The sequence below is a fragment of the Bradyrhizobium sp. genome, assembly GCF_035570375.1.
GTDB lineage: Bacteria > Pseudomonadota > Alphaproteobacteria > Rhizobiales > Xanthobacteraceae > Bradyrhizobium.
The window spans coordinates 1-56,913 of record NZ_DATMLW010000275.1 but is presented as its reverse complement, the minus strand read 5'-3'; the positions used below and the strand labels follow the sequence as shown (position 1 = coordinate 56,913).

Genomic DNA, 56,913 nt, shown 5'->3' with positions numbered 1-56,913 from the left:
CGCGTTGCCGGCGATGAATGCGCCTGTTGATGCGGTGAAGGGCCTTGCCTCGATCGTGGCAGCGGTGGCGAGCGGGGAACTGACTCCATCGGAGGCGTCCGAGTTGACGAAGCTGGTGGAGGGCTATGCGCGAGTCCTTGAAACAATTGACCACGAGGAGCGTCTCAAAGCATTGGAAGGAAGGATCAATGGCAACAAATCATGACAGGCGCTTGAGCCGCCTTGAGGAGCAGCACAGTTCTGAAAAACCGAGCGTGCACTGGATTAGGGGCGCATCGCAGCCCGAGATTGATGCCCGTGTGGAGAAGATGATTTCTTCAGGGCAGGCTAGAGATTCCGACCTGTTCGTACATTGGCAGGTTTGAAATGACCTCTAACCATGGCCGCCGATTAGATCGGCTTGAGGAAGCTCACGCTCCCAGCGGGCGCCCCGAGCGGTGGCATCACGTGATAGGCGATACGGAAGCCGAACTCGATGAGAGAATGGAAGAATTGATTGCTTCGGGGCGGGCGAAACGGGGCGATGGCTTTATCCGAAATTTGATTGTGGACCCGCCGCAACGAATTGAGGTTTGAGATGGCTATCAATCACGGCAGGCGCCTTGACCGCCTTGAAGAGACTCACCGGCCGAAGGCGGAATATCGCCGGGGCCATCGCGTGATCGGCCACGATGACAGGGAAATCGAGCGCGAGAAACAGAAGCTCATTGCTTCCGGGGTGGCGAAGCCCGGAGACTTCTTCATTGCTCGGCTGATCATTTCGCCATGACCGAGCTGAAAGCAATGAGCCGAGTGTTACAAGTATCAGAGGACCCCGCCAGGATTGCCGGACGCCTGACCCGCGAGGCATGGGCGAAGCAGGCGGGGGAACGCAATTTCAACAGGCCGCTCGTCTATGCTCCTCGCGGAATTGTTTAGATGAGTCAGCGGCAGCCTGTCGCATCTGCGGAACTTGTTTGTCAGCCGGCTATTGCTTTTCACCGTTGTCGAATTCAGGTGTGAGTTAAATGGTCCGCTATCAGGAACACCTTACCGCTCATACGGAAATGCTAGCCAGGCTGATTGCGGAACTGAACGAATTGAAGCGTCTTCGTGAGCGGGTCAAACAAGCAGAACTGTCTCTTCGCCCCTCGGAGCGGACAGAAGCCACAAAGCCTCGCTATCGCACAGGCGCCGATCGGTCGCCTTTGTCGCGTTGTCGATGAGCGATTAGGAAGTGCTCGATCCGCTTTCCGGAACGAAGCTGGGCAGTTAACCAGCGTGGTTGTTTGCCTCGACCGCTCCACGTTTCCGAGGGTCGGTCTGTGTTACGGTATTTTGGGAGAACTCTCGGGTACGGCCGGCGGGCGTGTTGCCCTATTCGAGTGAGGTCCCTCAAGCGTTTTTCAAGGACGCTCTTTTGATCGATAATCCTCTTCTTGAGCATCCCCGCTACTTCTTCATGCAACGTCCACAGCTCATCAATGGACATGCTCTCCAAATTGATGCGGCTCATTCAGCGCTCCAATGTCATTCAAAGACAACGGTATGTCCCATCACATGAATTTAAAGACGCATCTCGCGCATTTGATCTCTTGTTAAGGTTGGTCTTTTTGCGGTGCACGCATGGCCGTGGTTACGAGGCTTGCGATTGCCGATATGGGCAGTCTGACATGCCGATGGTTCCTATTTTTCCGGGAGGCAAAGGAAGTAGTCTGAATGCGCGGATCAAAAACCCTTGGTGAGGGCGCCCGGCTTATCCCATTTGAAATCGGGCCGACTTGTCCTTCGGCTTCGCCTTCAGCCCGAGCTCGACCAAACGCCTTATGGCCTCCGATTGATTAGGAACTGGCTTTTGCTTTGCTCGCCAGCGATCGACGGCATCGATCATGTCTTCAGAGAAACCAATGACCTTCTTTATGGGGTGGGTTTCAGGTCTACCTATCATTTCGCATATGCCAATTGACTTGGGTCTATTTCGCATATATCAAATAAGCGGACCGAGGGGAAGCGTCAACTTCCGCCCAAGTGATTGAAAAGTAATGTTGCGGGGTAGTTACATCCCACACAAAACATATGATTTGTTCGCGATCGCGGAAATCTAGCACAACTATTGCATTGCGCAGCGACGCAACTCACCGGACAATTCCAGTGTCGCAACATTGGAGTCCCCCTGTGTCCCTTGCGCCGGATTCATGAGTCGCCTTAGCGTTCTTGCTAATGCTTCCACTGTATTCGGGTCTTGGGGTGTGAATTTGTCGGGTAAGCGTCGCGAATTCCCGATGCCGATTGTTTGAATCGGGCAAAAGGCATCTCGCCACTTTTGTCTGCCCAAATCTGCCCTAGTTGCCTTTGATCTACTGACGAACGAATTCCCCCGCCTGCCAGCGGGTGGCGCGAAACCAGATCCCTCTTCCATTGGGCATCCCGGTTTCGCTTTTTGCGAACCATGATTTACGCGCCGTGGCCTGGCAGGCCGGGGTGCCCGATGGAGACCTGATGACAGCCTCGGCCGACACGAACCCTTCACAAAGCCCGGCGGTCGGCCGGGGCGGGGTAGTACCTCTGACCCCCCAAGAGACCGCGCTCCGGCTCAACATCACCACGGACCAACTTGCTGCGTTCACGGCAGACGGCGAGATCAGCTACATCAACGTGGGGCGCGGCAAGAAGCGTCCGCGCCGACGATACACCGAACAGGACATTCAGGAGTTTTTAGAGAGGCGCCGCAGGAGGGAAGTGTGTCTGTCTACAGCGACAAGCGTTCCCCGTACTACCAGTTCGATTTCCAGATCGAAGGTCATCGGTTTCATGGCTCAACGAAATGCACGTCGCGCAAAGACGCCTTAAAATTCGAGGCCGCAGAGCAGGAGCGGGCGAGGGCGCAAATAAAAGCCGCGAGACGCGCGAAAGCGTCGCTTGCGATCGACGATGTTGCCGACCGGCTGTGGAATGACCAGGCGCAATATGACGCGGAGCCGAAGGCCACCGAAACGAATCTTGCGCGACTTATCGAATATTTCGGCGAGGCGAAATCATTGACTGCAATCGACCATAGCGAGGCCAAGAAGCTGGTCGCATGGCGGCGAGGTCATCGCGTCTCAAGGCGCGGCAAGCTGACCAAGGACAAGAGGGAAGCGCTGCCCCTGATTTCCAACGCCACCGTAAATCGCTCGACCACCAAGGTTCTGCAACGGCTGTTCGCCTTCGCCAAGGCCGAGGGCGCGGTGTTCGACAATGAATCGAAGTGGGAAGAGTTGCTGTTGTCCGAACCTGTCGAGCGCATCCGCGAGCTACAGGACGACGAAGCCAGGGCCATCGATGACGCGATGCGCGCCGACTATGAGCCGTTCTTCGCCTTTGTGCGGGCTTCTGGCATGCGGCTGAAGGAGTGCGTGACGCTCAACTGGGCCGAGGTCAACTTCGGCACCAGGCAGATCGTCCGCACCGGCAAGGGCGGTCGGCGCATCACGTTTCCGATCACCGACGCGATCCGGGAGATTCTGTTTCCGCTCCAGCAACATCATGACGAGCACGTCTTCACCTATGTCTGCGCCAGCACCAACAAGCGCACCGGCAAGGTGAGGGGCGAGCGATACCCGATCAGCTACAACGGCACCAAAAGCGCATGGCAGCGCATCAGGGCCGAGGCTGGCGTCGAGGGCTTCCGCTTCCATGACTTCCGGCACGACTTCGGAAGCAAGCTGCTGCGCGATTCCGGCAACGTGAAGCTGGTGCAGAAGGCGCTCAACCACGCCGATATCAAATCAACGCTGAGATACGCGCATGTACTGGACGATGACGTTGCTGTCGCCATCGAGCGCGTCGCAAAGTCCCGGAAAAAGTCCCGGAAAGACAATAGAAAGGCAGGTTAAAATGTTGATGCTACAAACGAAACTGGAAGGGGCATACATCCTTCCAGATGTCGTTTGCGGCCACGCTTGGGCTGGTGGCGCTGGTGCAGATCGGCATGCCCCGCTTGTTTGCATCGCCCGACGATTCAACCACCGCCAAAGTTGCGCTATGGGGTGGAAGGGAAATCGTGATGCTGACGCTGACCTCGCTGGTGGCGGGGCTTGCGACCACGCCCTATGCCGCCTTCCACTTTCACCGGGTGACGCCCTATGGCGTGCTGGCCAACCTGGCCGCGATGCCGGTGGTCTCGGCCATTGTGATGCCTGCGGGCATGTTGGGTCTGATTGCGGCTCCCTTTGGCCTCGACGGCTTCTTCTGGTGGCTGATGGGTGTTGGCACCGACTGGATGATCGTGGTGACCGAATGGGTGGCGTCGCTCCCGGGCGCCGTCGGGCGCGTCACCGCGTTCGGATCGGGGACGCTGGTTCTGGCAAGTCTCGGGATCATCCTGCTTGGACTGCTGCGGACACCGCTGCGCTGGTGCGGCGCAGCCGTGCTCGTGCTCGCGGTGATCTCTGCATTCATGACGCCGCTGCCGGATATCCTGATATCCGGCGACGGCCACAATGTCGGCGTGCGTGGCAGGGATGGCCGGCTGCATTTGATGAAAATCGGCAAGGATACTTTTTTGATCAAGGAATGGCTCGCTGCCGATGCCGATGCGAGACAGGGTGGCGATGCTTCGCTGACAGAGGGTGTCTCCTGCGATGATGACGGCTGCGTGGTGCAGATGGCTGACGGCTCCTTTGTCGCGCTGACGTTCAAGCCCGAGGCATTCGCCGACGATTGCTCGCGTGCATTGCTGCTGGTGACCACGAGGCAAGTGCCGACGTCATGCGCTGCCACGGTCATCGCTGCCGAGCGTTTGCGGCAGCAGGGCGCAATCGCGCTTCGGCGCACCAGAGGCGGATTTGATGTCGATCCGGTCAAGCCGAAAGGCTTCGACCGGCCGTGGGCGCCAGCAAGCGCAGGCGACACCGACGCGGACTCCGGCACGCCTGGCATACGCCTGTCTGCGCCTCCGGCAGTGGACGCGACGCCCGCGGAAGCCGATCTTCAAGCGGAAGATTGAGAGCTCGGCGGCCTCGAACTGGCGCCTTGGGGTTGATCTTGCCGGCTTCGCGGAAGGCAAAAGCGCGCAGCCTCATTTCTCGTGACGCAACGAACTTTGTCGTAATTCGAATGCGCCAAGGTGGAATTCTTCCGCCTCGTCCGGCGCCGACTTTCCTGTCGTTTTGACGAGCGTAAACGTAGCGTCGGGAAACTGTTCCCAGACGGAGAGATCGTCTGCGGTAACGGAAAGCCAGCCAAATCTGAACATGTAGCGGCCGGGTTGGGTCACATGCCCCACTTGTTGCCATGTGACTTTATTGACCACCGGTCGGGTCATCCATCGGCGGGCCGGCGATCTCTTTGATACGCGGGCCCGCCATCGGCGAGAGGATTTTCCGTTACAGGCTGTTCGACCGCGAGCAATACTTCATGGGTCCGCTGCTCGAAAGCATCGAGCTGCAACGCGAATGTGGCCAGCGCCAGTTTCAGATGGCCGAGTTCTTCAGTGCGCCGTTCGTCGCCCGGTTTCATGGCAACTCTCGTACTGGCAAGTCCTGGATGTGGCCGGACGATCGGCATCAGCATCGCAGGATCTTGCTCCCTGTCGATCGGCTGTGGTGGCGCGCGGCCGACTTCATTCGGCGGAGATCGGCCTTGGCGCGGCGGTGCTTGCCTCTGCGGTGCGGACCACCGGCGACTGGGTCACCGGAAGCTGCAGCACGGTCGCACGCTGTCCTTCACAGAGCAGCGTCACCAGAACGTGGCTTCCGTCCGGAAATTCGATCGCATCATGGTGCCGATCAGGAATGTGCTTGTCGATGACGCCGAATTTGCCGACCTTGAAATTCACTTGCCGCGTCCAGATCCATCGGCTGTCGTATTTGACGTTGTCGGCGAACGCCAGCTCCGTTCCCGGCATCATGCACACCGCAACATCGGGCTCGCGCTCAGATGCAAAGCCTCGAGTTGAGGTGCCACGGAAGGTCGTCGTGATGAGGGTCTCTCCGACTTGTGCGGGTCGCGTCGCCACGGCGTGAAGACTATAGTCACACATCAGTTTGCTCCTCGGTCGAGATAGCCGACCGGCGCCGCCTGGAGCATGATCCGGAAAGTCGGATCCGTCTTTCAAAGGCTCATGCTCTAAAGAGGCGCAGGCCTCTATCAGAGTGGACATCAGTTGTCGCAGCCTCTTCCTGCTTGGCGGCAATTCTACGGCTTCCCGCAGCCAAACGGGATCACAAATATTTTTCGTGAAGGGAGCGGCGCGCGTGGAACTTTTTTGCCCCTGCAGGAGAGGCCGCGCTGACCTCGTCGCGCCAGAGACGGCGCCTTCCGCCGTCGCTCATCGTCTTTCGGTGCAGCTGCCTCAGTACTTCCGGTACAGGCCGACCAGCTTGCCCTGAATTTTCACTCGGTTCGGTGGCAGGATTCGGACTTCATAGGAGGTATTGGCGGGCTCCAGTGCGATCGAAGCACCGCGGCGGCGAAAGCGCTTCAAGGTGGCTTCCTCATCGTCGATCAGGGCCACCACGATGTCCCCGGTCTCGGCGGTCTCGTTGCGCTGAATGAGCGCCATGTCGCCATCCAGGATGCCGGCATCGACCATGGAATCCCCGCGCACCTCGAGCGCGTAATGTTCGCCCGACCCGAGCATGTCCGGGGGCACGCTGATGGTGTGGCTGCGGGTCTGCAAAGCCTCGATCGGGGTGCCGGCAGCGATCCGGCCCATCACCGGGACGGCTACGGGACGGTTGCCCTCGTCCTCCGCGCCGGCGCTGCCGCTGCTGGTGCGGACCCTGCCTAAAGTCCCCTCGATGACGCTGGGTGTGAAGCCTCGCCGGCTATTGCCGTTGCCTGCCGACAGCTCCGGCAGCTTGATCACCTCGATGGCGCGGGCGCGGTTGGGAAGCCGTCGGATGAAGCCGCGCTCCTCCAGCGCCGTAATGAGGCGGTGGATACCGGACTTGGAGCGCAGATCGAGTGCGTCCTTCATCTCGTCGAAGGAGGGCGGCACACCCGACTCCTTCAGGCGCTCGCTGATGAATCGCAGGAGTTCGTATTGTTTGCGCGTGAGCATCTCGTCCAGTCCCCGGTTTGGTGTCGTTCGATTCCGAGACGTCTAGATTTGAGACTGTGGAGCCTGAAACCCTAATCCGAAGCCGTCAGAAACAAATCATGAACGAACACTATCTGTTCCATATGTGTTCTGCAACCACTTAATTTATCGTCAACAAAGTCCGCGCTCGCGAAATCGGGCGGATCTGGCCTTTAGTCCGGCAGCCGCAGGATGTCGCAAATCGAACCGGCGGCGGCCGCGGGCGCGAAGGGGGCGCGGATCACAAGCGCCCGTGCCGCAGCGAGATTCCCAAGCAACGAGCTGTCCTGGTGATCGACGGGGTTAGCGAAAAGGGTGCCGTCGCTGCGCGTCTCGAGGCGGGCGCGCAGATAATCTTCGCGAAGGTCGTTGGCGACGACGTCGCGACCAAGCAGCGCCGTTTCGCGACGGTGATGGACGACCGAGCGTCCTGAAAGCTTCCGAATCAGCGGCACCAGGAACAGAAAGCCGCAGACATAAGACGACACCGGATTGCCGGGCAGTCCGATCACCCGCATGTCGCCGAGCCGGCCGTGCATCATCGGCTTTCCCGGCCGCATGGCGATCCGCCAGAACGCGATGGCCACGCCTTCGGCCTCCAGCGACCGCTTGACGAGGTCATGGTCGCCGACCGAGGCGCCACCGGTGGTGACGAGGACATCGGCACCCAGGTCGCGGGCACGGCGGATACCCTCGGTTGTTGCCTCGATCGTGTCGGCGGCAATACCGAGATCGACGGTTTCCGCACCCTCGTCGCGGGCGAGGGCCCGCAGCGCATAGCCGTTGGAATAAACGATCTGGCCGGGACCTGGGCTCTCGCCCGGCATCACCAATTCGTCGCCGGTGGCAAGGATTGCCACCTTCGGTGGCCGCCGCACGGCGAGGTGGGGATAATTCATGCCTGCGGCCAGGGAAAGATCGCGGTCGGTCAGGCGGCTGCCCGCGGCGAGCAGCACGTCGCCCTGGAAAAAATCGACGCCGGCGGGACGGATATGACGTCCCCGCTTCGCGGCTTCGGTGATGGTGATGCCACCACCCTCGGCGACGGTGTCTTCCTGGATGATGACGGCGTCGGCGCCGTCGGGAATGACGCCGCCGGTAAAAATGCGCACGGCTTCGCCGGGGCCAACGACCCGCCCGAACGGCCGTCCGGCAGCGACTTCGCCGATCACCTTGAGGCGGGCCGCCGGATGCGCAGCGTCGGCCGCGCGCACCGCGTAGCCGTCCATCGCCGACATCGCCTGCGGCGGCTGGGTACGCAGCGCTGCGACGTCGCGCGCCAGCACGCGATGGTGGGCGCAATCCAGCGCGACCATCTCCTCAGCCAGCGGTTCGGTGCCCGCGAGCACCGCGGCCAGGGCATCTGCGACCGGCATCAACGCCAAGACAAAGCTCCCATCGCCAAGGCTCCCAAAGCCAATCCCTTCAGATCCCGAGTGCAGCCAGCGCGCTTGTCAGATCTCCGGGCGAAGTCACGTGAACCGCAATCAGGCCGCACTCGCGCGCACCGGCGACGTTCTCGGCGAGATCATCGAAGAACACGATGCGTTCGGCGGGAATCCCGATCGCCTTCACCACGTGATCATAGGCCTCAGCGTCCGGTTTCCGAAGTCCCATCGAGGAAGATAGAAAAATTTCGCGAAAATGGCCGAGCAGATCGGCGTATTTTCCGGAAAAATATTCGACGTGAGGGTTGTTGGTGTTGGAAAAGGCATAAAGCGGCAGCCGCTGCGCGGCGCGCGAAAGTATCGGTTTGATGCCAGGCATTTCACCAACGAAAATCGCGTTCCAGCCTTCGACAAGCTGGGCGTCGGAGAGCTCGACGCCCAGCGTGGTGCGCAATCCGGCAAAGAATTCCGCATCGCTGATCTCGCCCTTTTCGTGGCGTCGATAGAGCTCGTCGCGCTCAAACCGCGCCATCAGATGTTCCGCATCACATCCGGCGTGACTGGCCCAAAAGGCGAGCGTGCGGGTGAAATCGAGATCAAGCACGACGCGGCCGAGATCGAACAGCAATGCATCGGCAGCGCCGGGAGAGAGCGGGGCTGAGGTCATCGCTTCGGTTTACGAAAATCGGGGAGGGGGAGCAACCGTGATGCGGTTTCGCTTTCGAGCGCAGCTTGCAACCTCACACCCCGTAAAACGCGAATTATTGCGGTTGGCGAGTTCGTTGGCCGGTTTCCATTCGAGCGACAAGACCAAATGAACGAGCAGCAGAAGGGCAGGGAGTACAACGCTCCAAGGCTCACCGAAATGGTCAGTGTCAATACCGATAGGGTTCGATATCGAGCAGGGGAAAGGCGGAAAAAACGTCCGGCAGGTTGGTCGGCGCTGCCGGGTGCAAATAGGATTTGTCCAGTTCGGCGAATTTGGTGACACCCAGGAGCCCGAGGCTGCGGATCACTTCGTCTTCCAACAATTCCAGCATTCGAACGATCCCTGTTTCGCCGGCAGCGGCCAGTGCCCAGCATTGCAGGCGGCCGATGCCAACGAGATCGGCGCCCATTGCAATTGCCTTGATGATGTCGCTGCCGCGGCAGAACGAGCCGTCGACCATGATCTTCGCGCGCCCCGCCACGGCGCTGGCGATTTCGGGCAGTACATGCATGGAGCCACGTCCGTGGTCGAGCTGGCGTCCGCCGTGGTTCGACACGTAGATCCACTCCACACCGTGATCGAGCGCAATTGTTGCGTCCTCGGCGGTGGCGATCCCCTTCAGGATCAGGGGAATCTTGTAATTGTCCTTGATCAGCTTGACGGTGCGCCAATCGAGCCCCTTCTGGAAGTCACCGCCGGTAGCGCGAAGGCGGCTTTCACGCACATAGCGCTTGGCGATGTCCCGCTCGCGCCGGCTGTAATGCGCGGTGTCGACGGTGAGGCAGAATGCGGCATAGCCATTGGCGATTGCGCGGCTGACGCGGTCTTCGACAAAGGCGTCGTCGCCGCGGACATAGAGCTGATAGATACGCAGCGCATCGGGCGCCGCCTCGGCGACCTTCTCGAGACCGGGTTCGGAGACCGAGCTCAGCATATGAGCGGCGCCGAACCTGCCGACGGCGCGGGCGACACCGGCTGCTGCGCCTATAGGATCGAAGATTTCGAGCGCCCCGACCGGCGCCATCATCACCGGCAGGCGCAATTTGCGGCCCAACACCTTGGCGGACGCATCGACCCTGGCGACATTGCGCAGCACACGTGGCCGGAACGCGATCTCGTCGAGTGCCATGCGATTGCGTCGCATCGTAGTTTCGGTCTCGGCGGCACCGACGATGTAGTCCCAGGCATTCTGGTCGAGATTGGCGCGCGCCTTGCGCACGAACTCGTGAAGATTCTGGAATTCTTCCGTGCTGGCGCCGAGTTCGCTTGCTGTCGGGATGCGGGTCGCTTCGTTCATCGTACTCTCCGGGGAATATCCGATCGCTCTTGCCAACGTTCAAATGTCAGCGAACTGCCGGGCAGGCGCATCTCGGCGCTCCTATGCGAGAAATGCTCAGCCGGCAACCAAAAAGCCGACTGATGCATTCAACGGAGCCAGTCGGTTACTTAACCTACCTGGCGTTCGAGGCGACCACGGACATTGGCCTGGCCTCCCGCTTCGCGACCATGTTGGCGGTGGTCGCTGCATATTTCTTGAAATGAGGGGTCTCCCGGTGCGCCTTTAGGGCGGCCTCGTTGTCGTAGATTTCATAGAGGAAGAAATGGTTCGGATCGCTTGCGAGATTGAGGATGTCGAACCGGCGGCAACCGGGCTCCTTCACCGACGCCGTGCCGTTCTCTGTGATCGCCGCCAGAAACTTCTCGCGTTCGGCTGGCACGATGTCGAGATCGACAGCGTTCACAAACATTCCGGCCGATTGCGCGGCTGCGTGCTGGCTCGGCAGCACCATCATCACGGTGCCGGCCATGCAAAGGGCAAGCGCGCCCGCTGCGATCGAAATTGACTTAAGCATCTGATCATCCTCCCTGCTTGTTGCCCCGGCATTGGCTCCGGTGGAAGGCGCATCAATCGCTCCCGAAGTCGCGAGCGTGGCTGGGCGCCGTGGGCCATCCATAACCGATTGCGCGGGGTCAGTTAAGTCCGCGGCTTGCGGGCGGCGAAGGCTGGCGGCGGGAATCCAACGCCGGAGCCAAGTTTGACCGCCGCGCAACCCACCTGCCATGCTTGGGCTCAGTATGTGCTGACAGTCAAGAACAGCCTGCGTTGCCGAGGGAGTGAGACCATGATCGGCACCATAATCTGCGCGCTAGTGGAGTGGCACCAAATTTCGCGTAGTGGAATTTCCGCCACTGGACGCCGCCACCGAAGCGAAAATGGAGCCGGCCTTTTTTGATGAAGGCGGTTGGCCCCATGGCGCCTGCCCGAGGACTTCCCGCAACCCATCCCCTGATGCATCGGACCCGCAGCGTCGATTACGCGGTGGTCTTGTCTGGTGAGATCGACATGATGCTTGACGACACGGTGGGTGCAGTTGAAGCCCGGCGATACCGTGGTGCAACAGGCGACCAATCACGCCTGGGTCAATCACGCAAAGGAGACTTGCCGGATCCTTTTCGTGCTGATGGATTCCAGGCAACCCTAGAGCTTTGCCGCCAGTTTTGGCGGGTTTTGTGGCCCCGATTACAAATTGGAAATGAGGGCGAATTCCTGCTTTTCGAAAGCCTCGGAGCGCGTATATTCGCTTCGAGGTCTGCTTCCGGTCCAAAGCGACTGGCCTTTGGCGGTTGGCGCGGCACCGGCGAGACGGTTTTGGCGCCAGCCGACGGTCACTGTTTGGCGGCCTCAATGATACCGAGTTATCGTGACCTGTTGGCGGATCGAATAAGCAACTTGTTATCGGCCCCCTCTGAACAGCGAGAAGGTTCGCCAATATGCGCAACAACTCCCGATTTTTTTTCGGCGCGGCCGTAGGTGTCTGCCTGACGCTTCTCGTCAGCGCGCCGCAGAGCGCGCAACTCGTCGCGACGGCCAAGGCCACACTCGGGAGCGGGGTCTATTCAAAACTCAATCTGTTCGGCGAAGTCTTCGAGCGCGTCAGGGCCGATTACGTCGAAAAGCCCGACGATGCCAAGCTGATGGAGGGCGCGATCGGCGGCATGATCACCTCGCTCGACCCGCATTCGCGCTACATGAACGACAGCGCCTGGCGCGAAATGCAGGAAACGACCCAGGGTGAGTTCGGCGGCCTCGGTATCGAGGTCACGATGGAAGACGGCCTTGTCAAGGTGGTCGCGCCGATCGATGGCACACCTGCGGCGAGAGCGGGCATCATGTCAGGCGATCTTGTCAGCCAGATCGACGATGAAGCGGTTCAGGGACTGACCCTTGAACAGGCCGTCAACAAGATGAAGGGACCTGCGAATACGAAAACCAAGCTGACCATCATTCGCAAGAGTGCCGACGCGCCGATCAACGTGACTATCACGCGGGAGATCATTCACGTTCGACCTGTCAGCTATCACATCGATGGCGGCAATATCGGCTATATCCGGATCAGCTCGTTCAACGAGCAGGCTTCCGATGAGCTGAAGAAAGCCATTGCCGACATATCGAAACAGGTCCCGTCTCAGAACCTGGCCGGCTATGTTCTCGACCTGCGCAACAATCCCGGCGGACTGCTTGATCAGGCGGTTTCGGTGTCCAGCGCCTTTTTGCCCCGGGGCGAGGTTGTCTCGACCAGGGGCCGTAGGCCGGAGGAAACCCAGCGCTATGCGGCCCATGGCGGCGACCTCACCAAAGGCAAACCGCTCGTTGTCCTGGTCAACGGTGGTTCGGCATCAGCTTCCGAGATAGTCGCGGGTGCGCTGCACGACCACAAGCGCGCGACGCTGATCGGCACTCGCTCGTTCGGCAAGGGCTCGGTGCAAACCATCATTCCGCTCGGTCCCGGCAATGGCGCGCTCGCGCTCACCACGGCGCGCTATTTCACGCCGTCCGGCCGATCGATCCAGGCGCAGGGCATATTGCCGGACATCGAAGTGCTGCAGGAGGTGCCTGACGAGTTGAAGGGCCGCGCGGAAATAAGGGGCGAGGCTTCGATGCGTGGGCATCTGTCGGCGGAAGGTGCGGAGCAGACGGGTTCGCAGTCCTATGTTCCGCCCGTAGAGAAGGACGACAAGGCCCTCGCGGCTGCGTACAATATGTTGCGCGGCGTCACCCTCAATGCGGGGGTGCCCGCGAAACTGCCGCGAGCGGCGGTCCAGAACTAGAGCCTTTTCGGTTCTGATTGAATCAGAACCGAGGCTCTAATCTTTTGTTTTGACGCGTTTTCTTCACGCGAACCGGTATCCACTTCGCTCGAAAACGCTATAGTGTCCCGGTTCCGACGTCCGTATGATTTTGCCGCACGCACTTTTGCGAATGTCGGAACCAAAGGGACGCTAGCAAGTGGAGGCGACGGAAACGCGTGGATTAAGGGGCGGCACCACGATGGCGTCCGCGGCGGCCGTCAGGCTACGGCCGCTGGCTTTAGGTGATGCGCCAAAAGCATTCTTCTAACCTCTTCGGCCGGCTTCGGCGCGCTGAACAGATACCCCTGCATTTCGGTGCAACCCAGCCCACGCAGGATTTCCTGCTGGTGTTGCGTTTCGACGCCCTCTGCGGTGGTCACCATCTGTCGTGCCGTGGCGATGTTCACCACGGCCTGAACGATAGATGATCCGCCCTGTTCGGCGAGGTCGTTGATGAAGCAGCGATCGATCTTGATCTTGTCGAAGGGAAAGCGCTGCAGATAGCTGAGCGAGGAATAGCCCGTGCCGAAATCGTCGAGTGCTATTCTCACGCCGAGGCTGCGAAGCTGGTGCAGGATCTGAAGCGCCGCCTCGTCGTCGCGGATCAGCACAGCCTCGGTGATTTCCAGTTCCAGCCGGCTTGCGGAAAGGCCGCTCGCCGCCAGCGCGGCGACGATCTTCAATGCCAGCGTGCCGCTGCGGAATTGAACCGGCGAAACGTTGACGGCAAGCCGGACATCGTCGGGCCAGTGACTGGCTTCCGCGCAGGCGGTGGCAAGAACCCATTCGCCGAGTTCGTTGATCAGCCCGGTCTCTTCGGCGATCGGGATGAATTCGGCCGGCGAGATCATGCCGCGTTCGCCATGACGCCAGCGCACCAGCGCCTCGCAGACGGTGATGGTGTCGTTCTGCAGCGAGACGCAGGGCTGGTAGTAGACCTCCAGCGCCTGTTCGCCGATCGCCTTGCGCAGATCGGTCTCCAGCATGCGGCTTTCGCGGACATGGGCGTCCATCGCCGGCTCGAAGAAGCGCCAGGTTCGGCGGCCGGCCGATTTGGCCGCGTACATCGCCATGTCCGCGTTCTTGAGGATCTGATCGAGATCGGTGCCGTCCTGCGGCGCCAGCGCGATGCCGATGCTGGCATCCGAACTCACCTGGTGGCCGAGGCAATCGTAGGGCGCGCGGATCGCATCGAAGGTCCGCCGCACGAGCTCGACGACTTCGCACGGATTCTTGACCGCGGTCTGGACGATGGCGAACTCGTCGCCGCCGAGCCGGGCGACGAAATCGCCGGCCCCGACGCAACCGTTGAGGCGCGCGGCCACCGATTTGAGCAGCTCGTCGCCGATCATGTGTCCGAGCGAATCGTTGACGCTCTTGAATTCGTCGATGTCGATATAGAGCACCGCCAGATGCCGGCCTTCGGCGATCTGGGCCAGCTCCTGCTTGAGCCGTTCGTGGAACAGCGCGCGGTTCGGCAGGTCGGTCAGCGCGTCGTAATGCGCAAGATGCCTGATCTGCTCCTCGGCGCGCATGCGCTCGGTGATGTCCTCGTGAGTCGTCAGCCAACCGTTCTTCAGCGGCTGATTGACGATCTGGATCAAACGTCCGTCCGAGGTTTCGACGATGTTGAGGGTGATCTTGCCCAGAGCCACGTTCCGCAAAACGGTCGAAACAAACGCATCGGCGTCGCCCTTGAAGGAGCCGGTCTGCTTTCGGTGCGCGACGAGATCGCGAAAGGCAAGGCCAGGCTTCACGAAATCATTTGAGAGTCCATACATCGAAATATAGCGCTGGTTGCAGACGACGAGCCGCTCGGATGAGTCGTACAGCAATAGCCCCTGGGTCATGTTGTTGATCGCGGTATCGAGGCGCTGCTTTTCAGTCTGGTGTTGCTGCAGCAATTTTCGAACGAAGAGGAACAGCATCGCCGCGATCACGAACACGGAAAAGCTGGCTACCAGGACCAGGAACCTGGTTTGCTCGCGCCAATCGGCAAGGGCTGCCGCAACCGTCATGCTTGCGACAATGGAGATGGGATAATTTTTCAGCGCATAGGCCGAAGCAACGCGCTGCTGGCCGTCGATCGGGCTGGTGAGGCGGATCGTCCCCTGACCCGAAGGCGACGAGATATAGTGATAGATCGGGCTGCTCCGGACATTGGATCCGATCATTCGTTCGATGTGCGGATAGCGCGCCAGAAGCGTTCCGTCGCGCAGATACATCGAAATCGCCGCGCCTTCTCCCAGCACCACCGAGGCGAAATATTTCTCGAAAGTCGCCGGTGCGATGGCCCGCGACACGACGCCGACGAACTCGCCGCTCGGTCCCGTCAATTTGTGAGCAACGATGGTTGCCCAGCCCGGAGCCGAGATCCGGGTCCGCGCCATTTCGATCATGATCGGAGTAGTCTCCGTTCCCGATTTGAAGGCGTGGAAATAGCCGCGATCGGCGATATTGACGTCGGGCACCGGCCAAAAATCCGAGGAATTGATCAGCGTGCCATTGGTGTCGAAGACGTTGATGCCGGCGAGATCGGAATAGGAACCGATCCTGCTCCTCAGCGTCTCGTGCCATTCCAGGGTAGCCAACTGGCCCGCGAATGCTTCAGGCGTCATTCGGTCGGACCGGATTTGCGCCGCGACATCTTTCAGGATGACGGTGAAATCCTCGAGCTGCTGGTCGAAATGGCGCGCGACCAGCAACACGGTGTTTTCCAGCTCGCGCTCATTGCTGTTCAGCGCGCGTTCGCGAAAATTGTCGACCATGATCGTCGTGCCGATGGCGATCGCCGCGATCAAAAAAATGCCGCCGGCGATCAGCCAGCGGATCGGAGCGCTGGAAAGGAACGCTTTCAGATCGAAAGAGCCGGTACCGTCTGCCGTCATTGTCGCAATTGTTGCCAAGGCTGCTGAACACTGGAGCGGAACGCCCCAGGCCAACATAGAAATACCTGGACGGTATGGAGGTGAGGTTAGGAAGTTGGGTTAAGCCTCGGTTAAATCGAGCCGGCCGCGGCATTTGCAACCAAAGGATGAATCCAACTTGGTCGTGCTTGACCGCAAAAAAAACGGCCTTCAGCGTCTTCAGAACGAGGCCAGAAGACGCGTCCGGCGGTGCTTTCATCCCGAAGGCTCAGTCTTGTGCGCGATAATGGCCGGACTTGCCGCCGATCTTTTCGACGAGGCGAATGCCCTCGATACGCACGCCGCGTTCGGCAGCCTTGATCATGTCGTAGATCGTCAGGCAGGCAATCGCGACCGCTGTCAGCGCCTCCATCTCGACCCCCGTCGGACCGGTCACCTTGACAACGGAGCGAACGACACAGCCGGGCAGTTTTTGGTCCGGCGCGATGTCGAGTGTAACCCTGGAGAGGGCCAGTGGGTGACACAACGGGATCAGATCCGAGGTGCGCTTGGCCGCCATGATACCGGCCAGCCGCGCGGTACCCAGCACGTCACCTTTTTTGGCATCGCCCGACAGGATCAAGGCCAGTGTCGCCTTGCTCATGACGACGCGGCCTTCGGCCACGGCTGTTCGTTCCGTCGCTGCCTTGGCGGATACGTCAACCATGCGCGCTTCACCCTTGGCATCGATGTGGGTGAGGGCGGGATCGGCTTTGGATGAACGGCGCGCCATGCCTCAGCGTGTCCCGCTCGCGTCGGCGCCGCTTGCCAGCAGCGCCCGTGTGGCTGCCGCCACGTCGGCCTGGCGCATGAGACTTTCGCCGACCAGAAACGTCGAGATGCCGACGCGTGCCAGTTGCGCCAGATCTGCGGGCGAGAAAATGCCGCTCTCGCCTATCATCAGGCGATCCCTCGGTATCAAGGGTGCCAGCGCCTCACTGGTCGCAAGCGTTGTTTCGAAAGTGCGCAAGTTGCGATTGTTGATCCCGATCATCGGTGATCGAAGTTTCAAGGCGCGGTTGAGCTCGGCCTGGTTATGCACCTCGATGAGGACATCCATGCCATGCGCGATCGCTGCATCCTCGATGTCTTGGGCCGCGGCATCGTCCAGCGCCGCCATGATGATCAGGATGCAATCGGCGCCGTGGGCGCGCGACTCCACCACCTGATAGGTATCGTAGATGAAATCCTTGCGCAGGACCGGCAAGGTCGCGGCGGCACGCGCCGCCACCAGAAAGTCGAGATGGCCCTGGAACGAAGGCGCATCCGTCAACACCGACAAGCAGGTGGCGCCGCCGGCCTCGTAGGCCCTTGCGAGCGCCGGAGGGTCGAAATCGGCGCGGATCAGGCCCCTGGAGGGTGAGGCCTTCTTTATTTCTGCGATCAGCGCGTAGCCGCCACGCGCGTGCCGCTGGCGGATGGCGGTGACAAAGCCGCGCGGGGCGGGCGCTGCCTTGGCCTTGGCCTCCAGGCTCGCCAGCGGACGGGAACGCTTGGCGGCAGCGATCTCGTCCCGCTTGTAGGTCTCGATCCTGGTCAGGATGTCGGACATTGCATCGACCTGCGCTCAGCTGTTGGAGACCGCAACGAGATGCTTCAGCCGCGACGCCGCCGCTCCGCTTTCGATCGATTGGGTGCCGAGCGCCACGCCTTCCTTCAGATCTTTGGCGCGGCCGGCGACGATCAGTGCCGCTGCGGCATTGAACAAGGCGACATCGCGATAGGGGCTCGGCATTCCGTCGAGCACGCTTTTGAGCGCAATCGCGTTGGCCTGCGCGTCGCCGCCTTTCAGCGTCTCACCTGCCACGCATTTGAGACCGGCCTGTTCCGGTGTCACCTCGAAGGAACGAATGTTGCCCTTTTCGAGGGCTGCGACAAAGGTCGGGCCGGTGAGGGTGATCTCATCGAGCCCGTCGGAGCCATGCACCACCCAAACCGATTCAGAGCCGAGATTTTTCAACACCTGCGCCAGCGGCTGTACCCATTGCTTCGAGAAAACTCCGACCATTTGCCGGGTGACACCGGCCGGATTGGAGAGGGGCCCGAGCAGATTGAAGATGGTGCGGGTGGCAAGCTCGACACGGGTCGGGCCAACGTTCTTCATCGCGGGATGGTGCGCCGGCGCGAACATGAAGCCGATACCGGCCTCGGCGACGCAGCGGCCGACATGCTCCGGCGAAATGTCGATCTTGACGCCGAGCGAAGCAAGGACGTCCGCCGAGCCCGAACGCGAGGAGAGCGCGCGATTGCCGTGTTTGGCGACCGGCACGCCGGCGCCTGCGACAATGAAGGAGGCGCAGGTCGAGACGTTGACGGAGCCGGAGCCGTCACCGCCGGTGCCGACCACGTCGATTGCCTCCGGCGGAGCTTTGACCCGCAGCATCTTGGCCCGCATCGCCGATACTGCGCCCGTGATCTCCTCTACGGTTTCGCCTCGAACGCGAAGCCCCATCAAAAGCCCGCCCATTTGCGAGGGCGTCGCTTCGCCGGACATCATTCTGTCGAAGGCTGATATGGCTTCCTGACGCGACAGCGTCGCGCCGGTGGCCACCTTGGCGATGATAGATTTGAAATCGTCCATCACGTGCTTTCAGGAAAACGCGACAACAAGACCCTCACGAGCCATTCAGCTGACCTGTTTTCTGGCGCCGCCCCGGCATTGTCGTTCACGATCAATTATTCGCGCCGGTCACCTGCGCGAAGGCGGTCTGGTTGACGCTGATACCGATATTAGATTGAAGCTGCGTGATGTATTGGGCGAGTTGCTCGTCAGTGATAGCCCGTTTGAGGTTTTCGCTCAATTTCTTCGTCTCGTCGGACGCAAGGTCGACGGGGGGTACGGTGATGTCGGTGACCCGGAAAACGATCCAGGCGTTGGCGGCTGGGTCGGGGGTTTGTCCCACGCCGTCCTTGACGGTTCGAAACGTCGCGGCAACTGCGGCGGCGGGCAGGCCGGGCACGGTTGCATCGCGCTTGAATCCGGAAGCCGTTTCAACGCTCAATCCCGCCTGCGCCGCCTCATCTGCGAGTTTGCCGCCCTGTTCCAGCTTCTGGACCATGTCGGTCGCCTTGGCGCGCAGCCGGCTCGCAATCTGGTCGTCGCGCCATCTCGTTTCGACCTGGTCCCTGACCTCGTCGAGGCTGCGTTCGCGCGACGGCGTAACACCGAGAACGTCGTACCAGACATAGCCGCCGTTGAACGAAATCGGATCATTGTCGACGCCGACGTCGCTGTTGAAGGCTTGCGAAACCACGTCAAGTCCGCGTGGGATGTTCATCGCCGGCTGTCCGCTGGGAAGGCGGCCCGAACGGTCGACCGCGTCGATGGTCACAGGCGCAAGGCCCAGCTTTTGCGCTGCTTCGATGACGCTTGCGCCACCGCCGCGCTCATCTTCCATCTTGTCACGCAGTTCGGCGACCTTGGTTCGCGCTCGCTCCTTCGCGATGTCTCGTTTGATCTCCGCGGCGACGCTCTCATAGTTGGGTGCGACCCCCGGCTCGATCTTGCCGATTTTGACGAGCGCAACGCCAAATCTTCCCTGGGCGGGCTGACTGAGCTCGCCGGATTGCAGCGAGAAGGCGGCGTCCGCGACGGCCGGATCCACTATCGCCGACTTTGCGATGACGCCGAGATCGACGTCGGCAGGATTGAGGCCGCGCTCCTTGGCCAGATCGTCGAAGGACAATCCGGATTCGACACGGCTGCGCGCGGCCTGCGCCTCTTCGGCGTTGGGGAACACGATCTGCCAAACCTGACGCCGTTCAGGCGTCCCGTACTTGTCGCGCCTCTGCTCGAAAAGCTTCTTCGCATCCTCGTCGGAAACCTCTGTCCATTTACCGATCTCTTCCGGCGTTATGACGACGAAGGATATCTTGCGATATTCCGGCGCGCGAAACAGCGCCTTGTGCTCATCGAAATAGGCCGCCAGCGCTTCCGGTGAGGGTGGATCGATTGTGCCGGCCTGGGCAGCGTCGAGTTTCACGTATTCAATCGTGCGCTGTTCGCTCTGATACCGCGCCAGCGCGTCCAACAGTACTTTCGGCGTCTCGAGCCCGGCAGCGACGGTTCCCGCGATCTGACGCCGCAGCGACACCCGCCGCTGCTCGGCGATGAAGCGTTGCTCGCTAAATCCGAGTTGTCGGATCACGCCCTGAAAACGTTGCGGGTCGAACGCGCCATTCACTCCCTTGAAATTGGGGTCGCTGAAGATCAGGCGCATCGTTTCCTCGGGCGACTGCGCAAGTCCGAGCCGCCGTGTCTCTTCGTCAAGTGCTGCTTCCGCGAGCGTCTGCTGGAGAACCTGCCGATCGAATCCGAGGGCACGGGCCTGATCCATGGTCAACGGCCGGCCGAACTGGCGGCCTATCTGTTGCAGCCTTTCGTTGTAGATCTGCCGGAACTGCTCGGTCGAGATCTCGGTGCGGCCGACCTTGGCCAGTGTTGATTGTCCAAAGCCCCGGAAAATGTCGGCGATGCCCCAAATGCCGAAACTGACAATCAGCACGCCCATCACGGTCGCCATGACAATTTTGCCGAGCCAATTTGATGAGGCTTTGCGCATTCCTCGAAGCATGGGATCCAACTTGTTGGCAGGAGGGAACCGGGTCCGCGCGCCCCGAGGAATATCGATAGCCGAATTCCCAAAAAGGGGCGTCACCGGATTGAGAACGCATCATAAAGTGGCAGGCTTGAGGTCGCAACCATGGTGCCGCGGGCCAATTGATGCGGTAAATGGCGAGAAATCCTGAAACTGGCGGTGTCTGGTACAGGTCGGCTTGGTTTGCTAGCGCTTGGCTCACCCAACTTATGAAAGTTTTGAGATGACCAACCCCATAAGGCAACTGATCGCCGGCAATTGGAAAATGAACGGCCTCAAGGCGTCCATAACCGAGTTTGACGCGATGCTGGCGGGTGCGTCCGAGGTGGCCCGGAAAGCCGACCTCCTGGTTTGCCCGCCGGCATCGCTGATAGCGATCTTTGCCTGGAAGGCACAGGGTTCGAAGAGCCTTTCTATTGGTGGTCAGGACTGTCACCCGCAACCATCGGGTGCCCATACCGGCGATATCTCGGCCGAAATGTTGGCGGATGCCGGCGCAAGGGCCGTTATTGTCGGCCATTCGGAGCGGCGGGCCGATCACGGCGAGAGCGATGGACTGGTTCGGCAAAAGGCGCAGGCTGCCTGGCGTGCGGGGCTCACGGCGATTGTCTGTATCGGGGAGACCCACGCGCAGCGCGATTCCGCTCAAACGCTTCAGATTTGCCATAGGCAGCTTGAGGGATCGCTTCCGGATGGCGCGCGCGCGAGCAATCTGGTCGTTGCCTACGAGCCGGTCTGGGCGATCGGCACCGGGCTAACCCCGACGGCCGAAGATGTTAAGCAAATTCATCAGTTTATTCGGGATTTTCTGATCGGCCGGTTTGGCGGGGAGGGGGATGCGATCCGCATCCTCTATGGCGGCTCTGTCAAACCCTCGAACGCCCGGGAATTGCTGGCTGTTGCCAATGTGAACGGCGCCCTGGTCGGTGGCGCGAGCTTAAAGGCGGCCGATTTTCTTGCGATCGCGGCCGACTGTCCTTAACTAACGACTGAGCGGGCATTCGTGTCCCATCTCGGCAGATACCCTTGCCAACGTTAGAATCGAGCGTTCGGCCAGGTGGGTAGCGAATGTCAAATCCACTCCACCAGGGGTGACAATGCCCGGTCCAATCGTGTAACACCCGCGCAAATTTGATCCCGCAAATCCGACCATCTGCCCGGTCGCAGCGCGTTGGTTTGTGACGGAAGGTAAAAATGCAGACTGTCATTATCGTAGTGCACCTGATGATCGTTGCGACCTTGATCGCAACCGTGTTGCTGCAGAAATCCGAAGGGGGCGGGCTTGGCATGGGCGGAGGCGCCGGCTTCATGTCGAGCAGGGGCACGGCCAACTTGCTGACCCGCACGACTGCCGTACTCGCCTTCGGCTTTTTCCTCACCAGCCTCGCTTTGTCCTGGATTGCCAGTTACGACCGCAGGCCAAGTTCCGTGATCGTTCCGTCGTCACAGTCCCAGCCGGCCAGCGGCACGACGCCCGTGGCGCCACCGAGCAGCGGCGGAGGGCTTTTGGATTCGCTGAAGAAGTCGGATGAGCAGCAGAATCAGCCTGCCCCGTCCGGTCCGCAGGCGCCGCAGTCGCAATGAGCAGGATGGCCATGCAGGATTGCAGCCACCGGCCTGCATCAAACATCCCCATCAAGCTACTGATAACACAATCGATTTAGCGTCACCCACAGCCTGGCAAAATGTTTGCTGAAGCGAGGCGATTCGCTTTGGAGAATCGTGCCGGTAGCCTTAAAGGTTAAGTCCCATGGCGCGGTATATCTTCATCACCGGCGGCGTGGTTTCTTCGCTCGGAAAAGGTCTGGCATCGGCAGCGCTTGGCGCACTTTTGCAGGCGCGCGGCTACAAGGTGCGGCTGCGCAAGCTTGATCCCTACCTCAACCTCGATCCGGGAACGATGTCGCCCTATCAGCATGGCGAAGTGTTCGTGACCGATGACGGCGCCGAGACCGATCTCGATCTTGGCCACTACGAGCGCTTCACCGGGCGCCCCGCCACCAGGGCGGACAACATCACCACCGGGCGCATCTATCAAAACATCCTGACCAAGGAGCGGCGCGGCGATTATCTTGGTGCCACCATCCAGGTGATCCCGCACGTCACCAACGCGATCAAGGAATTCATCCTCGACGGCAATGACGAATACGACTTTGTCCTGGTCGAGATCGGCGGCACCGTGGGCGACATCGAGGGACTGCCGTTCTTCGAGGCGATACGGCAGCTGAAGAACGATCTTCCGCGCGATCACGCGATTTTCATCCATTTGACGCTGCTGCCGTTCATTCCGAGCGCTGGCGAGCTGAAGACAAAACCGACCCAGCATTCGGTCAAGGAATTGCGCTCGATCGGCATCCAGCCGGACATCCTGCTCTGCCGGACCGATCGTGCGATCCCCAAGGAGGAGCGACGCAAGCTCGCGCTGTTCTGCAATGTGCGCGAAAGCGCCGTCATCGAGGCGCGCGACGCCGACAACATTTATGCCGTGCCGGAAGCCTATCACGCGGCTGGCCTCGATGACGAAGTGCTAGCGGCGTTTGGCATTGCGCCGAGACTTCCGCCGGCGCTGGAAAGCTGGCACGTCATCAATGAGCGAATCCGTAATCCGGAAGGCCAGGTGAACATCGCCATCGTCGGCAAGTACACCGGCATGAAGGACGCCTATAAGTCGCTGATCGAGGCGCTATCGCATGGCGGCATTGCCAACAAGGTGAAGGTCAATCTCGACTGGATCGAGAGTGAGGTTTTCGAAAACGAAGACCCGGCGCCGTTCCTTGAACATGTCAACGGCATTCTGGTGCCCGGTGGTTTCGGCCAGCGCGGGGCCGAGGGCAAGATCCGCGCAGCGCAGTTCGCACGCGAACGAGACGTGCCCTATTTCGGCATCTGCTTCGGCATGCAGATGGCGGTGATCGAGGCCGCGCGCAATCTGGTCGGAATTGCCGAGGCCAATTCCACCGAATTCGGGCCGACGGGCGAGCCGGTGGTCGGCCTGATGACGGAATGGCTGCGGGGCAATGAACTCGAACGCCGTTCGAAGAACGGCGATCTCGGCGGGACCATGCGGCTTGGCGCCTATCCCGCAATACTCAAGCGGGGCAGCCGGGTCTCCTCGGTCTATGGTGACGCCACCGAGATTTCAGAACGCCACCGTCATCGCTACGAGGTCAATACCGCTTACAAGGACCGGCTCGAACAGCATGGTCTGCGTTTTTCGGGCATGTCGCCGGACGGCGTATTGCCCGAGATCGTCGAATATGACGACCATCCCTGGTTCATCGGGGTGCAGTTCCATCCCGAACTGAAGTCGCGTCCGTTCGAGCCCCACCCTCTTTTCGCTTCCTTCGTGGAAGCGGCGATGGCGCAGTCGCGGCTGGTCTGACGTTATTCGCGGCCTTTGACGGACGCGTCGATTGTTGCGACATATCGATCCCCCAACCTCGTTACCAAAACAGATCAGGGAGCTACGCCGATGATTTACGAAAGCCGTGTCTATCGCTGTGTACCGGGCCGCTTGCCCGCACTCTTGAAGCGGTTTGAAACCATCACGCTCAAAATCTGGGAGAAACACGGCATCCGGCAGGCCGGCTTCTTCACCACCCTGATTGGCGAATCCAACCAGGAGCTGACCTATTTCCTGGCCTGGGAATCGTTGGCCGAGCGCGAGAAAAAATGGACGGCTTTCCAGGCCGACCCCGAGTGGATCGCCGCGCGGGCGCAAACCGAGGCGGACGGGCAAATCGTCGGCAACATCGTCAGTCAACTACTGGTGCCGACAGCATTCTCGGCGGTGAAGTGACGGAATGCCTTCGGGCTGAGGCTTCGGATGCCCCATGGTCTCGACCACATCGTTCACGCGGTCCGTGACCTCGACGCGGCCGCGGCATTCTATGGTCGCGCCGGGTTCACGGTCGGCAGCCGCAATCGTCATCCCTGGGGCACGCACAACCATATCGTGCAGTTCCCCGGCGTTTTCATCGAGCTTCTTGGTGTGGGTGAGCCTGAGCTGATAACCGCCGCCACGCCGGGCACCTTTTCCTTCGCCAGCTTTACGCGTGACTTCCTCGCGCGCGATCAAGGACTCGCGATGCTGGTATTGGAGGGCAGGGGTGCGGCGGCGGATGCCGAGGCGTTCCGCGCCGCGGGCATCGGAGATTTCGACGTGTTCGACTTCGAGCGCGAGGCCAAACGCCCGGACGGGTCGATCGTGAGGGTCGCGTTCTCCCTTGCATTCGCCGCGGACCCCAAAACGCCGGATGCCGGTTACTTCACGTGCCAGCAATACTATCCGGAGAACTTCTGGAATCCGGCATTTCAGCTGCACCCAAATGGCGTTTCGGGCATTGCTGAGATCATCATGGTTTCCGGGAAGCCGAAGGACCATGTTGACTTCCTCCGCGCGTTCTCCAGGGTCCGCGACATCGACTCGAACGCGAGCGGATTCTCCGTTCGGACCGAACGCGGTGACATCAGGGTCATGAATCCGGCCGCTTATCGCGCAGATTCCGGAACCGAACCCCCGAGCTTGACACGAGGCGCGCGTTTTGCGGCCATACGTTTTGTGATGCGCGACAAAAGGGCTGCGATCTCCGCGCTCAAGAAGGGAGGCGTCGCCTTCGTCGAGCGCGATTTTGGGATTGTTGTGCCGCCGGATGCGGCCTTCGGCGCAACCCTCATATTCGACGGTACGAAAGTGGGTTGATCCCGCAGCCCTCGCCCGGCATGGTTCACCGCGAAGAAAAGTGCCCTGAAAACGGCGGCTTGAAAGGTAAACGTTTTTGAACGCCAAGATCTCGCTCGTCTCGATCGGACCGGTCAAATTCGGCAATGATTTGCCGATTTCGGTCATCGCAGGCCCCTGCCAGCTCGAAAGCCGTGCGCACGGCCTTGAGGTCGCAACCGCGCTCAAGGAAATTGCGGCACGGTTGAAGATCGGCCTCGTCTACAAGACCTCGTTCGACAAGGCCAACCGCACCAGCGCCTCCGCCGCGCGCGGCATCGGGCTTGCCCAGGCGCTGCCGATCTTTGCCGAGATACGCTCCTGCGTTGGAATACCCGTGCTCACCGACGTACACGAGGCCGCGCAGTGTACTGAGGTGGCGCAGGCCGTCGATGTCCTGCAGATCCCGGCTTTCCTGTGCCGGCAGACGGATCTGTTGCTGGCCGCCGCCGCGACGGGGAAAGCGGTCAACGTCAAGAAGGGACAGTTTCTGGCGCCCTGGGATATGGCCAATGTCGTCGCCAAGATTACAAATGCAGGCAATCCGAACGTGCTGGTGACCGAGCGGGGCGCCTCGTTCGGTTACAATACACTCGTCTCCGACATGCGTTCGCTGCCGATCATGGCGCGCACGACGGGTGCGCCCGTCATCTTCGATGCGACCCACTCGGTACAGCAGCCCGGCGGCAAAGGCACCGCTTCGGGCGGTGAGCGGGAATTTGTGCCGGTTCTGGCGCGCGCCGCGGTCGCCGTCGGCGTCGCCGGCGTGTTCATTGAAACTCATCCCGACCCTGACCATGCGCCTTCCGACGGACCGAACATGGTACCACTGCGTGAGTTCGAAGGCCTGGTGCGGGCGTTGATGGCGTTCGACGCCATCGCCAAGAATCTCGACAAGAACGCAGCGCGCTGATGCCGCAGAAGGCACTGCGGGTGCATGAGCGCATGCCACCGGCGATCAATATCATTTCGATCGCGACCTTTGCCGCCAGCCTCTCGGCTCGCGCGCTCGATCCGGTGCTGCCGCATATTGCCGACGATTTCAGGGTCAGCATTGCGACCGCCGCGAGCTTCGCTGCGGTGTTCGCCTTTACTTTCGCCGTCATTCAGCCTGTGCTGGGCGCGGCGGCCGATCTGTTCGGCAAGGCGCGGTTGATGATTGCGTGCCTGGTGCTGCTCGGCATTGCGAACATTCTCGGCGCGATCTCGAGCTCGTTTCCGCTCCTGTTCGCAACCCGCATCCTTGCCGGCGTCGGCTCGGGCGGCGTGTTTCCGGTCGCGCTCAGCCTGACCAGCGAACTCGTCGGGGCCGAGAAGCGTCAGGTCGCGATCGGGCGCACGCTGGCGGGCTCCATGACGGGCAATCTCCTGGGCGCGTCGTTTTCCGGCGTGATCGGCGACTTCCTGGGCTGGCGCGGCGTCTTGGCGGTGCTAGGCCTCCTGGTGATCACAGCGTCCGTCGCAGTGGCGGCCGGATTTCGCAGTGCTGCGCTGACGCGCGGCCCGAAAAGCAGTCTTTCGACGCTTTGGCATGGCTATCGCACGATTTTTCGCAATCCGAACGCGCTCTGCTACGCGGCCGTCTTTATCGAGGGCTGCTGCGTGCTTGGACTTTTCCCCTACATCGCCTCGTTCCTGTTCGACCTCGGCGAAACCAGCCTGTCGATCGCAGGCATTGTGATCGCTGGATTTGCGGTCGGCGGGCTGCTCTACACCATGACCGTTTCCCGCTTTCTCCCCCGCCTTGGCGTCAACGGCATGATGATCACCGGTGCCACGCTGGTCGGTCTGCAGCTCGCGGCGATCGCCTTTGGTCCGGGCTGGAAAATCCAGGCGATCAACCTCGTCATCATGGGTTGGGGCTTTTACATGATCCACGGCTGCTTGCAGGTATTTGCCAGCGAACTGTCGGTGGAAGCCCGCGCGACTGCACTGGCACTCCACTCGTTCTTCTTTTTCATGGGACAGACCGTTGGTCCGATCGCCTACGGGTTCGGAATCCAGACTGTCGGCAAGGTAGCGACGCTGCTGACCAGCGCTGTCATTATCACCGCGCTTGGCTTTGCGTGTGCGCAGCTGTTGCGCCAGAAGAAGCCCACTGACGCGCGCCCGCACTAGGACGTGCACTCGTAAAGTCGACTGCAAAGTAACCTGGTGCCGCGGCGGCCAGTATCCACTGTTGGAGGTAAGGCAGACCGATACCAGGCGTGGCGCACAAACACGCTCTCTCCGCTGTGGTCGTCGTCGGCTGATTGAAAGGCCGCAGGCCGACAGCGAGCGCGATGGGATGTGGCGTAACGGCAACGCCCCGAAGGATTATTTGCGCTCCCCCCAAAAGCGCGGCTCGCCTGTTGACCGATTGCCCGCGAACGACGGAAACTTTCGGCGCGCGGTGCAATCGGACGAAGAGCCTTGGAGATCGAAATTAAAGGGGTAATTTCGATGCCGCTGACGCGTGACAAAATTGTTGGACATGACCGCGAACGATTGGCGTTTGCGTTTCTCATGCTGAACGGAAATGAACCCATCGAATGTCGGATCAGCGAAGCCGCCATGGACGCTCTTGCTGGCGAAAGAGGCCGTCAGACGACCGCCAGGCAGGAACAATTCTTGGCGCATCGCGACGCGATCGAGCAAATTGCATCCGATCTGTTCGACGTCAGCCCGAACGTAAAGGGATACGTCATTCGGATATTCACTAAACACATTCCCAAAAAGCGCGTTGCGCCCGATAGTAATGTGACGGATTGAGGTGCCCTGCGTCATTAGCCGGCCCGCACACAATGTCGCTTTCAGGTCAAAGAGGTGCCGAAATGAACTTTGCAATTGTTATGATCCTGGCGCTGTTGCTCTCAGCCCCTGCTGCCGCGGCCGAAACCGCCGCGATGTTCGCTAAAGGCGTCATTACCGAGCCCGGCTTGCATCCATGGACGATCGTTACATTTCCTGATGAATGCCTTGTGGTTGAGTTCAACCTCGATCCATTCGTTACCAAGCGGCGCGATTTGAAGACTGAGTTCGGCGCCATAGCGCGGACGGTTGTTCCCGCAGCGCTGGCCAAATTCCCAAAACTCAAGAGCGTTCAGTTGACTGGCTTGGTCACGGTCCGCGACAAGCGCGGCAACGAACACGAGGTCCAGGCAGTAGTGGTGAAGTTTTATCGGGCAAATTCGGCTTCGATAAAATGGGACACAGTCAATCCTGCGGACGTAATCGATATTTCTGACAAGAAAACCGTTTCGCCGATGCTTGCAACGATCGTTGCACGATGAACGCTTTACTGCCCATTGCCGACGGGCTGAACGTCGGCGCAGCGCGCTCGTCCGGCATCGCCATTCAGGCCGCAGCGTCCGGTTGCAGCAAGGTCCGCCGGAAAAACGCGATCACTTCATCTGCTGCCGCCCGCGTGGGTTGGCCGGCGGCATCGATCAGATCGCCGGTAAAGACCGAGTGCGGCGGCTTGCCGCGTGCTTTCATGCCGGCCGGGTTGCCGGCCACATCAGGCAATTCGGTGCCGGTGAACGCCGTGCCGAACGAGCTGCGCAGGGCTGCAAAACGCGACGCGGGACAGATCGTATCGCCTTCAAAACGATAGCCACGCAGCTCCAATCCATGGCGTGTGCGTTCACGCACGCGGTCAAGATCTTCCGGCGCGATGTCGATCGCCGCCGAATTCAGCGCCGGCACGCCTGGCTGGGCCAGAACCGGCGCGAGCACGACCGGATCAAGTGCCATCGAGAGCGCAAAGCCGCCGGTGACGCACATCCCGATCGCACCGACGCCTGGTCCGCCGCACTCGTGGTGCGCAAGTCGCGCCAACGCGCGCAGCCAATCGGTCACCGGGCTCGATCTGTTGGCCCTCAGAATCGTGAACTCACGTGAGATGCAAAGCGAGAGAATCCGCATCATCGAAGGTTTTTCGAGGTTGCTCGCGTCCGGCGCTCCGAACAGAATGGGAGCATAGACGCGCAATCCCGCATCTCCCAGCCAGCGGCAAAACCGCGCCAGCGTTGGGGTAAACCCGTAGATCTCGTGAATGACGATGACCGCGGGTCCCGTCGCGCCCGTCAACAGAACGGGTTTAGTCTTGCCGAGCAGGGTAAGGTCGCGTCTGGTAAAGTCGGAGATGTCAGAGTTTAATTCCATTCCCAACTCCTCTTTGGGCCAACGCGTCGATATTGAGTCCCTCGATTAATTGCAAGCCAAGGAGCTTTCAGCCATGCCCGATATCATCCCCGCTCGAATGTCGGCTCAGCTTGATGGCGACTTCGTTGTGTTCCTGATCGGCATGCGCGTCAACAAATGGTGGAAATTCTGGAAGTGGATGCCGGTGGCCAAGGCGATGCCGAAAATGCTGACCGAGCTTGCCGGACGACCCGAGCTGGGACTCCTGCACGCGCGAACCGTCTTCGGCTTTCCAAATCTCCTGGTGATTCAGTATTGGCGAAGCTTTGAACAGCTCCACGCTTATGCGTCCGATCGCTCGCTTCAACATTTGCCGGCCTGGCGCGAATTCAATCGCAAGATCGCATCAAACGGCGACGTCGGTATCTGGCACGAGACCTATCTCGTGCAGGTTGGCGCTTATGAGTGCCTCTACAACAACATGCCAATTTGGGGCCTGGCTGCCGCGGGTGGCCTGGTGCCTGCCGAGGGACAGCGCAAGAGCGCCAAGGGGCGCTTGCGCCAAAGCGATGGCACGGACCTCGCCGTGAAATGACCCTTTCGTCAACCCCTCCCCCGATAGGGGGCGACACCCTGGTCTGGAATCCACATTCCCTTCGGCAACTTGCCCGTCTGCCAGAAGACGTCGATCGGAATGCCGCCGCGCGGGTACCAGTAACCGCCGATCCGTAGCCATTTCGGCTTGATCTCCACGGATATTCGCTTGCCTATCGCGACCGTGCAGTCCTCATGGAAGGCGCCGTGGTTGCGGAAGCTGGCGACGTAAAGTTTCAGGGATTTCGATTCCAGCAGCCATTGGCCCGGTACATAGTCAATCACGATATGCGCGAAGTCCGGCTGGCCGGTGACGGGGCAAAGAGAGGTAAATTCCGGCACGATGAACCGCACCACGTAATCGCTGTCCTTCTGCGGATTGGGCACGCGGTCGAGTTTCGCAGCGTCAGGTGTGGTCGGCCATTCGACGGCCCGGCCGAGTTGCAGGTCGGGCGAGAAGGACGCCGACTTCGATGGCTTCCGGGGCTTCCTGGACATAATCTTGGTCTCCGTTCCCGCGTTAATAGCCGTTTCGCCCATCAGTGTCACCGGCAACGCAACCTTTTCCGCTGTGATGGCTTGCTGTAGAAGCAGCGCCAGCCGCTTACATCCGGATTTGCAAGAAGAGAGGCATTCATGACTGCAATCGTCGAGATCATCGGCCGCGAAATCCTCGATAGCCGCGGCAATCCCACCGTGGAAGTCGACGTGGTCCTGGCGGACGGTTCGGTGGGGCGCGCGGCGGTGCCGTCAGGCGCTTCCACCGGCGCGCATGAGGCGGTCGAACTCCGCGACGGCGACAAGGCGCGCTACCTCGGCAAGGGCGTGCAGCAGGCAATCGCGGCCGTGAACGGCGAAATTTTCGAAGCGCTCAACGATATCGCTGCCGAGGAGCAGATCCAGATCGACCAGATCATGATCGATCTCGACGGGACGCCGAACAAGGGCAGGCTCGGCGCCAATGCGATTCTTGGCGTCTCGCTTGCCTGTGCGAAGGCCGCCGCGACATCCTTCGACATGCCGCTCTATCGTTACGTCGGCGGCACCTTGGCGCGAACATTGCCGGTGCCGATGATGAATATCATCAACGGTGGCGTGCATGCCGACAATCCGATCGACTTCCAGGAATTCATGATCATGCCGGTCGGCGCCCTCACGTTTGCCGAAGGCTTGCGCTGTGGCTCGGAAATCTTCCACACGCTGAGATCAGAACTGAAGAAGGCCGGTCATAATACCAATGTCGGCGATGAGGGCGGTTTTGCTCCGAATCTGCCTTCGGCGGATGCGGCGCTCGATTTCGTCATGGGTGCGATCGGAAAAGCGGGCTACAAGGCTGGCAGCGACGTGATGCTGGCGCTTGATTGCGCGGCCACCGAATTTTTCAAGGACGGCAAGTACGTCTATGGCGGCGAGAAAAAGACCCGCTCGCGTTCCGAACAGGCGAAATACCTGGCCGATCTCGCCTCGCGCTATCCGATCGTCTCGATAGAGGATGGCATGGCGGAAGACGACATGGAAGGCTGGAAGGAGCTGACCGATCTCATCGGCGGTAAATGCCAGCTGGTCGGCGACGACCTGTTCGTCACCAATGTCGAGCGGCTTGCCGACGGCATCAAGAACGGCCGCGCCAATTCCATTCTCATCAAGGTCAACCAGATCGGTACGCTGACGGAGACGCTCAGCGCGGTCGAAATGGCCTTCAAGGCCGGCTACACCGCAGTGATGTCGCACCGCTCCGGAGAGAGCGAGGATTCCACCATTGCCGATCTTGCGGTTGCAACCAATTGCGGACAGATCAAGACCGGCTCGCTGGCGCGTTCCGACCGCACGGCCAAATATAATCAGTTGCTGCGCATCGAACAGGAATTGGGAGGTCAGGCCAAATATGCGGGCAGGGCGGCGCTGAAGGCGCTTGCCTGACGAAGCAGATACCTAGCCCTCTTTGCCCTTGCGTTTCCCCATCAAGGCGAGAACACTCCCGGCCAAATTCGATCAAGCCGGGAGGATGACGATGAGCGCCGATGGCAATAGCGGATTGCAGCTTCGTTCGCTGATCAAGAAGAGCGGCGAACTCGAGATTTCCCTGCTGAATGTGCCAACCAGGGAGCCCGCCGCAGATGAGGTCGTGGTTCGCATCGAGGCGACACCGATCAATCCATCGGACCTTGGGCTCTTGACCGGCGCCGCGGACATGACGACGGCCAAAGCGTCCGGAACCAGGGACGCGCCAGTGATCACGGCAAAGATCCCCGAAGCCGGCATGCGAGCCATGGCGGGGCGGCTCGACGAATCCATGCCGGTTGGAAACGAAGGTGCCGGCGTTGTCATCAGGACCGGATCGTCGCAAGCCGCGAAAGCGCTGATGGGCAAGACGGTCGCGATCATCGGCGGCGCCATGTACGCGCAATACCGCACCATCGCGGCCAGCGATTGTCTGGTGCTGCCGGAAGGCACCACGCCTGCGGAAGGCGCTTCCTGTTTCGTCAATCCGCTGACGTCGCTGGGCATGGTCGAAACCATGCGCCGCGAGGGTCACAAGGCGCTGGTTCATACTGCGGCCGCATCCAACCTTGGCCAGATGCTCAACAAGATTTGCCTCAAGGACGGCATCGGGCTCGTCAACATTGTCCGCAATCAGGAGCAGGGCGAGATCCTGCGCAAGATCGGGGCGAAATACGTGGTCGATTCCACTTCGCCGACATTCATGGCCGATCTCACCAATGCGCTGAGTGAAACCGGTGCGACGCTGGCGTTCGATGCGATCGGTGGAGGCAAGCTTGCCGGCCAAATTCTCACCTGCATGGAGGCGGCCATCAGCAGGAGCGCCAAGGTCTACAGCCGTTACGGGTCCAACGTGCACAAGCAGGTCTATATCTACGGCGGCCTCAATACGGGTCCGACCGAGTTGAACCGGGCGTTCGGAATGACATGGGGCCTCGGTGGCTGGCTCTTGTTTCAGTTCCTGCAAAAGATCGGTCCAGAGGGCGCGAAGCTGCGCCAGCGCGTGGTCGCCGAGCTCAAAACCACCTTTGCCAGCCATTACACGAAGGTGGTCTCGCTCAAGGAGGCGCTCCAGCTTTCCGAGATTGCGGTCTACGCCAAGCGCGCAACCGGCGAAAAATATCTGATCAATCCGAACAAGGGCTGATCGGGCGAGCGCCCTCCGAACCGGTTTCCAAGTGTTTTTTGTCGCCTGTAAGGGTGTTTTGGCGCCAAAATTGGCGTTGCTGCGTGACAAAGTGGCTTGCGTTTGGGACGCAACAGGGGAAGATTTGCGCCGAAATTTAATGCGCAAAAGCGCGAACACGAGGGGAGAGAACGTCATGACTGATCTGAGTCGCCGTCATTTGCTTGCCGGCGCAGCCGCTGTCGGCGCTGCGTCTGCCTTGTCGCCGTTGGGAGCCCTGAGTGTGCGCGCGGCAACGCCGCCCACAACCAGCCAGGCGCCCGGTTTTTATCGCTACAAGGTTGGCACCATCGAGGGCACCTCGATCAATGATGGTGCGCGCACGTTCCCGATGCCGGACAAGTTCGTGACCAACGTGTCGAAAGACGAGGCGCTTGCAGCCGCCGACGCCGCCTACATGCCGAAGGGCATGGTCACGGTGCCGTTCAATCCGCAGCTGATCAATACTGGTAACAAACTTGTCCTGATCGACAGCGGCAACGGCATCGCCAATTATGAACCGACCAAGGGAGCGGTCGGCCGCACTTTGCAGAACCTTGCGGCTGCCGGCGTCGATCCCAAGAATATCGACATCGTGCTGATGTCACACTTGCATCCCGATCACACCAACGGCATCCGTGCTGCCGACGGCTCGATGGCATTCCCGAATGCCGAAATCATGGTGCCGGCGAAAGACTGGGCATTCTGGATGAGCGATGAGAATGCCGCCAAGGCGCAGTCCGACATGATGAAGGGCTATTTTGCCAATGTGAAAAAGGTCTATGCCGGCATCGAGTCCAAGGTGACGAAGTACGACTGGGGCAAGGAAGTCGCCCCCGGCATTACCTCGGTGGCAGCACCCGGCCACACGCCGGGCCATACCGCTTTCGCAGTCTCCTCTGGCGGGTCCACCGTGATGATCCAGTCCGACATCTCCAATATTCCCGAACTGTTCCTGCGCAATCCGGATTGGCATGTGGTCTTTGATGTCGACGCGGACCTTGCGCAGCAAACCCGGCACAAATTCTACGACATGGCGGCGGCGGAAAAAGCCACCGTCGTGGGCTTCCACTTCACCTTCCCGTCCATCGGCCATATCGAGAAGGATGGTGCGAAATACCGCTTGATTCCATCGGCCTGGAATCCGGTGCTCTGAACTCAGTTTCCGGGCGTGACAGATCAGGCCGCCGCAGGGGCGGCCTGATTTTTGATTTGGCCACGGTTCCTTGATCGGCTCGTCGTGACGTTCGGCAGTTCATGCGCTTGCATCGTCTTCCAAGCTCGTTATAGGTGCAAAATCATCTTTTTGCGCTCCGCCTGACAAGGATATCCCATGGCTTCCCCTTTCAACATCGTCGTGATCGTCGGCAGCATTCGTAAAGAGAGCTTCACGCTGAAGATCGCCAATGCGCTGGCAAGATTGGCCCCGGCTTCGTTGCAGCTCGACGTGGTCACACTGCACGGTATTTCATTTTTCAATCAGGATCTCGAAGCGAACCCGCCCGCCGATTGGCTGGCATTCCGGGAGAAGATTCAGAAATCCGCCGGCGTGCTGTTCGTGACGCCGGAATACAATCGCTCAATTCCAGGCGTGCTGAAGAACGCGATCGACGTCGCCTCGCGGCCTTATGGCAAAAGCTCCTTCCTCGGCAAACCGATCGGCATTGTGAGCAATTCACCCGGACCGCTCGGCGGGGTCAATGCGGCCAAACACCTGCAGAACATCCTGCCAGGTATCTCGGGCCCGATTCTTGGACAGCCCGAAATTTACCTCAATGGCGTCGGCGATGCCTTCGACGATAAGGCGCAACTGACGAAGGAGTCGCTGCAGAAGGTGCTCGCGCAATATATCGATGCCTTTGCCGCCTTCATCGAGAGGCAGAACAGGTAGATATTCTCGAAAAAAGGGTGCGACTTGCGTGGACCGGCTCGAATGCCGGTATGTCGAAAAATTAGCGTTCCCTTAACCCGAGACGTCGCAAGCTCGACGTCATGGTCTCGCGCAATCGACTCAAATCCTTCCTCACCGGGCTTGCCCTCTATACGATGGCGGCGGCGATGATCGGCTATTTCGGCATCAACGCCTATACCGGCAGATATGGGTTGAACGCGCGCCAGGAGCTCGATCAAGAGATCATCGCGCTGACTGCGGAATTGGCGCGTTTGAAAAAAGAGCGCGCCGAAAGCGAGCAGCGTGTCTCGCTGCTCCGGTCAGACCGCGTCGACCCCGACATGCTCGACGAGCGTGCGCGTTATCAGCTCGACTACGCCAATCCGCACGATCTGGTTCGGATCATCAATCCGAACTGATCGTCAAATTTCAAATTCGCAAAAAATAGATTTCGAAAATGTCGTGTTGGGTTGCACTGCGGCATAGCGACCATGTTGCCGGCTCACGCAATCCTTCCACGGCGGTTTGAGTTGAGCTAGAGAGAAAGCCAACCGCTCTCGCACCTGGAAACGCCATGGCTGTCCCCAAGAAAAGCGTCGTGAAAGAGGCCACTCAGGAAAAAGGAAACGGTGCCGACGCCCCCCCGGAATTCACGAGGGAACAGGAACTTCGTGCGCTCCGTGACATGCTCTTGATCCGCAGATTCGAGGAAAAGGCTGGCCAGCTCTACGGAATGGGTGCAATCGGCGGTTTCTGCCACCTCTATATCGGGCAGGAAGCCGTCGTCGTCGGCATGCAGATGACCCTCAAGCAAGGCGATCAGGTTATAACGGGATACCGTGATCACGGTCACATGCTGGCCTGTGGAATGGAAGCCAAGGGCGTGATGGCCGAGCTGACCGGACGCCGGGGTGGCTATTCCAAGGGCAAGGGCGGCTCCATGCACATGTTCAGCATGGAGAAGAATTTTTTCGGCGGCCACGGCATCGTCGGTGCGCAGGTCTCGCTCGGCACCGGGCTGGCATTTGCCAATCGTTATCGCGGCAACGATTTCGTCAGCCTGGCTTATTTCGGTGACGGGGCCTCGAACCAGGGCCAGGTCTATGAAAGCTTCAACATGGCGGAGCTCTGGAAGCTTCCCGTCGTCTTCATCATCGAGAACAACCGTTATGCGATGGGCACGTCGGTGACGCGCTCGTCGGCGCAGACCGATTTTTCGAAGCGCGGCATCTCCTTCAACATTCCGGGGGAGCAGGTCGACGGCATGGACGTCCGCGCCGTGAAGGCCGAAGGTGAGAAGGCTGTCGCCTGGTGCCGCGCCGGCAAGGGTCCGTTCATTCTGGAAATGCAGACCTACCGCTACCGCGGGCACTCGATGTCAGATCCGGCCAAATATCGCACCCGGGAGGAAGTCGACAAGGTCCGCCACGATCAGGATCCGATTGAACAGGTTCGAAACCGGTTGCTCGCGGCGAAAATGAGCGAAGACGAGCTGAAGGCCATCGACGCCCAGGTACGTGAGGTCGTCAACGCGGCCGCCGATTTCGCTCAGCACGACCCCGAACCCGATCCGTCCGAGCTTTATACCGATGTCTACCGATGAAATGTTGGGGCGATCAAAACCGATCTGATGCGCTTGTGACAAGCGCGGCTTAAAGAGTGATTTTTCGGAGCTGATATGCCAATTCAAGTACTGATGCCTGCGCTCTCGCCGACCATGGAGAAGGGCAACCTTGCGAAATGGCTGAAGAAGGAAGGCGAGGCCATCAAGTCGGGCGATGTCATCGCCGAGATCGAAACCGACAAGGCGACGATGGAAGTCGAGGCGACCGATGAAGGCACCCTCGGCAAAATCCTGATTCCGGAAGGCACCGCCGACGTTGCCGTCAACACTCCGATCGCAACCATTCTGGCCGACGGCGAGAGCGCCGCCGATCTCGCGAAGGTGCCGACCCCGAAAGCTGCACCGTCTGCGCCTTCTGTCGCAGCGCAAGTCGCCGAGTCCCGCTCGCCGGTCGGCGAGGGTCAGCCGAAGATCGATTCTCCGCAGGCACCGGCCGCTCCCAAACCAGTCGCTGCGGAGCCCGATCCGGAAGTGCCCGAAGGCACCGCGATGGTGACCATGACCATCCGTGAAGCCCTGCGCGACGCCATGGCCGAGGAAATGCGTCGTGATCCCGACGTGTTCCTGATGGGCGAAGAGGTTGCAGAGTATCAGGGCGCCTACAAGGTCAGTCAGGGACTCTTGCAGGAATTCGGCGCCCGGCGCGTCATCGATACGCCGATCACCGAGCATGGCTTTGCCGGCATTGGCGTCGGCGCGGCAATGGCGGGCCTCAAGCCGATCGTCGAATTCATGACCTGGAATTTCGCCATGCAGGCGATCGACCAAATCATCAACTCGGCGGCGAAGACATCGTACATGTCGGGCGGGCAGATGGGATGCTCGATCGTGTTCCGCGGCCCGAATGGCGCGGCGGCGCGCGTCGCCGCCCAGCACAGCCAAGACTATTCGGCCTGGTATTCGCAGATTCCGGGTCTCAAGGTGATCGCGCCATTTTCGGCCGCCGATTACAAGGGATTGCTGAAAGCCGCGATCCGCGACCCCAATCCGGTGATCTTCCTCGAAAACGAGGTGCTGTACGGCCACTCCGGCGAGGTCCCCAAGCTCGAGGATTATGTGATCCCGATCGGCAAGGCTCGCGTGGCGCGCACGGGTGGCCACGTCACCATCGTCTCGTGGTCGATGGGCATGAGCTACGCGTTGAAAGCCGCCGAGGAACTGGCGAAGGAAGGCATCGAGGCCGAAATCGTCGATCTCCGCTCGATTCGTCCGCTCGATACCGACACGATCGTGAAATCGGTGATGAAGACCGGTCGCGCCGTGACGGTCGAAGAGGGCTGGCAGCAAAGCGGCGTCGGCGCTGAAGTCGCCGCGCGCATCATGGAGCATGCGTTCGACTATCTGGACGCCCCGGTAACGCGGGTGTCCGGCAAGGACGTGCCGATGCCCTATGCTGCCAATCTCGAAAAGCTGGCACTGCCCTCGGTGGCCGAGGTGGTCGCGGCCGCCAAGGCCGTTTGCTATCGCTGACGAGGCAAAAGCGGTGGCCGCTGAACCCTATCATTACGAATTCATGGCCGAGGCCATTCGGGAAGCGGAGATCGGCATCGCCGAGGGCGGGCTTCCGATCGGCGCCATTCTGACGCTGGACAGGAAGATCATCGCACGCGGGCATAACCGCAGGGTGCAGGAGAAGAATGTCATTCTCCACGGCGAGATGTCATGCATGCGCGACGCCGGCCTGATCTCCTTTCATGACACCGTCATGTACACGACGTTGTCGCCATGCTCGATGTGCGCGGGCGCGATCGGGCTTTTCAAGCTTTCGCTTCTCGTGATCGGCGAATCCGTCACCTTCCCGGGAAGCAAGGACATCCTGACCCAATTCGGCATTCCCTATATCGATCTTGAGGACGAGCGATCGATCAACATGATGAAATCGTGGCGGTCGAACCCGGCGAACGAGCGCCTCTGGCAGGGCGATATCGGAAATTGATGCGGGCCCTGGTTCTTTCATCGGGTGGCCTGGTGCCCACTTTCCGGAGTTCGTGCTACGCCTCAGCACGCACCTTTCGCGAACTTCGGAAAGTAACGGGCACCAGCAAATCTATGATTATAGTGCCGCTTTTCTATTTGAAGTTCCTGGATAGAATTCGCCGCCTGCGGTGCAGGAACTTCAAAAAGGCGGCACTAGACACCCGGACGTTTTTTGGTTGGCTTTCGAAGGCACGGAAGACAACGAGCGAAGATATCCTGTGAGGTCAGTATGCCGATCAACATTCTGATGCCCGCGCTTTCGCCGACGATGGAGAAGGGCAACCTTGCCAAGTGGCTCAAGAAGGAGGGCGACAAGGTAAAGTCCGGCGACGTGATCGCTGAAATCGAAACCGACAAGGCAACCATGGAGGTCGAAGCGGTCGACGAGGGAACGATCGCGAAGATCCTCATTCCGGAAGGCACGCAGGACGTCGCGGTCAACGACGTGATTGCCGTGCTCGCCGGCGATGGCGAGGACGTCAAGTCGGCCGGCGCAACCGCGCCCAGCGCGCCGCCCAAGCCTGCTCCGGCTGCGCAAGCCCCCGCCGCGGCAAAGCCCTCCGCCCCACCGCCGCCACCGGCGGCCGCACCAGCGGCCAAGCCCATGCCGCAGGCCACGGCGGCTCCCGCCGGCGCAAACGGACATGACCGGGTGTTTTCATCGCCCCTTGCTCGCCGCCTTGCCAAAGAGGCCGGCATCGAGATTGGGCGCATCACGGGCACGGGGCCGCACGGCCGCGTCATCGCGCGCGACGTGGAGGAAGCAAAATCCGGCAAGGGACTGAAGGCGCCGGCGCCTCCCTCGGCACCGGCGATCGCGCCGACGATGTCGGACAAGCAGATTCTCGCGCTGTTCGAGCCAGGCAGCTACGAGATCGTGCCGCATGACGGCATGCGCCGGACCATTGCACAAAGGCTCACCGCCGCGGCCCAGACCATTCCCCATTTCTATCTGACGATCGACTGCGATATCGGCAAGCTGCTCGCCGCGCGCGAGGAGATCAACGCGGCAGCGCCCAAGGACAAGGAAAAGAAGCCGCTTTACAAGCTGTCGGTCAACGACTTCGTGATCAAGGCCATGGCGATCGCGTTGCAACGCATCCCGAACTGCAACGTGAGCTGGACCGAATCCGGCATGGTCAAGCACAGGCATTCCGATATCGGCGTTGCCGTGGCGATGCCGGGTGGCCTGATCACGCCGATCATCCGCAAGGCCGAAACCAAAACGCTGTCGACGATCTCGACCGAGATGAAGGATTTCGCCGCGCGCGCTCGCGCACGCAAGCTCAAGCCGGATGAATATCAGGGCGGCACCACCGCGATCTCCAATCTCGGCATGTACGGCATCAATCATTTCACCGCCGTCATCAATCCGCCGCACGCGACCATCCTTGCGGTCGGCACCAGCGAAGAGCGAGCGGTGGTCCGCAATGGCAAGATCGAGGCGGCGCAGATGATGAGCGTGACATTGTCGTGCGATCACCGCGCCATCGACGGCGCGCTCGGCGCCGAGCTGATCGGCGCATTCAAGATGCTGATCGAAAATCCCGTCATGATGATGGTGTGAGCCATGGCCGACGCATCCTTCGACATCGTCATCATTGGCTCCGGCCCTGGAGGCTACGTCACGGCGATTCGCGCAGCCCAGCTCGGCTTCAAGACCGCGATCGTGGAGAAATCCTATCTCGGCGGCATTTGCCTGAACTGGGGCTGCATCCCGACCAAGGCGCTGCTGCGTTCGGCCGAAATCTTTCACTACATGCAGCACGCCAAGGACTATGGCCTCGCGGCGGAGAAAATCTCCTATGACCCGAAAGCCGTGGTGCAGCGTTCGCGCGCCGTCTCAAAGCGTCTCAATGACGGCGTCGGCTTCCTGATGAAAAAGAACAAGGTGACCATCATCTGGGGCGAGGCCGCTATCGATGCGCCCGGCAAGATCACGGTGAAGAAATCCGCCGTCGAGGCGCCGAAAGGCGCGCTCGGCGAGGGCGCCTATCAGGCCAAGCACATCATCATCGCAACGGGCGCGCGGCCGCGTGTGTTGCCGGGGCTTGAGCCCGACAAGAAGTTGGTCTGGACCTATTTCGAGGCCATGGTGCCAGACAAGATGCCGAAATCGCTTCTGGTCGTTGGCTCCGGTGCGATCGGCATCGAATTCGCGTCCTTCTTCCACACCATGGGCTCGGACGTGACGGTGGTCGAGGTGCTGCCGCAGATCCTCCCCGTCGAAGACGCTGAAATCGCAGGCCTGGCGCGCAAGCGCTTCGAGAAACAGGGCATCAAGATCCTGACCGATACCAAAGTGACCAGATTGGAGAAAAAGACCGATAGCGTGGTCGCTACCATCGACGACGGCAAGAAGCCGCAGACTGCCGAATTCGATCGGGTGATTTCGGCCGTGGGTGTGGTGGGGAATATCGAAAATCTCGGGCTGGAAAAACTCGGGGTGAAAACCGAGCGCGGCACCGTGGTGGTCGACGGTTACGGCAAAACCAACGTGCCCGGTATCTACGGCATCGGCGACGTCGCCGGTCCCCCGATGCTCGCTCACAAGGCCGAGCATGAGGGCGTGGTGTGCGTGGAAGCCATCAAGGGTCTGCATCCGCATGCAACCGACAAGAATCTCATTCCCGGATGCACCTACTGCAATCCGCAGGTCGCTTCCGTCGGCCTGACCGAAGCGAGGGCGAAAGAGGGGGGTCGCGAGATCAGGGTCGGCCGATTCCCGTTTGTCGGCAACGGCAAGGCGATCGCGCTCGGCGAGGATCAGGGGCTGGTCAAGGTGATCTTCGACAAGAAGACGGGCCAGCTGCTCGGGGCGCACATGATCGGCGCGGAGGTAACCGAGCTGATCCAGGGCTACGTGGTGGCCATGAATTTGGAGACCACGGAAGAAGAGCTCATGCACACCATCTTCCCGCACCCGACATTATCCGAAATGATGAAGGAGGCGGTGCTGGATGCCTATGGACGGGTGTTGAACATTTAGGCCGCTTCGGCGTTGTAAGGGTGGCTTTACCGCAACGAACGTTGCTTGAACGTCACACTTCCGGAAGATTTAACCCTTTCCCGGGGTCCCGCGTGGTCGCGCCGCTTTTTTGCCACACCCTCCGTGAGATCATGTCCTCGTAGGCTGAAGGCCGCGGCGATCGCGAAGACCGAGGGAAATTTCTTCTTTCCCGGGCTCATAAAGGGATGCTGGGGAGAACAGGTTCGCGATGGACGCCAAGACCAACATCAAAAAGAGGCTGCCAAGCCGTCACGTGACGGAAGGCCCCGAACGGGCCCCCCATCGCTCCTACCTCTATGCCATGGGGCTGACGACCGAGCAGATCCACCAGCCCTTCGTGGGCGTGGCATCCTGCTGGAATGAAGCGGCTCCCTGCAACATCTCGCTGATGCGTCAGGCCCAGGCGGTCAAGAAGGGCGTTGCGGCGGCCGGCGGCACGCCCCGCGAGTTCTGCACCATCACCGTGACCGACGGTATGGCGATGGGCCACGACGGTATGCGCTCGTCATTGCCGTCCCGCGAATGCATCGCCGACTCCGTCGAGCTGACGGTGCGCGGTCATTCCTACGACGCGCTGGTTGGCTTGGCCGGCTGCGACAAGTCCTTGCCCGGCATGATGATGGCGATGGTGCGGCTCAACGTGCCCTCCATCTTCATCTATGGCGGCTCGATCCTTCCCGGCAATTTCCGTGGCCAGCAGGTCACCGTGCAGGACATGTTCGAGGCCGTGGGCAAGCACTCCGTGGGAGCGATGTCTGACGCAGATCTCGATGAGATCGAGCGCGTCGCCTGCCCCTCGGCCGGTGCGTGCGGTGCACAATTCACCGCCAATACCATGGCAACGGTATCAGAGGCCATTGGGCTGGCATTGCCTTATTCGGCCGGCGCGCCGGCGCCTTACGAGATCCGCGATTCGTTTTGCATGGCCGCGGGTGAGAAGGTCATGGAGTTGATCTCGCAGAACATCCGGCCGCGCGACATCGTCACGCGACGTTCGCTGGAAAACGCGGCGGCCGTTGTAGCGGCTTCCGGCGGCTCGACCAATGCTGCATTGCATCTACCGGCCATCGCCCACGAATGCAGCATAAAATTCGACCTCTTTGACGTCGCAGAAATCTTTAAAAAGACACCTTATGTCGCGGATTTGAAGCCGGGCGGTCGTTATGTCGCCAAAGACATGTTTGAGGCTGGCGGAATACCGCTTCTGATGAAGACGCTGCTCGACCACGGCCATATGCATGGTGACTGCTTGACAGTCACGGGCCGGACGATGGCCGAAAATCTCAAAAGCGTTAAATGGAATCCGCATCAGGACGTGGTGCGCCCTGCCGACAAGCCGATCACCGTCACCGGAGGCGTTGTCGGCCTGAAGGGCAATCTCGCGCCAGAGGGTGCAATCGTGAAGGTCGCGGGCATGTCGAACGTGAGATTCAGCGGACCCGCCCGCTGTTTCGACTGCGAAGAGGATGCGTTCGAAGCCGTCCAGAAGAGGACTTACAAGGAAGGCGAGGTCATCGTCATCCGATATGAAGGGCCGCGCGGCGGTCCTGGCATGCGGGAGATGCTTTCAACCACCGCGGCGCTGACCGGTCAGGGCATGGGAGGTAAAATCGCCCTGATCACCGATGGCCGGTTTTCCGGTGCGACCCGCGGCTTCTGCATCGGCCATGTTGGGCCGGAGGCGGCGGTCGGGGGGCCGATCGCGCTGTTGCGGGACGGCGACATCATCGAGATCGATGCCGCTGCCGGAATTCTTAACGTAAAATTGACTGACGCAGAGCTCGCCGAACGTAAAACCAAATGGCAGCCGCGTGAGACTAAACATACGTCAGGTGCTCTGTGGAAATACGCCCAGCAGGTCGGTCCCGCGCTTGGCGGTGCCGTCACCCATCCGGGCGGGGCACACGAGAAATTGTGCTATGCGGATATTTGAGCGAACCATATTTGCGTTGATTTTGGGCGCCATTCCGGTGGCTACGCAGTCACTCGCCTTTGATGGAGCCCCCGTCAATCAGGATACGGCCATCCCGGTGGTTTCCGGCCCGGTTGGTGCGGCTGCGGCGTTGAAGAAGGCCATTCCCCCGTCGACGACGGATAGCTCGCTGACCTCGTTGCAATACGCGGCCGAAGGCGGCCATCCCGTCGCGCAGTGGAAGCTGGGTCGGATGTACGCCGATGGCGATGGCGTGGTTCAGGACGACCTGCGCGCTTTCGAATATTTCAGCCGCATCGCCAACGCCCACGCCGAAGACAGCCCGTCGGCCCCGCAGGCGGCGATCGTCGCCAACGCCTTCGTGGCGCTCGGGCGGTACTACCTCAGCGGCATCCCGAATTCGAAGATCACCGCCGATCCCGAGCGGGCGAGGGAGATGTTCTCCTACGCGGCCTCTTACTTCGGTAACGCCGATGCGCAATACGATCTCGCCCGCCTCTATCTGAAGAACGCAGGCACCTCGCGTGACGATTTCCGTTATGGCGCGCGATGGCTCGGCCTGGCCGCGCAGAAAGGTCAGCACCAGGCGCAGGCCTTGCTCGGACAGATGCTGTTCAATGGCGACCAGTTGCCGCGTCAGGCTGCGCGCGGCTTGATGTGGCTGACGCTGGCGCGCGACAGCGCGACAGCGGATGAAATCTGGATCAGGGACAGCTACAACAAGGCGATCGCCAGAGCGTCCGATGACGACCGCGCGATGGCGCTGCAGATGCTCGAGCACTGGGTGCAGGGCCGCAAGGACTGATCATGCGGCCGCACCCGGAGTGGCGACACGTTTATGCCGCTTCCAGATCGAGATCGATCCAGACCGGCACGTGATCCGACGGTTTCTCCCAGGCCCGCACATAGCTGTCGATACCGGTATCGATCAGGCGGTCGCTGGCTTGCGGCGAGAGCAGGAGATGATCGATGCGCAGGCCCTGGTTCTTCTGCCAGCAGCCAGCCTGATAGTCCCAGAAGGTGTATTGGCCCGCCTCATCGGTGACCGCGCGCAGCGCGTCTGTGAGGCCAAGCCCGAGCAGGGACTGAAAGCTCTCGCGGGTGGCCGTTCGAAACAAGGCGTCGTCGACCCAGGATGCCGGGTTGTGGACGTCTTCTGCCTTGGGGATGACGTTGAAGTCTCCGGCCAGCACCAGCGGTTCTTCCGCCTTGAGCCGCTGTCTTGAATACTCAAGCAGGCGCGACATCCATTTGAGCTTGTACGGATACTTCTCGGTGTCGGGCGGATTGCCGTTGGGCAAATAGAGACAGGCGATGCGAATGACGCCGCGCTTGAGCGTGACCACGCCCTCGAGAAAGCGTGCATGCGTGTCTTCGTCATCTCCGGCGAGCCCCGATCTGGTTTCGTCGAACGGGAGTTTCGACAGAAGCGCGACGCCGTTGAAGGTCTTCTGGCCGTGGGTGACGACGTTATAGCCGAGCGACTCCAGCTCAAGCCGCGGGAATGCCTCGTCGGTGCATTTGATTTCCTGCAGGCAAACGATGTCCGGCGAGCAATCCTTCAGCCAGGTCATGAGGTTCTCGATCCGCTGCCGGATCGAATTCACGTTCCAGGTGGCGATGCGCATCGGCCGAGCGATCTTAGATGGAGAAGCTGGTGCCGCAGCCGCAGGACGCCGTGGCGTTGGGATTGACCACGCGGAACGAGGCGCCAATCAGGTCGTCGACGAAATCGACCTCGGAGCCGGCCAGAAACGGTACCGATGCCGGATCGACCAGCACCACGGCACTGTCGCGGGCGATCACGAGGTCGTCTTCGGCCCGATCATGTTCGACGTCGAATTTATATTGAAAGCCGGAGCAGCCGCCGCCCTCGACGCTGATCCGCAGCATGGCGCCGTCGCCCTCCTTCTTGAGGATTTCGCCAATGCGGCGGGCGGCCCGTTCACTGATGGTGACCGCTGTGGTCATGCGAAAAAGTCTCCGAATCCGCTTCTCCGGGCCAATTTATCTGGCATCCGGCGCAAACCATAGTTAAGTGCGCCGGGCGGCGGAATCAAACCTTTTTGGAGATGAATACATCGTGTCGGTAGGAATGGCTGCTCCTCGCTCGGCCTATGCCTGTGACCCCGACCGCAGTCGTGGACGGCAGTTCTCGGAACCGCCGAGCAGGACCCGCAGCCCGTTCCGGCGCGATTGCGATCGGGTCATTCATTCCACCGCCTTTCGCCGCCTGAAGCACAAGACGCAGGTTTTCGTCTTCCACGAGGGCGACCATTATCGCACCCGGTTGACCCACTCGCTGGAAGTAGCGCAAATCGCCCGTGCGCTAGCCCGCCAGCTCGGGCTCGATGAGGATCTCACCGAAACGCTCGCGCTCGCCCACGACCTTGGCCATCCCCCATTCGGCCATGCCGGCGAGCGGGCGCTGGATGATTGTCTGAAGGCCCATGGCGGCTTCGATCACAATGCGCAGACCTTGCGCGTGATCACCTCGCTCGAGCACCGCTACCCCGAATTCGACGGCCTCAATCTGACCTGGGAATCGCTGGAAGGAATCGTCAAGCACAACGGTCCCCTGATGACCCGCGACGGCTCGCCGATCGGACGTTATCGCGAGCGCGGCATTCCCGTGGGGATTTCCGATTTCGTCAGCGCCTATGATCTCGAACTTTCGACCTTTGCCTCGCTGGAGGCGCAGGTCGCCGCGATTGCCGACGATATCGCCTATGATGCCCACGATATCGACGACGGACTGCGCGCCGGTCTGTTTGAGGTCGACGATCTCAGGGCTATTCCGATCGCCGCGGAGATCATCAACGAGATTGAAATGCACCATCCCGGTCTCGACGACCACCGGCGCGGCGCCGAACTGGTGCGTGAGCTGATTTCCTGCCTCATCGTAGCCGTATATTCCGAGGCGCGGCTTCGTCTGGAGCGCGCCCGTCCCTCCAGCGTCGAGGAAGTCCGCAACCAGGCCGAGGCGCTGATCGCCTTTCCGGCCGAAATGGCCCAGGCAGAGGTCGCGATCAAGGCGTTCCTGTACGAAAGGATGTACCGGCATCCCCGGGTGATGCGGGTCATGGGGGAGGCGGAGCGGATCTTGTTTGATCTGTTTGCGCGCTACCACAAACATCCCGGCGACCTGCCGCCGGAATGGCTGCCGATGGAAAACAGCGGCGAGACGGAAACCGAACGCGCCCGCCGGATCGGCAATTTCATCGCCGGAATGACCGATCGCTTCGCGCTCACCGAGCATCAGCGGCTTTTTGACTTAACCCCGGATTTGCGTTAGGCGGCGACCATGGCCGGCAATGCCCCACCGCAGCATCTTTTCGCCGACGTGCTGACGCGCGTACGCGCCGTCTGCGCCGCGCAACTCGGCACTGGCGCCGATTTGTCGCGCGTGGTCGTGGAGCCGCCGAAGGAATCATCCCATGGCGATATGGCGACCAACGCCGCCATGGTGCTCGCCCGGGAGGCCAGGACAAAACCGCGCGAGCTTGCGGAGAAGATTGCAGCGGGTCTGCGCGCCGACAGCCTGATTGCCTCAGTCGAGGTCGCAGGACCCGGTTTCATCAATCTCACCTTGAAGGTCTCGGTCTGGGCCGACACGCTTCGTAACGTGTTGCGCCAGGGCAATTCCTATGGCCGAAGCGCGATCGGAGCCGGCGAGAAGGTCAATGTCGAATATGTTTCGGCCAACCCGACCGGGCCGATGCATGTCGGGCATTGCCGAGGCGCGGTGTTTGGCGACGCGCTCGCAAGCCTGCTTCAATTCACGGGCCATGATGTCACCCGCGAATATTACATCAACGACGCTGGCGCCCAGGTCGACGTGCTCGCCCGTTCGGCCTTTCTTCGCTACCGCGAGGCGCTCGGCGAAAACATCGGTGAAATCCCGGAAGGGCTTTATCCCGGCGACTATCTCAAGCCGGTGGGGCAGGCGCTGTCGGCTGAATATCGCGACAGGCTGCGGGCGATGCCCGAAAGCGAATGGCTTCCGATCGTCCGCGCCAAAGCCATCGCGATGATGATGGATGCGATCAAGGGCGACCTCGCCGCGCTTAACATCAAGCACGACGTATTTTTCTCCGAGAGATCGCTGATCGAGACTGGCAACAACCGTGTCGCCGAGACGATCGATTTTCTGCGTTCCAGGGGAGACGTCTACGAAGGCCGGCTGCCGCCGCCAAAGGGTGCGCCCGTCGACGACTACGAAGATCGCGAGCAAACGCTGTTTCGTGCCACCGCATACGGCGATGACGTCGATCGGCCGCTTCTGAAATCCGATGGCTCCTACACCTATTTCGCCTCCGACATCGCCTATCACAAGAACAAGTTCGATCGCGGGTTTCACAATCTGGTCGATGTCTGGGGCGCCGATCACGGCGGCTACGTCAAGCGCGTCGAAGCCGCGATCAAGGCGGTCACCGCAGGCAAGGCCACGCTCGACGTCAAGATCGTCCAGCTCGTCAAGCTGCTCCGCGGCGGTGAGCCGGTGAAGATGTCGAAGCGCTCGGGCGATTTCGTCACCTTGCGCGAGGTAGTGGATGAGGTCGGCAAGGACGCCGTGCGCTTCATGATGCTGTTCCGCAAGAACGATGCGGTGCTGGATTTCGACCTCGCCAAGGTCATCGAACAGTCGCGCGACAACCCCGTTTTTTACGTGCAATACGGCCATGCCCGCGGCCACTCGGTGTTTCGCAACGCGCGCGAGGTGATCCCGCATTTGCCCGAGGAGGCCAAGGCGAGAGCGGCCTTCCTGGCCGATGCGGCGATCGAACGGCTGAACGATCCTTCGGAACTAAACCTTTTGCGGCAGCTGGCACTCTATCCGCGGACGGTCGAAGCGGCGGCGTCGGCACATGAGGCCCACCGAATCGCTTTTTACCTATATGATCTTGCCAGCGAATTCCATGCGCTATGGACGAGGGGGCGGGATTTGCCCTATTTACGCTTTATTATCAATAATGATGCCGAAATGACGAAGGCCCGGCTCGCCCTGGTGCAGGGGGTCGTTTCGGTGCTGGCGTCCGGCCTGGCCGTGCTCGGCGTTGGTGCCCCGGACGAGATGCGTTGACAGGGGTGGTCGCCATCCGGTCTTGGGGGTCTGGGAATTTCTAAGTGGCATCCGGCAAACGCCGGGTCGGTTTTGGGGAGTGGGTTGGCGGCTTTCCCGCGGGGGATGCATCATCACGATGGCTGATCGATATCCGGAAAGACCCTTTCCCGCCGACGACAACTATGATCGCGGTAGCCGGTCCCGTGCGCCCTCAAAGGCAGATGGCGATCCTCTGGCGGAGCTGGCGCGTCTGATCGGTGCATCCGATTTCGCCATGGGACGTGCCAATCTGCAGGTGCAGCCGCGGACCAAGCCGCGCGATCAATACGACCAGCAGCACTCCGACCAGCAGCACTCCGATCAGCAGCACTCCGATCCCTACGAATTGCCTGCGGAAGCAGAGGAGGGACCGCCGCCCGGCCCACCCTCGTGGATGAAGCGCGTGGCGAGGCAGGAGCAGGCAACACCGCTGCCGCAGCACGAATATCCAAGCGCCGTCCACCCGGTGCATCGGTACGCTGCGGCAAATCCCGCGCCTGAGGCGGACTACGAGGACGAGTCTTACGCCGATGCCGATCAGGAACACGATCTGTCGCGTTACGACGATGCGCTGTATGGCGAACTTGATTCAGATGCGCAGGATGCTCAGCACGGTGAGAGCTACACTGAAGACGCCTACGCCTTTGAGGACGAATATAGCGAAGAGACGGAGCCGCCGAAGCGCCGCCGCGGGATGATCACTGTTGTTGCCGTGTTCGCGCTTGCCTTTTTCGGTGTCGGCGGGGCCTATGCCTATCGTACCTATGTCGGATCGGCGCGCAGTGGCGAACCGCCGATCATCAGGGCCGACAATAGTCCGACCAAAATCATCCCGGCTCCGACGGACGGTGGTGCGAAGCTGCCTGATCGCATGTTGTCCGCCGACACCGAGAAGATCGTTCCGCGCGAGGAAGCCCCTGTCGACGTCAATGCCCGGTCGGGCGCGCGCGTGATCTTCCCGCCGCCGAACCAGACCGGCGCGCAGCCATCGACCGCAAACGCTGCGCCGCCGACGGCGGTGGCCAACGCCGCGAACGGAACGCTACCCAATGGCGAGCCGCGAAAGATCAAGACATTCACGGTCCGGGGGGATCAGGGAGATGCTGCCGCAAACCCGGCACCGGCCACCATCCCGGCGCCGGGGTCTGCCAAGCCGGTTGCGAATGCGAAGCCCGCCACAGCTGCGGCGCCGCCGCGGTCGCCGGCTTCCGTGGCCAACGCGAATGCCAATGCGCCGCTGTCGCTTTCGCCACAGACCTCGGCACCTGCGAGCGAGCCTGCCACGAGGGTCGCGGCGACCAGTCCCACGCAGGCCGTGCCCGGCGCAGGCGGCGCGAGCGGCGGATATCTCGTGCAGGTGGCCTCGCAGCGGAGCGAAGCCGACGCCCAGGCGTCATACAAGGCTCTCCAGACCAAGTACCCCTCGGTGCTCGGGTCCCACTCGCCGCTGATCAAGCGCGCCGATCTCGGCGAAAAAGGCGTCTATTACCGGGCTATGGTCGGCCCCTTCGGTTCGTCGGACGAAGCCTCTCAGTTCTGCGGCAACCTGAAGTCAGCCGGCGGCCAATGCGTCATCCAGCGGAATTGACGACGGTTTCCTCGACCCTGGTTGATCCCTAGGGCGACGCCGATGCAAGCCCGCGCATTCGTCACCGGCGTGTCCGGACCAGAGCTGACTGTTGCGGAGCACGATTTCATCCGCGCTGAACGGCCCTGGGGCTTTATCCTGTTCAAGCGGAACGTCGAAACGCCGCAACAGGTAAGCACGCTCGTTGAGGAATTGAGGAACTGCGTCGGTGTTCCGGATGCCCCGGTCCTGATCGACCAGGAGGGAGGCCGGGTACAGCGCCTTGGCCCGCCGCACTGGCCCGTTTATCCCCCTGGCGCCCTGTTTGGGGCCTTGTACGACCTTGATCCGGCCTTGGGTCTTGCAGCCGCGCGGCTGTCGGCGCGATCGATTGCGGCTGACCTTGCCGATCTCGGCATCAGCGTAGACTGTCTACCGCTGGCGGATGTGCCCGTTGCGGGTGCGGATGCGGTCATCGGAGACCGGGCCTATGGAGACAGGCCGGACAAGGTCGCCGCTATTGCCCGTGCGGTGACCAAGGGGTTGGAGCAGGGTGGTGTTTTACCGGTGCTCAAGCACATTCCCGGCCATGGGCGGGCAACGGCGGACAGCCATCTTCGGCTTCCGGAGGTGAAAACCCCCAAAAAGGAGTTGGAACGAACTGATTTTGCTGCGTTTCAAGCCCTTGCGGACTTGCCGATGGCGATGACCGCCCATGTTGTGTTTAGTGCCCTGGACCCCGTTCATCCGGCTACGACTTCTGCGACAATCATCGAGCAGGTGATTCGCGGCGTAATCGGGTTCCATGGTTTGTTGATGAGTGATGACGTGTCGATGAATGCGCTCTCCGGATCGATCGCCGAGCGGACGGGGGCGATCTTTTCCGCGGGTTGCGACGTTGTCCTGCATTGCAATGGCAAACTCGAGGAAATGCGCCAGGTCGCGGCCAAGACGCCGGAATTATCAGGAAAAGCGCTTGAGCGCGCGAAGCTCGCGCTGGCGTCGCGTCGAGCGGCGGAGCCGTTTGATCGGATGGCTGCGCGCAGCGAACTCGACGCGATGAAGAGCAAGGCTGGGACTTTGGGCGCATGACCGCGGAAATTCTATCGTTTGAGACAGGGCGGCCTGCCGAGGTTGCAGACGGCGAACTTGCGCTGGTGGTCGATGTCGAAGGCTATGAGGGGCCACTCGACCTCCTGCTCGCCCTGGCGCGCCAGCAGAAGGTCGACCTCGCCAAGATCTCAATCCTGGCGCTGGCGGACCAGTACCTCGCCTTCATTGAAGCCGCGCGGAAGATCCGCCTCGAGCTTGCGGCTGATTATCTGGTGATGGCGGCTTGGCTCGCTTATCTCAAATCGCGACTCTTGTTGCCTGAGCCGCCGACCGCCGAAGGGCCTAGCGCGGAGGAAATGGCGACCGCGCTTGCCAACCGGCTGCGCAGGCTCGAAGCCATCCGAGAGGCTTCGAACCGGCTGATGAACCGCCCGCAATTGCTGCGCGATATCTTTCCGCGCGGCAATCCCGAGATCATCGCCGAGATCAGGCATCAAAAATATACGGCAACCCTGTTCGATCTGCTCACCGCCTATGCCGCCCAGCGCCAGCAGCGGGTGCTGGCTTCGGTGCATCTGGCCAAGCGCACGGTATGGTCGCTCAGCGAGGCGCGGGCATCGCTTGAACGCCTGATCGGAATGGCCGAGCACTGGAGCTGTCTCGACGAGTACCTGATGAGCTACGTGGTCGACCCCTCGCAGAAAGCCACGGTTTTCGCGTCCAGTTTTGCCGCAGCGCTCGAACTGGTCAGGGAAGGCGAAGTCGAATTGCACCAGAAAGAGCCGTTTGCGCCTTTGTATTTCCGAAAGCGTCCAGTGCAATCACCACCCGAGGCGATGATCGCGCCTGACTTGTCGACCGAATAAGCGGAAGAAGCCGAGTAAGTGGAAGAAGGAGACCGTGCCATGGCAAGCCTGGCGGAACGACGCAAAGCCGATGCCGAGGAGCACTCTGTGGACCCGCAATCGCGCCCCGAAGAATTGCGGCTTCTGGAGGCGCTGTTGTTCGCGTCCGCCGAACCGCTCGACCAGGCGACGCTCGCCAAGCGGATGCCGGAGGGCGTCGACATCAAGGCCGCGCTGATACAGCTGCAGGCCGACTACGCCTCGCGCGGCGTCAACCTTGTTCGCGTGGCGAACAAGTGGACGTTCCGCACCGCCGGCGACCTTTCCTGGCTGATGACCCGCGAGAGCACCGAAACGCGGCGCCTGTCTCGCGCGGCCATCGAGATGCTTGCGATCATCGCCTATCATCAGCCGGTCACCCGCGCCGAAATCGAGGAGATCCGCGGGGTGGTTACCTCGAAGGGAACACTGGATGTTCTTCTTGAAACCGGGTGGATCCGCCCGCGCGGACGCCGCAAGACGCCCGGGCGTCCGCTTACCTTCGGAACAACGGAGGCCTTCTTGTCGCAATTCAGCCTCGAGGCCTTGAGCGATCTGCCCGGCCTTGAGGAATTGAGAGGAACGGGGTTATTGGATTCGCGGCTGCCTTCGGGCTTCAGCGTACCGACGCCCTCGGATGACCCGGCCTTGCGCGAGGACGAGGACCCGCTCGAGCCGGGCGATCTGGAACTGTCGCTGGCGCCTACGGTCGAGCCAGAACCTGGCGACAGAATGTAGCAGGAAAACCTGTTCCAGCTCGATTGCCGCACATTGTCGCGTTTGAACGACCAAGCATTAACGCTTGGCCGTTTAACGCGGATTTGCGTGGCTCAAGTCCTTGTTTTTGACACCTCCCGAGCCTACTTTGCGCTCAGGTTAGGCCGGGTTTCCAGGCCTCGTGTTGTTGGAGGATCGCAGGATGGGTTCGCTTAGCATTTGGCACTGGATCGTCGTGATCGCAGTCGTCCTGCTGCTGTTTGGTCGCGGCAAGATTTCCGACCTGATGGGTGACGTTGCCCAGGGCATCAAGGCCTTCAAGAAGGGCATGCAGGACGATGAAAAGACTGCAGAAAAGACCGAGCCCGTAAAGTCGATCGATCATAACGCCACCCCTCAGGCGGCGAGCCGGTCGGATGTCGGCAGCAAGGCTGTCTGAGCTTTCAGTGCCAGCTTTCGATAAATCTTGAGCGGCGCGTTGATCTTGCCCCCGACGTGCGGCAAGAGCGTTGGAGGAAAATCGCGGGCGGCCCGGTGAGCGATGCGCCGTGGAAATGTCTCGCGTGAGCGGAATCTTTCATGTTCGACATCGGATGGAGTGAATTCGTCGTCATCGCGGTCGTCGCGTTGATCGCCATCGGCCCGAAGGAATTGCCGGGCGTTCTGCGCATGGTCGGCCAGTGGATGGGCAAGGCGCGCAAGATGGCGGCCGAATTCCAGAGCCAGTTCCAGGAAGCGATGCGCGAGGCCGAAATGGCCGACCTCAAGAAGAGTTTTGACGAGGTCAAGGAAGCGGCAAGCGGATTCACGTCGGGCAACGTCATGACCTCCCTGCAAAAGGACGTCAGCGCGGCGCTCAATATCGAGGACGTCGACAAGCCGGCAGCCAGCGCGGAAGCGGCGCCCACCGCTCAAGCCGCCAGCATGGACGCCGAGGCCGGTCAGGCGGAGGCGACTGCGCCGCAGCCGTTGGCGATTGCGGCTGAAAATCATCCAGAAGGCGCTGCGCCGGAGACCGCCCCGCCGCCGGCCGACATCGAACTCCCACGGGACGCCAAAGCGTCATGAGCGACGAAGATATCGAGGCCAGCAAGGCGCCGCTGATCGACCATTTGATCGAGCTGCGCTCACGCCTGATCAAAGCGCTGGTGGGCTTTGGCATCGCCTTTATCTTCTGTTTCTTTTTCGCCAAGCAAATCTACAACGTGCTGGTATGGCCGTTCGTCTGGGTGGCCGGCGCGGAAAATTCGAAATTCATCTACACCGCGCTGCTGGAATATTTCATCACCCAGTTGAAACTGGCGCTGTTTGGCGCGGGCTTCATTTCGTTTCCGATCGTAGCCACGCAAATCTACAAGTTCGTCGCGCCCGGCCTTTACAAGCACGAGCGCAACGCCTTCCTGCCTTATCTGATCGCGACCCCGGTCTTTTTCGTGCTGGGATCGATGTTGGTGTATTTCGTGGTGCTGCCGATGCTGGTGCGGTTTTCGCTCGGCATGCAGCAGCTCGGCGGCCCCGGGAGTGCCGAAATCCAGCTCCTGCCCAAGGTCGGCGAGTATCTTTCGCTGATGATGTCGCTGATCTTTGCTTTCGGCATCGCGTTTCAGCTGCCTGTCATCCTCACCTTGCTGGGGCGGATCGGAATCATCACGTCGAAACAGCTGCGCGAGAAGCGGCGCTATTTCATCGTGATCGCCTTTATCATCGCCGCCGTCCTGACCCCGCCCGACGTGCTGAGCCAGGCCTCGCTCGCCATACCGCTTTTGGCGCTCTACGAAGGCTCGATTCTTGCGGTGCGCATGGTCGAAAAAAGTGCCACTGCCGCAAAGACAGCCACAACGGCCACGCCGCCTCCGGCGAGCCCGCCGCCAAGTCCGTCGCCGGCCGAGTAAAGACCAAACGCACGCCTTCGCGAGCGATCACGAATATGGTACGGGGTGCCCACCGTTAAATGTCAACATAGCGCGTTATAACGCACGCACCCTGGGACCTGACGACAATGCACGACATCAAATGGATTCGCGATAACGCTGCAGCTTTTGACGCCGCGCTGAAACGGCGCGGGCTTGCGCCGATGTCGCCGAAACTGCTCGCCATCGACGAATCCCGTCGCGCGGCGATCGTCAAGTCGGAGCAGGCGCAGGCGCGACGCAACGCCGCCTCGAAGGAGATCGGCGAGGCCAAGAAGGCCAGAGATGAAGCTCGCGCCGCGAAACTGATGGCGGAAGTTGCCGAGCTCAAGGTCACATTTCCGCAGCTTGAGTTGGCCGCGAAGAGCGCCGACGAAGAATTGTTCCGAGAACTGGCGGCGATCCCCAACTTGCCGCTCGACGACGTCCCCGACGGCACCGACGAGCACGGCAACGTGCGGCATCATTTGTTCGGCGCGCCGCGCAGCTATGACTTTGATCCCAAGCCGCATGACGACCTCGGTGGCGCGCTCGGCTTCATGGACTTCGAGGCTGCGGCGAAGCTGTCCGGCGCTCGGTTTGTCGTTCTGAAAAAGGGGCTCGCACGGCTCGAGCGCGCCATCGGGCAATTCATGCTCGATCTTCACACCAATGAGCACGGCTATACCGAAATCAATCCACCGCTTCTCGTGCGCAACGAGGTGATGTTCGGCACTGGACAATTGCCCAAGTTCGAGGACGACCAGTTCTGGGCGATCAAAGGTGAATTACTGACGGCTGGCGAGGGGGCTGCGGGGCACCCCGAAAGATTGAGAGGCGAACGTCTCGGCCTCATCCCCACCGCCGAAGTATCGCTCACCAATCTCGTTCGCGAAGCCATCGTCGGCGAAAAGGAATTGCCGATGCGCATGACGGCGCTGACGCCGTGCTTCCGCGCCGAAGCTGGAGCCGCCGGGCGCGACACCCGCGGCATGATCCGCCAGCATCAATTTACCAAGGTCGAGCTGGTTTCGATCACGACGCCGGAGACGAGTCGCGACGAGCACGAGCGCATGCTTGCCTGTGCCGAGGAGGTCTTGCGGCAGCTCGATCTTCACTACCGGGTGATGACGCTGTGTGCCGGCGACATGGGTTTCTCGGCGCAAAAAACCTACGACATCGAGGTCTGGATGCCCGGGCAAGGCGAGGGCGGCGCTTTCCGCGAAATCTCAAGCTGCTCGGTATGCGGCGACTTCCAGGCGCGCCGCATGGATGCCCGCTATCGCGGCGGCGACGGCAAGCCGCGGTTCGTGCATACCCTCAACGGCTCGGGCACAGCCGTAGGCCGCGCCTTGATTGCGATCATGGAAACCTACCAGCAGGAGGACGGCTCGATCGCAGTGCCTGACGTCCTGCAGCCCTATATGGGCGGGCTAAAGGTAGTTGATAAAGACAAATAGACTAACAAAATAAACGTATTAATATATTTGGTTCGTTGAGTGTCCAACCCGTGTCTAATATCTGCCCAAACACACCGGCGGACAGCCCGACTGCTTCGCGCGCCCGCCATAGAAAAAGCCCGCCGTTTGACCGGCGGGCTGGAACGAATACGCGGCTGAATTGTTGGGCGGGCAGTTCAGGCGTTGACTTTGGCCCCAGCCTCTGCTGGGGCCGTTTCTTTTTGAGAGATCCGCCGGCGAACCGGCGGGCTACACACTCGCGACACGAGCGCCTGCTAACTCCGGCGAAAGCAGGAGGAGCACAATGGCCAACGATCTCGACGATTTGACAAACGCGCGCAAGGTTCTCACCGAGGTGCGACTCAACTGGGCCAAGGCCCTCGCGGCTGGTTACAAGCGCGGAGAGACTGAAATCGCGCTTAAGA

55 protein-coding genes and 1 pseudogene (1 of these 56 only partly in view) are annotated in these 56,913 nt (G+C 60.9%); 38 read left to right on the top strand and 18 right to left on the bottom strand.

Translation table 11 applies throughout. The annotated features are described in order from the left end of the window. Both VNX23_RS30690 and VNX23_RS30685 read left to right on the top strand, forming a co-directional pair. A protein-coding gene (locus VNX23_RS30690) for a DUF5681 domain-containing protein (RefSeq protein WP_325635595.1) crosses the window boundary here: on the top strand, positions 1-205 show its 3' end. 251 nt of this gene lie to the left of the window's left edge; the window shows 205 of its 456 coding nt (coding positions 252-456); its start codon lies beyond the left edge, outside the window; its stop codon occupies positions 203-205. A gap of 372 nt (positions 206-577) precedes the next feature. Further along, positions 578-769 (top strand): hypothetical protein, encoded by a 192-nt coding sequence (locus VNX23_RS30685; RefSeq protein WP_325635594.1) that lies wholly within the window; start codon positions 578-580, stop codon positions 767-769. A 390-nt stretch (positions 770-1,159) separates the two neighbouring features. On the opposite strand, the gene VNX23_RS30680 is transcribed toward VNX23_RS30685, so the two are convergent. Continuing rightward, entirely contained in the window at positions 1,160-1,426 is a 267-nt protein-coding gene (locus tag VNX23_RS30680) for an H-NS histone family protein (protein WP_325635605.1), read from the bottom strand. A 1,052-nt stretch (positions 1,427-2,478) separates the two neighbouring features. Between VNX23_RS30680 and VNX23_RS31185 the strand changes: the two genes are divergently transcribed. The 3 genes and pseudogenes from VNX23_RS31185 to VNX23_RS30670 form a co-directional block, all read left to right on the top strand. Then, positions 2,479-2,829: a helix-turn-helix domain-containing protein gene (locus VNX23_RS31185; RefSeq protein WP_414643113.1), complete on the top strand. Its 351-nt coding sequence runs from the start codon at positions 2,479-2,481 to the stop codon at positions 2,827-2,829. Continuing rightward, on the top strand, positions 2,721-3,854 hold the full coding sequence (locus tag VNX23_RS30675) for a site-specific integrase (RefSeq protein WP_325635592.1): 1,134 nt from the start codon (positions 2,721-2,723) through the stop codon (positions 3,852-3,854). The genes VNX23_RS31185 and VNX23_RS30675 overlap by 109 nt, the downstream gene beginning before the upstream one ends. A 32-nt stretch (positions 3,855-3,886) precedes the next feature. Continuing rightward, positions 3,887-4,966, top strand: a pseudogene (locus VNX23_RS30670) (ComEC/Rec2 family competence protein); the annotation flags it as partial. Positions 4,967-5,038: 72 nt separating this feature from the next. Here VNX23_RS30670 and VNX23_RS30665 read toward each other — a convergent pair. From VNX23_RS30665 to VNX23_RS30630, 8 genes are all read right to left on the bottom strand, one after another. Further along, positions 5,039-5,284 (bottom strand): hypothetical protein, encoded by a 246-nt coding sequence (locus VNX23_RS30665; RefSeq protein WP_325635590.1) that lies wholly within the window; start codon positions 5,282-5,284, stop codon positions 5,039-5,041. Continuing rightward, positions 5,281-5,532: a hypothetical protein gene (locus VNX23_RS30660; protein WP_325635588.1), complete on the bottom strand. Its 252-nt coding sequence runs from the start codon at positions 5,530-5,532 to the stop codon at positions 5,281-5,283. Before VNX23_RS30660 ends, VNX23_RS30665 begins: the two co-directional genes overlap by 4 nt. Positions 5,533-5,581: 49 nt before the next feature. Further along, positions 5,582-6,001 carry a hypothetical protein gene (locus tag VNX23_RS30655; protein ID WP_325635586.1) on the bottom strand — a complete coding sequence of 140 codons (420 nt, stop codon included), beginning with the start codon at positions 5,999-6,001 and terminating at the stop codon, positions 5,582-5,584. Between the two features lie 312 nt (positions 6,002-6,313). Beyond that, a complete protein-coding gene (gene lexA, locus VNX23_RS30650; RefSeq protein ID WP_325635584.1) occupies positions 6,314-7,024 on the bottom strand; it encodes a transcriptional repressor LexA in 711 nt (236 codons plus the stop codon). A 191-nt stretch (positions 7,025-7,215) separates the two neighbouring features. Next, entirely contained in the window at positions 7,216-8,427 is a 1,212-nt protein-coding gene (gene glp, locus VNX23_RS30645; RefSeq protein WP_325635582.1) for a gephyrin-like molybdotransferase Glp, read from the bottom strand. Between the two features lie 40 nt (positions 8,428-8,467). Next, on the bottom strand, positions 8,468-9,097 hold the full coding sequence (locus VNX23_RS30640; RefSeq protein ID WP_325635580.1) for an HAD-IA family hydrolase: 630 nt from the start codon (positions 9,095-9,097) through the stop codon (positions 8,468-8,470). A 208-nt stretch (positions 9,098-9,305) separates the two neighbouring features. Then, positions 9,306-10,436, bottom strand: coding sequence for an alpha-hydroxy acid oxidase (locus VNX23_RS30635; protein ID WP_325635578.1), 1,131 nt, complete (start codon positions 10,434-10,436; stop codon positions 9,306-9,308). A 154-nt stretch (positions 10,437-10,590) separates the two neighbouring features. Beyond that, a complete protein-coding gene (locus VNX23_RS30630) occupies positions 10,591-10,992 on the bottom strand; it encodes a putative quinol monooxygenase (RefSeq protein WP_325635576.1) in 402 nt (133 codons plus the stop codon). Positions 10,993-11,911: 919 nt separating this feature from the next. Between VNX23_RS30630 and VNX23_RS30625 the strand changes: the two genes are divergently transcribed. Then, on the top strand, positions 11,912-13,249 hold the full coding sequence (locus VNX23_RS30625; RefSeq protein WP_325635574.1) for a S41 family peptidase: 1,338 nt from the start codon (positions 11,912-11,914) through the stop codon (positions 13,247-13,249). Between the two features lie 239 nt (positions 13,250-13,488). On the opposite strand, the gene VNX23_RS30620 is transcribed toward VNX23_RS30625, so the two are convergent. The 5 genes from VNX23_RS30620 to VNX23_RS30600 all read right to left on the bottom strand — a co-directional run bounded on the left by VNX23_RS30620 (position 13,489) and on the right by VNX23_RS30600 (position 20,750). Beyond that, positions 13,489-16,158, bottom strand: coding sequence for a bifunctional diguanylate cyclase/phosphodiesterase (locus VNX23_RS30620; protein WP_325635572.1), 2,670 nt, complete (start codon positions 16,156-16,158; stop codon positions 13,489-13,491). Between the two features lie 247 nt (positions 16,159-16,405). Continuing rightward, positions 16,406-16,909: a cyclic pyranopterin monophosphate synthase MoaC gene (moaC, locus tag VNX23_RS30615; protein ID WP_325635570.1), complete on the bottom strand. Its 504-nt coding sequence runs from the start codon at positions 16,907-16,909 to the stop codon at positions 16,406-16,408. A gap of 3 nt (positions 16,910-16,912) precedes the next feature. Then, positions 16,913-17,728 (bottom strand): indole-3-glycerol phosphate synthase TrpC, encoded by an 816-nt coding sequence (gene trpC / locus VNX23_RS30610; RefSeq protein ID WP_325635568.1) that lies wholly within the window; start codon positions 17,726-17,728, stop codon positions 16,913-16,915. A 15-nt stretch (positions 17,729-17,743) separates the two neighbouring features. Further along, on the bottom strand, positions 17,744-18,757 hold the full coding sequence (gene trpD, locus VNX23_RS30605; RefSeq protein WP_325635566.1) for an anthranilate phosphoribosyltransferase: 1,014 nt from the start codon (positions 18,755-18,757) through the stop codon (positions 17,744-17,746). Between the two features lie 91 nt (positions 18,758-18,848). Further along, entirely contained in the window at positions 18,849-20,750 is a 1,902-nt protein-coding gene (locus VNX23_RS30600; RefSeq protein ID WP_325635564.1) for a peptidyl-prolyl cis-trans isomerase, read from the bottom strand. Positions 20,751-20,997: 247 nt separating this feature from the next. Between VNX23_RS30600 and tpiA the strand changes: the two genes are divergently transcribed. The 9 genes from tpiA (at position 20,998) to VNX23_RS30555 (ending at position 28,766) form a co-directional block, all read left to right on the top strand. After that, positions 20,998-21,756 carry a triose-phosphate isomerase gene (tpiA, locus tag VNX23_RS30595; protein ID WP_325635562.1) on the top strand — a complete coding sequence of 253 codons (759 nt, stop codon included), beginning with the start codon at positions 20,998-21,000 and terminating at the stop codon, positions 21,754-21,756. Between the two features lie 212 nt (positions 21,757-21,968). Further along, positions 21,969-22,358, top strand: a complete 390-nt coding sequence (gene secG / locus VNX23_RS30590; RefSeq protein WP_325635560.1) for a preprotein translocase subunit SecG — start codon at positions 21,969-21,971, stop codon at positions 22,356-22,358. Between the two features lie 166 nt (positions 22,359-22,524). Further along, positions 22,525-24,156: a CTP synthase gene (locus VNX23_RS30585; RefSeq protein ID WP_325635558.1), complete on the top strand. Its 1,632-nt coding sequence runs from the start codon at positions 22,525-22,527 to the stop codon at positions 24,154-24,156. Positions 24,157-24,246: 90 nt separating this feature from the next. Next, positions 24,247-24,573 carry an NIPSNAP family protein gene (locus tag VNX23_RS30580; protein ID WP_325635603.1) on the top strand — a complete coding sequence of 109 codons (327 nt, stop codon included), beginning with the start codon at positions 24,247-24,249 and terminating at the stop codon, positions 24,571-24,573. 27 nt (positions 24,574-24,600) lie between these two features. After that, positions 24,601-25,476 carry a VOC family protein gene (locus tag VNX23_RS30575; RefSeq protein ID WP_325635556.1) on the top strand — a complete coding sequence of 292 codons (876 nt, stop codon included), beginning with the start codon at positions 24,601-24,603 and terminating at the stop codon, positions 25,474-25,476. Between the two features lie 76 nt (positions 25,477-25,552). After that, positions 25,553-26,407, top strand: a complete 855-nt coding sequence (kdsA, locus tag VNX23_RS30570; protein ID WP_325635554.1) for a 3-deoxy-8-phosphooctulonate synthase — start codon at positions 25,553-25,555, stop codon at positions 26,405-26,407. Then, positions 26,407-27,612 carry an MFS transporter gene (locus VNX23_RS30565; RefSeq protein WP_325635552.1) on the top strand — a complete coding sequence of 402 codons (1,206 nt, stop codon included), beginning with the start codon at positions 26,407-26,409 and terminating at the stop codon, positions 27,610-27,612. The genes kdsA and VNX23_RS30565 overlap by 1 nt, the downstream gene beginning before the upstream one ends. A 294-nt stretch (positions 27,613-27,906) precedes the next feature. Beyond that, complete coding sequence (locus VNX23_RS30560; protein ID WP_325635550.1) at positions 27,907-28,245, top strand: DUF1488 family protein; 339 nt, start codon at positions 27,907-27,909, stop codon at positions 28,243-28,245. 62 nt (positions 28,246-28,307) lie between these two features. Continuing rightward, positions 28,308-28,766, top strand: coding sequence for a hypothetical protein (locus VNX23_RS30555; protein WP_325635548.1), 459 nt, complete (start codon positions 28,308-28,310; stop codon positions 28,764-28,766). A 64-nt stretch (positions 28,767-28,830) separates the two neighbouring features. On the opposite strand, the gene VNX23_RS30550 is transcribed toward VNX23_RS30555, so the two are convergent. Next, entirely contained in the window at positions 28,831-29,640 is an 810-nt protein-coding gene (locus VNX23_RS30550) for a dienelactone hydrolase family protein (protein WP_325635546.1), read from the bottom strand. Positions 29,641-29,713: 73 nt separating this feature from the next. Between VNX23_RS30550 and VNX23_RS30545 the strand changes: the two genes are divergently transcribed. After that, a complete protein-coding gene (locus tag VNX23_RS30545) occupies positions 29,714-30,214 on the top strand; it encodes a DUF4188 domain-containing protein (protein WP_325635545.1) in 501 nt (166 codons plus the stop codon). 8 nt (positions 30,215-30,222) lie between these two features. On the opposite strand, the gene queF is transcribed toward VNX23_RS30545, so the two are convergent. Then, on the bottom strand, positions 30,223-30,711 hold the full coding sequence (gene queF / locus VNX23_RS30540; RefSeq protein ID WP_325635544.1) for a preQ(1) synthase: 489 nt from the start codon (positions 30,709-30,711) through the stop codon (positions 30,223-30,225). Positions 30,712-30,849: 138 nt separating this feature from the next. On the opposite strand from queF, the gene eno reads away from it, so the two are divergent. The 12 genes from eno (at position 30,850) to VNX23_RS30480 (ending at position 44,619) form a co-directional block, all read left to right on the top strand. Continuing rightward, complete coding sequence (gene eno, locus VNX23_RS30535; RefSeq protein ID WP_325635542.1) at positions 30,850-32,133, top strand: phosphopyruvate hydratase; 1,284 nt, start codon at positions 30,850-30,852, stop codon at positions 32,131-32,133. Positions 32,134-32,224: 91 nt separating this feature from the next. After that, on the top strand, positions 32,225-33,361 hold the full coding sequence (locus tag VNX23_RS30530) for a zinc-binding dehydrogenase (RefSeq protein ID WP_325635540.1): 1,137 nt from the start codon (positions 32,225-32,227) through the stop codon (positions 33,359-33,361). A gap of 175 nt (positions 33,362-33,536) precedes the next feature. After that, positions 33,537-34,535 carry an MBL fold metallo-hydrolase gene (locus VNX23_RS30525; RefSeq protein ID WP_325635536.1) on the top strand — a complete coding sequence of 333 codons (999 nt, stop codon included), beginning with the start codon at positions 33,537-33,539 and terminating at the stop codon, positions 34,533-34,535. Positions 34,536-34,712: 177 nt separating this feature from the next. After that, on the top strand, positions 34,713-35,270 hold the full coding sequence (locus VNX23_RS30520; protein ID WP_325635534.1) for an NADPH-dependent FMN reductase: 558 nt from the start codon (positions 34,713-34,715) through the stop codon (positions 35,268-35,270). Between the two features lie 101 nt (positions 35,271-35,371). Then, positions 35,372-35,689 (top strand): septum formation initiator family protein, encoded by a 318-nt coding sequence (locus VNX23_RS30515; protein ID WP_325635532.1) that lies wholly within the window; start codon positions 35,372-35,374, stop codon positions 35,687-35,689. A 155-nt stretch (positions 35,690-35,844) separates the two neighbouring features. Then, positions 35,845-36,873, top strand: a complete 1,029-nt coding sequence (gene pdhA, locus VNX23_RS30510; protein WP_325635530.1) for a pyruvate dehydrogenase (acetyl-transferring) E1 component subunit alpha — start codon at positions 35,845-35,847, stop codon at positions 36,871-36,873. A gap of 75 nt (positions 36,874-36,948) precedes the next feature. Continuing rightward, on the top strand, positions 36,949-38,364 hold the full coding sequence (locus VNX23_RS30505) for a pyruvate dehydrogenase complex E1 component subunit beta (RefSeq protein ID WP_325635528.1): 1,416 nt from the start codon (positions 36,949-36,951) through the stop codon (positions 38,362-38,364). Between the two features lie 13 nt (positions 38,365-38,377). Further along, on the top strand, positions 38,378-38,830 hold the full coding sequence (locus tag VNX23_RS30500) for a nucleoside deaminase (RefSeq protein WP_325635526.1): 453 nt from the start codon (positions 38,378-38,380) through the stop codon (positions 38,828-38,830). 270 nt (positions 38,831-39,100) lie between these two features. Beyond that, positions 39,101-40,438, top strand: coding sequence for a pyruvate dehydrogenase complex dihydrolipoamide acetyltransferase (locus VNX23_RS30495; protein WP_325635524.1), 1,338 nt, complete (start codon positions 39,101-39,103; stop codon positions 40,436-40,438). 3 nt (positions 40,439-40,441) lie between these two features. Continuing rightward, the gene (gene lpdA / locus VNX23_RS30490) at positions 40,442-41,860 is read left to right on the top strand and encodes a dihydrolipoyl dehydrogenase (protein WP_325635522.1); all 1,419 of its coding nucleotides are present in this window, start codon (positions 40,442-40,444) and stop codon (positions 41,858-41,860) included. Between the two features lie 229 nt (positions 41,861-42,089). Further along, positions 42,090-43,814 carry a dihydroxy-acid dehydratase gene (gene ilvD / locus VNX23_RS30485; protein WP_325635520.1) on the top strand — a complete coding sequence of 575 codons (1,725 nt, stop codon included), beginning with the start codon at positions 42,090-42,092 and terminating at the stop codon, positions 43,812-43,814. Further along, positions 43,801-44,619 (top strand): tetratricopeptide repeat protein, encoded by an 819-nt coding sequence (locus VNX23_RS30480; protein ID WP_325635518.1) that lies wholly within the window; start codon positions 43,801-43,803, stop codon positions 44,617-44,619. The genes ilvD and VNX23_RS30480 overlap by 14 nt, the downstream gene beginning before the upstream one ends. A 31-nt stretch (positions 44,620-44,650) precedes the next feature. Here VNX23_RS30480 and xth read toward each other — a convergent pair whose 3' ends face one another. Together xth and erpA are read right to left on the bottom strand one after the other, a co-directional pair. Further along, positions 44,651-45,442 carry an exodeoxyribonuclease III gene (gene xth / locus VNX23_RS30475; RefSeq protein ID WP_325635516.1) on the bottom strand — a complete coding sequence of 264 codons (792 nt, stop codon included), beginning with the start codon at positions 45,440-45,442 and terminating at the stop codon, positions 44,651-44,653. A gap of 13 nt (positions 45,443-45,455) precedes the next feature. Then, the gene (erpA, locus tag VNX23_RS30470) at positions 45,456-45,785 is read right to left on the bottom strand and encodes an iron-sulfur cluster insertion protein ErpA (protein WP_325635514.1); all 330 of its coding nucleotides are present in this window, start codon (positions 45,783-45,785) and stop codon (positions 45,456-45,458) included. Between the two features lie 124 nt (positions 45,786-45,909). Between erpA and VNX23_RS30465 the strand changes: the two genes are divergently transcribed. From VNX23_RS30465 to serS, 10 genes are all read left to right on the top strand, one after another. Continuing rightward, positions 45,910-47,109 (top strand): deoxyguanosinetriphosphate triphosphohydrolase, encoded by a 1,200-nt coding sequence (locus tag VNX23_RS30465; RefSeq protein ID WP_325635512.1) that lies wholly within the window; start codon positions 45,910-45,912, stop codon positions 47,107-47,109. Positions 47,110-47,118: 9 nt separating this feature from the next. After that, positions 47,119-48,897 carry an arginine--tRNA ligase gene (gene argS, locus VNX23_RS30460; protein ID WP_325635510.1) on the top strand — a complete coding sequence of 593 codons (1,779 nt, stop codon included), beginning with the start codon at positions 47,119-47,121 and terminating at the stop codon, positions 48,895-48,897. Positions 48,898-49,015: 118 nt separating this feature from the next. Then, the gene (locus tag VNX23_RS30455; RefSeq protein WP_325635508.1) at positions 49,016-50,506 is read left to right on the top strand and encodes an SPOR domain-containing protein; all 1,491 of its coding nucleotides are present in this window, start codon (positions 49,016-49,018) and stop codon (positions 50,504-50,506) included. Between the two features lie 42 nt (positions 50,507-50,548). Further along, entirely contained in the window at positions 50,549-51,577 is a 1,029-nt protein-coding gene (nagZ, locus tag VNX23_RS30450; protein WP_325635506.1) for a beta-N-acetylhexosaminidase, read from the top strand. Beyond that, on the top strand, positions 51,574-52,404 hold the full coding sequence (locus tag VNX23_RS30445) for a ScpA family protein (protein ID WP_325635504.1): 831 nt from the start codon (positions 51,574-51,576) through the stop codon (positions 52,402-52,404). Before nagZ ends, VNX23_RS30445 begins: the two co-directional genes overlap by 4 nt. 39 nt (positions 52,405-52,443) lie before the next feature. Then, complete coding sequence (gene scpB / locus VNX23_RS30440) at positions 52,444-53,160, top strand: SMC-Scp complex subunit ScpB (protein ID WP_325635502.1); 717 nt, start codon at positions 52,444-52,446, stop codon at positions 53,158-53,160. A gap of 181 nt (positions 53,161-53,341) precedes the next feature. Beyond that, positions 53,342-53,578 (top strand): twin-arginine translocase TatA/TatE family subunit, encoded by a 237-nt coding sequence (locus tag VNX23_RS30435; protein WP_325635500.1) that lies wholly within the window; start codon positions 53,342-53,344, stop codon positions 53,576-53,578. A gap of 140 nt (positions 53,579-53,718) precedes the next feature. Next, the gene (gene tatB / locus VNX23_RS30430) at positions 53,719-54,207 is read left to right on the top strand and encodes a Sec-independent protein translocase protein TatB (RefSeq protein ID WP_325635498.1); all 489 of its coding nucleotides are present in this window, start codon (positions 53,719-53,721) and stop codon (positions 54,205-54,207) included. Then, positions 54,204-55,031, top strand: a complete 828-nt coding sequence (gene tatC, locus VNX23_RS30425; RefSeq protein ID WP_325635496.1) for a twin-arginine translocase subunit TatC — start codon at positions 54,204-54,206, stop codon at positions 55,029-55,031. The genes tatB and tatC overlap by 4 nt, the downstream gene beginning before the upstream one ends. 107 nt (positions 55,032-55,138) lie before the next feature. Then, positions 55,139-56,488 carry a serine--tRNA ligase gene (serS, locus tag VNX23_RS30420; RefSeq protein ID WP_325635494.1) on the top strand — a complete coding sequence of 450 codons (1,350 nt, stop codon included), beginning with the start codon at positions 55,139-55,141 and terminating at the stop codon, positions 56,486-56,488. Positions 56,489-56,913: the final 425 nt, after the last annotated feature.

Coding starts and splice junctions, on each gene's coding strand:
- VNX23_RS30685 (WP_325635594.1), top strand. CDS start 578: ATGGCTATCAATCACGGCAGGCGCCTTGACCGCCTTGAAGAGACTCAC.
- VNX23_RS30680 (WP_325635605.1), bottom strand. CDS start 1,426: ATGCTCAAGAAGAGGATTATCGATCAAAAGAGCGTCCTTGAAAAACGC.
- VNX23_RS31185 (WP_414643113.1), top strand. CDS start 2,479: ATGACAGCCTCGGCCGACACGAACCCTTCACAAAGCCCGGCGGTCGGC.
- VNX23_RS30665 (WP_325635590.1), bottom strand. CDS start 5,284: ATGACCCGACCGGTGGTCAATAAAGTCACATGGCAACAAGTGGGGCAT.
- VNX23_RS30660 (WP_325635588.1), bottom strand. CDS start 5,532: ATGCTGATGCCGATCGTCCGGCCACATCCAGGACTTGCCAGTACGAGA.
- VNX23_RS30655 (WP_325635586.1), bottom strand. CDS start 6,001: ATGTGTGACTATAGTCTTCACGCCGTGGCGACGCGACCCGCACAAGTC.
- lexA (WP_325635584.1), bottom strand. CDS start 7,024: ATGCTCACGCGCAAACAATACGAACTCCTGCGATTCATCAGCGAGCGC.
- VNX23_RS30640 (WP_325635580.1), bottom strand. CDS start 9,097: ATGACCTCAGCCCCGCTCTCTCCCGGCGCTGCCGATGCATTGCTGTTC.
- VNX23_RS30635 (WP_325635578.1), bottom strand. CDS start 10,436: ATGAACGAAGCGACCCGCATCCCGACAGCAAGCGAACTCGGCGCCAGC.
- VNX23_RS30630 (WP_325635576.1), bottom strand. CDS start 10,992: ATGCTTAAGTCAATTTCGATCGCAGCGGGCGCGCTTGCCCTTTGCATG.
- VNX23_RS30625 (WP_325635574.1), top strand. CDS start 11,912: ATGCGCAACAACTCCCGATTTTTTTTCGGCGCGGCCGTAGGTGTCTGC.
- VNX23_RS30620 (WP_325635572.1), bottom strand. CDS start 16,158: ATGACGGCAGACGGTACCGGCTCTTTCGATCTGAAAGCGTTCCTTTCC.
- moaC (WP_325635570.1), bottom strand. CDS start 16,909: ATGGCGCGCCGTTCATCCAAAGCCGATCCCGCCCTCACCCACATCGAT.
- trpC (WP_325635568.1), bottom strand. CDS start 17,728: ATGTCCGACATCCTGACCAGGATCGAGACCTACAAGCGGGACGAGATC.
- trpD (WP_325635566.1), bottom strand. CDS start 18,757: ATGGACGATTTCAAATCTATCATCGCCAAGGTGGCCACCGGCGCGACG.
- VNX23_RS30600 (WP_325635564.1), bottom strand. CDS start 20,750: ATGCTTCGAGGAATGCGCAAAGCCTCATCAAATTGGCTCGGCAAAATT.
- tpiA (WP_325635562.1), top strand. CDS start 20,998: ATGACCAACCCCATAAGGCAACTGATCGCCGGCAATTGGAAAATGAAC.
- secG (WP_325635560.1), top strand. CDS start 21,969: ATGCAGACTGTCATTATCGTAGTGCACCTGATGATCGTTGCGACCTTG.
- VNX23_RS30585 (WP_325635558.1), top strand. CDS start 22,525: ATGGCGCGGTATATCTTCATCACCGGCGGCGTGGTTTCTTCGCTCGGA.
- VNX23_RS30580 (WP_325635603.1), top strand. CDS start 24,247: ATGATTTACGAAAGCCGTGTCTATCGCTGTGTACCGGGCCGCTTGCCC.
- VNX23_RS30575 (WP_325635556.1), top strand. CDS start 24,601: ATGCCCCATGGTCTCGACCACATCGTTCACGCGGTCCGTGACCTCGAC.
- VNX23_RS30565 (WP_325635552.1), top strand. CDS start 26,407: ATGCCGCAGAAGGCACTGCGGGTGCATGAGCGCATGCCACCGGCGATC.
- VNX23_RS30555 (WP_325635548.1), top strand. CDS start 28,308: ATGAACTTTGCAATTGTTATGATCCTGGCGCTGTTGCTCTCAGCCCCT.
- VNX23_RS30550 (WP_325635546.1), bottom strand. CDS start 29,640: ATGGAATTAAACTCTGACATCTCCGACTTTACCAGACGCGACCTTACC.
- VNX23_RS30545 (WP_325635545.1), top strand. CDS start 29,714: ATGCCCGATATCATCCCCGCTCGAATGTCGGCTCAGCTTGATGGCGAC.
- queF (WP_325635544.1), bottom strand. CDS start 30,711: ATGTCCAGGAAGCCCCGGAAGCCATCGAAGTCGGCGTCCTTCTCGCCC.
- eno (WP_325635542.1), top strand. CDS start 30,850: ATGACTGCAATCGTCGAGATCATCGGCCGCGAAATCCTCGATAGCCGC.
- VNX23_RS30530 (WP_325635540.1), top strand. CDS start 32,225: ATGAGCGCCGATGGCAATAGCGGATTGCAGCTTCGTTCGCTGATCAAG.
- VNX23_RS30525 (WP_325635536.1), top strand. CDS start 33,537: ATGACTGATCTGAGTCGCCGTCATTTGCTTGCCGGCGCAGCCGCTGTC.
- VNX23_RS30520 (WP_325635534.1), top strand. CDS start 34,713: ATGGCTTCCCCTTTCAACATCGTCGTGATCGTCGGCAGCATTCGTAAA.
- VNX23_RS30515 (WP_325635532.1), top strand. CDS start 35,372: ATGGTCTCGCGCAATCGACTCAAATCCTTCCTCACCGGGCTTGCCCTC.
- pdhA (WP_325635530.1), top strand. CDS start 35,845: ATGGCTGTCCCCAAGAAAAGCGTCGTGAAAGAGGCCACTCAGGAAAAA.
- VNX23_RS30505 (WP_325635528.1), top strand. CDS start 36,949: ATGCCAATTCAAGTACTGATGCCTGCGCTCTCGCCGACCATGGAGAAG.
- VNX23_RS30495 (WP_325635524.1), top strand. CDS start 39,101: ATGCCGATCAACATTCTGATGCCCGCGCTTTCGCCGACGATGGAGAAG.
- lpdA (WP_325635522.1), top strand. CDS start 40,442: ATGGCCGACGCATCCTTCGACATCGTCATCATTGGCTCCGGCCCTGGA.
- ilvD (WP_325635520.1), top strand. CDS start 42,090: ATGGACGCCAAGACCAACATCAAAAAGAGGCTGCCAAGCCGTCACGTG.
- VNX23_RS30480 (WP_325635518.1), top strand. CDS start 43,801: ATGCGGATATTTGAGCGAACCATATTTGCGTTGATTTTGGGCGCCATT.
- xth (WP_325635516.1), bottom strand. CDS start 45,442: ATGCGCATCGCCACCTGGAACGTGAATTCGATCCGGCAGCGGATCGAG.
- erpA (WP_325635514.1), bottom strand. CDS start 45,785: ATGACCACAGCGGTCACCATCAGTGAACGGGCCGCCCGCCGCATTGGC.
- VNX23_RS30465 (WP_325635512.1), top strand. CDS start 45,910: ATGGCTGCTCCTCGCTCGGCCTATGCCTGTGACCCCGACCGCAGTCGT.
- argS (WP_325635510.1), top strand. CDS start 47,119: ATGGCCGGCAATGCCCCACCGCAGCATCTTTTCGCCGACGTGCTGACG.
- VNX23_RS30455 (WP_325635508.1), top strand. CDS start 49,016: ATGGCTGATCGATATCCGGAAAGACCCTTTCCCGCCGACGACAACTAT.
- nagZ (WP_325635506.1), top strand. CDS start 50,549: ATGCAAGCCCGCGCATTCGTCACCGGCGTGTCCGGACCAGAGCTGACT.
- VNX23_RS30445 (WP_325635504.1), top strand. CDS start 51,574: ATGACCGCGGAAATTCTATCGTTTGAGACAGGGCGGCCTGCCGAGGTT.
- scpB (WP_325635502.1), top strand. CDS start 52,444: ATGGCAAGCCTGGCGGAACGACGCAAAGCCGATGCCGAGGAGCACTCT.
- VNX23_RS30435 (WP_325635500.1), top strand. CDS start 53,342: ATGGGTTCGCTTAGCATTTGGCACTGGATCGTCGTGATCGCAGTCGTC.
- tatB (WP_325635498.1), top strand. CDS start 53,719: ATGTTCGACATCGGATGGAGTGAATTCGTCGTCATCGCGGTCGTCGCG.
- tatC (WP_325635496.1), top strand. CDS start 54,204: ATGAGCGACGAAGATATCGAGGCCAGCAAGGCGCCGCTGATCGACCAT.
- serS (WP_325635494.1), top strand. CDS start 55,139: ATGCACGACATCAAATGGATTCGCGATAACGCTGCAGCTTTTGACGCC.